The organism is Kitasatospora sp. NPDC054768, assembly GCF_053612025.1.
The window spans coordinates 1-54229 of record NZ_JBSHBN010000035.1; the positions used below are offsets into that span (position 1 = coordinate 1).

A 54229-nucleotide genomic window follows, 5' to 3' on the forward strand; every position below is an offset into this window, starting at 1 on the left:
TAAGAGGGCTTACGAGTTGCTCTGGGGTATCGTGGGCTGTGAGTTGTGTATAAGAGACAGCCCCCGTGACCGCCCCCGTGACCGCCCCCACAAGCGCCCCTCTCAACAGGCCTCCGCCGCCCCCGAGTTCCACGGATCGCCGCCCGGGCCCGGGCGAATTCACCGCAATAGCACCAAGGCCCGCCGGACCGGCCGGGAACCGTGGCATCTTCATGCTTGGGCGGCGGCGATCTCCCGGATTGGTTGCGATCACCGGTGCACTCGGGGAGAGTTGATGAGGCCAAGGATCCCGGAGCGCCCGGAGGGGAAGCTGGAAAGTGCATCGGGATCCCGGATTCGAAGCCCCCGTACCGACGCGCGACAGAACCGGCAGAACCCGGCGAATGTCCTGGACGGCCCGGGAACTGCCTGAGAAGCGCAGTTCACCCGGTCCCGTTCCAGCCGATTCCGGCCGGTTCCACCGAGTTCCACCCGGACGGCTCCGAGTCGAGGCAGGCCCACGCGAAGGCCGAGCGAGCCGAGCACGGAGCGAACTCCGGGGGGAGCAGCCATGACCACGCCGTTCTCGCGGCGAAAGGGCGCCGGAACGGCCGGCGGGCGAGGTGCCGGGCAGCTGGACGAGGCCGCCCTCAGCGCCGTTCCCGCACCCGAAGCCCCGTACGACTACGGCCACTTCAGTCGTCTCGCGGGCCCGGCGTACGACCCGGACGAGGACGACGAACTCGGTGGCGGCGTCTACTGGCCCGAACCGGCCGCACCGTACGGCCCCGCGTCGGCGAGCGCCCCGCACGACCCCGCTTCGGAGACCACCCCGTACGCCTCTCCCCCGTACGAGCCACCGCCCGCGGCCCCCTACCGCGTCCGGTACCGCAGCCTGCTGCGCCGCGAGCCGCACCGGATCCGCGCTGCGCTGCTGATGGTCGCCGCCCCGGTGGTGGAGGCGGTGCTGCTGGTCTGGCTGCTGCTGCCGGAGCACTGGCCCGAACGGCTGGACGAGACGAACGCCCTGGTGCTGCTCGGCGACAAGGTGATGATCGGCATCATCGCCGTCGTCGAGGTGTTCCGGCTGGTCAACGTCGTCTCCAACACCCATGCCACGCTGGTCGCCCGTGACCCGGTCCCGGTGACGCCGGTGCCCGGCACCCGGGTCGCCTTCCTCACCACCTGCGTGCCGGACAAGGAGCCGCCGGAGATGGTCCGGGCCACGCTGACCGCGGCCCGCGCCGTACGGCACAACGGACCCTACGACGTCTGGTTGTTGGACGAGGGAAACGATCCTGCAATGCGGGAGCTCTGCGCCGAGCTGGGCGTGCGGCACTTCAGCCGCGCCGGCCGGCCGCAGTGGAACCGGCCGAAGGGCAGGTTCCGCGTCGGCACCAAGCACGGCAACTACAACGCCTGGCTCCAGGCCCACGGCGACGACTACGAGTTCTGGGTGTCCGTGGACACCGACCACGTTCCGCTGCCGGACTTCTGCGAGCGGATGCTCGGCTACTTCCGCGACCCCGACGTGGCATTCGTGGTCGGCCCCCAGGTGTACGGGAACTACCGCAGTTCGGGCTCGGCCGTCACCAGATTCTCCGAGAGCCAGCAGTACCTCTTCCACGCCCTCGTCCAACGCGCCGGAAACCGTTACGGCGCGCCCATGTTCGTGGGCACCAACAACGCCGTCAGAATCAGCGCGCTCCAGTCGATCGGCGGGTTGTACGACTCCATCACCGAGGACATGGCGACCGGTCTGGAGTTCCACCGCAGCCGAAACCCGGAGACCGGGGAACGCTGGAAGTCCGTGTACACCCCGGACGTGCTCGCGGTCGGCGAAGGACCGTCCTCCTGGACCGACTTCTTCTCCCAGCAACTGCGCTGGAGCCGCGGCACCTACGAGACCCTCTTCACCCAGTACTGGCGGGTGCTGTGGCAGCTGTCCCCCGGGCGGCTGCTCAACTACACGCTGATGGTGGGCTTCTACCCGATGGCGGCGCTCACCTGGCTGCTCGGCGGCCTGTCCAGCGTCCTCTACCTGGGCTTCGGCGCATCGGGCGTGCACGTCTCCTCGGAGATCTGGATGATGCTCTACAGCGACGCCGCCGCGCTCCAGCTCCTGCTCTACACCTGGAACCGCAAGCACAACGTGAGCCCGCACGAGCCGGCCGGCTCCTCCGGGGTCGCCGGGATGGTGATGTCGGCGCTCTGCGGCCCGGTCTACGCGGCCTCGCTGCTCCAGTCGCTGCTGCGAGTGCGCAGCCGCTTCGTGGTGACGCCCAAGGGCCGCTCGGCCAGCGCCGACCGGCTCGGCACCTTCCGCTTCCACCTGTTCTGGACGCTGGTGTTCGGCGGCGCGATCATCGCCTCCTACGTCACCGGCTACGACCACGCCGCGATGCGCGCCTGGGCCTGGATCGCCCTGGTGCTCACCCTCCTGCCGGTCCTGATCACCGCCGGCGACGCCGTCCGCCGCCGCCGGACCCGCCCCACCGCCAACCTCACCGTCACCGGCGGCCCGACGGCCACCCCGACGGTCCTCCTGGAGAAGCGCCGCCCGCGCCACGCCCGCGACCCCCGGACCTCGCCGCCCGCACGCACGGCACCGGACTCGTCGCCCACCCGGCCCGCACCCGACCGCCCCGCACCCGACCACGCCGGCAGCGGCACGTCCCCCCACTGACAGCACCCACGGACGCCCGCCCACCGAACAGAGCCCACCCCGAGCAGCCCCGGCCCCCAGCCCAGCCCAGCCCAGCCCCAGCCCGGCCCCGGCCCGGCACCCGACCGCCTCCCGAGGGGAGCACCCACCGTGAAGATCCACAAGGCCGGCCGCACCAAGCGCCTCGCCCTCGGCAGCACCGTCGCGCTGACCGTGGCCGGGATGAACGCGCCGGCCGTCCTCGGCTTCGCCTCCGAGCAGTACCACCACTACGTGATCAACCGCCCCGAGTACAAGGCGCAGTACGGCCACTGGCAGACCCTGTCGCTGCCCGCCGAGTTCCGGGTCAACGCCGTGCACGCGACCCTGCTGCGCACCGGCAAGGTCCTGATCGTGGCCGGCTCCGGCAACGACGAGAAGCAGTTCAACGCGGGCACCTTCAAGAGCCTGCTCTGGGACCCGGCCGCGAACACCTACAAGCTGGTCCCCACCCCGGCCGACATGTTCTGCGGCGGCCACACCTCGCTGCCGGACGGCCGCGTCCTGGTGGCCGGCGGCACCCAGCGCTACGAGAAACTGGCCGCCGCCGTGAAGAAGGCGGCCGGCATCATGCGGGTGCGCAACGAGAGCCCGGAGCGCGACCGGACCTTCCCCAAGGGCACCGTCTTCGTCGCCCCGAACGGCCACGAGTACGCCAGCACCGCCCCGGTGACCGTCCCGGCCGCGACCAAGACCGGCTCCGGCCGCGAGACCGTGGTCACCGCCGGCGAGCAGCGGGTGTACGTGGAGGCGGTCGGCCCGGGCCCGGACTACGTCTCCGACTCCCCCGCCCAGTATCGGATCAAGGGCCTGAGCGGCACCGACGCCCACAACCTGTACGGGCAGAACGAGAAGCTCACCCTGGACAAGCAGGAGTACCAGGGCATCCGCTCCGCCTTCGAGTTCAACCCGGACACCGAGCTCTACGAGCCGGTCACCGACATGGCCCACGCCCGCTGGTACCCGACGCTGACCGGGCTGGGCGACGGCCGGGTGGTCACCGTCTCCGGCCTGGACGACACCGGGGAGATCCTCGACGGCAACGACAACGAGGTCTACGACCCGAGGACCAAGTCCTGGTCCAAGGGCCCCGACCACTACTTCCCGACCTACCCGGCGATCTTCCTGACCGTCTCCGGCAAGCTCTTCTACTCCGGCTCCAACGGCGGCTACGGCCCCGGCGACAAGGGCCGCGAGCCCGGCTTGTGGGACGTGTCGACCGGGGCCTTCCAACCCGTCCCCGGCCTGCGCGACCCCGACCTCACCGAGACCTCCTCATCGGTGCTGCTGCCGCCCGCGCAGGCGCAGAAGGTGATGGTGCTCGGCGGCGGTGGCGTCGGCGAGTCCCCGCTGTCCACGGCCCGCACCGACATCGCGGACCTGTCCTCCGCCGCGCCCGCCTTCACCCCGGGCCCGGACCTGCCGGCCGGCGGCACCCGCTACCTCAACAGCGTGATCCTCCCGGACGACACCGTCTTCACCACCGGCGGCTCCAGCGGCTACCGCGGCCGGGGCGACAGCGACCTGCTGAAGGCGCAGGTGTACCACCCGGACACCAACAGCTTCAGCACCGCCGCCGAGCCGGCCGTCGGCCGCGACTACCACTCCGAGGCGCTCCTGCTGCCGGACGGCCGGGTCGCCGTGCTGGGCTCCAACCCGCTCTTCGCCGACAAGGCCGAGACCCGGCCCGGCGGCTTCGAGCAGCGCATCGAGATCTACACCCCGCCGTACCTGTACCACGGCGAACGCCCGCAGGTCGGTGCCGTTCCGCAGGCGGCCGGGCTCGGCGGCACGCTGGCCGTCGGCACCGCACGGCCGGAGGCGGTCGCCGGCGCCAAGCTGATCCGGCCGAGTTCGGTCACCCACGTGACGGACGTCGAACAGCGCTCGGTGGCCCTGGACATCGCCGGACGGACGGCGGACGGCATCTCGCTGACCCTGCCCCGCAACCCCGACCTGCTGCCGCCGGGCTGGTACATGCTGTTCCTGACGGACGCCGCCGGCACCCCGTCGGTCGCCCGCTGGATCCAGGTCACCGCGTAGCCGCAACGGCCCGCGCCGTGCGGGCCCGGGCCGGCGCGGGCGGCCGGGACAGGCACACACGCGGGCCCGTGCCGCCGCTCCGTCACGCCCGGGCCGGCACGGGCGGCCTCAGCGCGCCGCCTGCGCCAGCCCGAGCGCGTACGGCAACCAGAACTCGCCCGCCCGGGGCTCGCCCCGGCCGCAGTCGCCGTCCGACTCCCCCGGGTTCTTGATCCACAGGTAGGCGTCCACCCCGGGCCGGCCGGTCTCGGTGGTCGGCCGCTCGCCGAGCGCCCGCCCGGGCGGGTTGCACCAGGAGTCGCCGCCCAGGGCCCCGTTGCCGCTGCGGCTGGTGTCGATGACGAAGTTCTTCCCGCCCAGGGCCGCGGAGAGCCTGGCGCCGTACGCCGCGTTCCGCGCGGTGTCGTAGAAGTTGGCGACGTTCACGGCGAAGCCGTCCGCCGCCGCGATGCCCGACTTGCGCAGGGCGGTGGCCAGTTCCTCCGGGTCCTGCGCCCAGCCGGGGTTGCCCGCGTCCAGGTAGACCCGCGCGTTCGGGTTCTTCTTCAGCTCCTGGACGGCGAAGGCCAGCAGGCCGTACCGCTCGGCGGCCAGGTCGCCCTTGATCCCGCAGGTGTCCAGGGTGTGCGCGACGGCGTCCGGCTCCAGCACCACCCAGGCCTTGCGGTCGCCGAGGGCCTGGGCGACGCCGGTGATCCAGGCCCGGTAGGCGGCCGCGTCGGGGGCGCCGCCGGCCGAGTACTGGCCGCAGTCGCGGTGCGGGATGTCGTAGGCGACGAAGACCGCCGTCCGGCCCGCCTCGGCGGCCCGTCGGCTCACCTGCTCGGCGATCTCCCCGGCGCCCTGCTCGCCGAGCCACTGCGAGGAGGGCTGGGCGGCGATCCGCAGCAGTTCGTCGGCCTCCGCCGTCCGGCCCTGCCCGCGCAGCGCGGACACCTGGTGGGCGGCGTTGGTCCGATCGGAGACGTAGAAGGCCTGGCCGGGAAGCTGGGCGAAGCCCGCGCCCGCCGCCGCGCCATCGGCCGCACCCGCGGCGGACGGAGCGGACCCGGTTCGCCGCTCGCCGCCGTCCGACCCGCTGCAGCCGGACACGGCCGCCAGTACCACCCCGGCCAGCAGCGCCCCCACGGCCCCGCGCAACGCCCCTGCCCGCCCCAGCCCGTGCACGTACCGCTCCTCCCCGGGACCGGTCCGGCGACCGGTCGGCACCAGCTAAGCACACCCGGCACCGGTCGACGCCCACCGTCGGTGAACGCCAAGTGGCCGTGGGCGGACGGGACATCGAACCCGTCCGGTCCCCGGCCACCGGCGCCCGGAAGTGCTCAGGAACGCGCGGCGGCGCTCCGGCGGGGGCTCACGCCTCCTTCAGGTTCGGCACCTGCCAGTCGATGGCCTCGCCGCCGAAGGAGTCCAGCGCCGCGTTGATCTGCGAGAACGGACGGCTGCCGAAGAACAGCTTCGCCGACAGCGGCGACGGGTGCGCCCCCTGCACCACCACGTGCTTGGCGGTGTCGATCAGCGGCAGCTTCTTCTTCGCGTAGTTGCCCCACAGCACGAAGACCACGGGCTCCTCGCGGTCGCTCACCGCCTTGATCACCGCGTCGGTGAACTTCTCCCAGCCCTTCGCCTTGTGCGAGTTGGCCTCGTGCGCGCGGACCGTGAGCACCGCGTTGAGCAGCAGCACACCCTGCTCGGCCCAGTGCATCAGGTAGCCGTTGTCCGGGGCGGGGATGCCCAGGTCGGCGTCCAGCTCCTTGAAGATGTTGCGCAGCGACGGCGGCGTCCTGGTGCCCGGCAGCACCGAGAAGCTCATGCCGTGGGCCTGCCCGTTGTCGTGGTACGGGTCCTGGCCGAGCACGAGCACCCGGACCTTGTCGTACGCGGTGGCGTCCAGCGCGGCGAACTCCTGGCCGCTCGGCGGGAACACCTCGTGCTCCGCGCGCTGGGCCGCCACGAAGGCCGCCAGCTCCGCGAAGTACGGCTTCTCCGTCTCGGCGCCCAGCACCCCGCGCCAGGACTCGGGCAGCTCCAGCCCGCCGCCCTCGCCGGCCTCGACCACGCCCGCCTCGACCGTGTCCGTCACGACATCTACCTCCAACACCGCGGCTGCTGCGCCGCACGCCCTCTTTCACCCCGAACGCTACACAGCCCCACCGACAACTCACGCCCCCGGAGCGGGTTCCGGGCTACGGCCGGCGCCCGCCCGCCCCTCCCCGGATACGCGGCGGCCCCGCCCCGGGTACGCAGCGCCCCCGCCGCGGATACGCAGCGGCCCCGCCCCGGCGACCGGCCGGAACGGGGCCCACGACAGCACCGCGGAGGTCAGACCAGCTCGACCAGGTCCGCGATCGACTGGACCACGCGGGTCGGCCGGTACGGGAACCGCTCCACGTCGGACGCGGCGGTCAGGCCGGTGAGCACCAGGATCGTCTCCATGCCGGCCTCCATGCCCGCGACGATGTCGGTGTCCATCCGGTCGCCGATCATCACCGCCGTCTCGGAGTGGGCGCCGGCGGTGTTCAGCGCCTCGCGCATCATCAGCGGGTTGGGCTTGCCGACGAAGTACGGCTCGACGCCGGTCGCCTTGGTGATCAGCGCCGCGACCGAGCCGGTGGCCGGCAGCACGCCCTCCGGGGAGGGGCCGGTCTCGTCCGGGTTGGTGCAGATGAACCGGGCGCCCTGGTTGATCAGGCGGATCGCCTTGGTGAGCGCCTCGAAGGAGTAGGTGCGGGTCTCGCCGAGCACCACGTAGTCGGGGTTGTTGTCGGTCAGCACGTAACCGGCCTGGTACAGGGCGGTGGTGAGCCCCGCCTCGCCGATCACGTACGCCGTGCCGTTCGGCCGCTGGCTCTTGAGGAACTTGGCCGTGGCCAGGGCGGAGGTCCAGATGCACTCCTCCGGCACCTCCAGCCCCATCCCGGCCAGCCGGGCGCTGAGGTCGCGCGGAGTGTAGATGGAGTTGTTGGTGAGGACCAGGAACGGCTTGCCGGACTCCCGCAGCTTGCGCAGGAACTCCTCCGCCCCGGGAATCGGCGTGCCCTCGTGGATGAGGACCCCGTCCATGTCGGTCAGCCAGGACTCGATGGGCTTGCGGTCTGCCACGTGCGTTTCTCCCGAAGTGTTGCAGCGTCTTGCGTCGTACGAGGGCCCTGACCCGGCACAGCCTAATCCGCCCGGGTGCACGGGAACAGGACGTCCCGCCCACCGGACCGGCGCCGACCCGGCCTCCCGCACCCGCGTCACCTGCCCCTTCCACCGGCCCGACACCCACCCCGAGGACCCTCCCCGACGCCCACCCCCGAGGCCCCTCCCGCCCGGGCGCCCTCCGTACTCCCCGGTGCCGTTCACCGAACCGGGAGCAATCAGGCACCTCGTGATTGAGTAGGCGCATGAACCCGAAGACGACCCCCGGCCCGTTCCGCGTCGGCCTGATCGGCTACGGCCTGGCCGGCTCCGCGTTCCACGCGCCGCTGATCGCCACCACCCCGGGGCTGCGGCTGGACGCCGTGGTCACCGCCAACCCGGACCGGCGCGCCCAGCTCGCGCGCGAGCACCCCGGCGCCCGCGCCGTGGACACGCCCGAGCAGCTGCTCGCCGACCCGGACGCGCTCGACCTGGTCGTCATCGCCTCGCCCAACCGCACCCACGCGCCGCTCGCCCGCGCCGCGCTGCGGGCCTGCCTGGCCACCGTGGTGGACAAGCCGCTGGCCGGCACCGCCGCCGAGGCACGGGAGCTGTGCCGGCTCGCCGAGGAGCGGGGCGTCCTGCTCTCCGTCTTCCACAACCGGCGCTGGGACGGCGACTTCCTCACCGCGACCCGGCTGGTGCGCGGCGGCGCGCTCGGCCGGGTGCACCGCTTCGAGTCCCGTTTCGAGCGCTTCCGCCCCAAGCCCAAGCCGGGCTGGCGGGAGCTGGCCGACCCGGCCGAGGTCGGCGGCACGCTGTACGACCTGGGCAGCCACCTGGTCGACCAGGCGCTCACCCTGTTCGGCCCGGTCGAGACGGTGTACGCGGAGATCGACGTGCGGCGTGACGGCGCGGTGGTGGACGACGACGCCTTCCTCGCCCTCACCCACACCTGCGGCACCCGTTCGCACCTGTGGGCCAGCGCCGTCACGCCGCTGATCGGGCCCCGGCTGAGGGTCCTCGGCGACACCGCCGGCTACGTCAAGCCGGGCATGGACCCGCAGGAGGCCGACCTGCGGGCCGGCCTGCGCCCCGACGGCACCCACCCCTGGGGCGCCGACCGGCCCGCGCACTACGGCACCCTCGGCACCGACGAGTCCGCGATCTCGCTGCCCACCGACCCGGGCGACTACCCCGCCTTCTACACGGGCATCGCCGGCGCCCTGACCAACCCGGGCACCCCGCCCCCGGTCGACCCGCGCGACGCGGTGGCCGCCCTGGCCGTACTGGAGGCCGCCCGCACCTCCGCCGCGACCGGGACGGCGGTCCGCCCGGGCTGAGGAATGCCTCGCCGGAACCTGCCGCCCCCACGGACTCGCCTCCTACGATGAGCGGATGAGCAGTCAACGGGGGCGGCAGATCGGCGCCGACGAGCGTCGCGATCGCGAACGGGCGTGGTCCGCCGAACAGAAGAAGCGCGAGAGCGCGTGGACCGCGGAGTTCGAGGCGCGGCAGAAGGCGCAGCAGGCCGAGGCGTGCGAACGCGAGCTGGTCACCTCCATCGCCGCGAACCGGGCGGCCTGGGCGGAGGGCCGCCGGACCGGAGCCGACGCCCTCGGCTACATCGACGTCACCGGGCCCGACGCCGTGACCGTACGGATCGCGGTGGTGTGGCTCGGGCGGTTCAGGGCGACCCGGAAGCGGCTGAACGACTACAACCCGTTCCGGAACGTCGATCCGGGCAGCGGCGAAGGACTGATCGTCCTCGTTCCGTACGCCGTGCTCGTGGGCCTGGACTCCGGGCTCCGCTGGCTCGTCCTGCAGCTGCTCGGCCGCCCGCTCTGGGCCGTCGCCGCCAAGGCGGGGAGCGACCGGGACAAGCGCGGGGGCAACACCGTCCTGCTGCGCACCCGGGACCGGGCGGTGGCACTGCGGCAGGCGGCCGCCCTGGCCGACCGGGTCGAGCAGGAGGGGGCCGCCGCCCTCACACCCCGATGACCTCCACCGCCGAGCCCAGCCCCCGGAAGTCCGCGACGTTGCGGGTGTACAGCGGCAGCCCGTGGGCCGAGGCGACCGCGGCGATCATCAGGTCTATCCGGCGCGGGCGCGGCTGCCGCCCGGCGGCGATGGTGAGCGTGACCAGCGTCCCGTAGCGGGCGGCGGCCGCCGCGTCGAAGGGCAGCGGGTCGAAATCCGCCATCGCCGCGCCCAGCACTTCCAGCCGGGCCGCCCGGCTGGCCGGGTCCCGGGCCATCGACACGCCCTGCTGCAGCTCGGCGAAGGTGATCGCGGTCAGCTCCGGCACCGCCGGCAGGTCGGACGCGTTGAGCAGCGCCAGGTCGATGTAGACGCAGGTGTCCAGCACCCCGGCCGGCCGCCTCCGGGACGCCCTGCGGCGCTCAGCCACGCCGCCGCTCGAACGGGTCGTCTCCCTCGTCCCCGACCAGTTCCTCGGGCCCGAAGTACTCCTCGGCCTCCTTGCGCATCTGCTGGTAGTCCACCCGCGGCAGCTTCACGTGCCGCGCCACCAGCTCCTCCGCCGTGAGCCGCCGACGCCCGGACACCGGCCGCAGCTCGGCGACCTCGACCCCGTTCCTGGTGATGTGGAAGGTCTCGCCCGCCTCCACCGCGTCCATCACCGCGGCGGAGTTGTTCCGGAACTCCCGCTGGGTAATCGTCTTCACCCTTCCAAAGTAGCCCCGCGTAGCCCCGCCGGCTACACCCCGAACGGCCCCCGCCCGTTCCCCCGAAACCCGCCCCCGCCCGCGCCCGATCGGCTAGGTTCGACCACCGATCATTCGAACAGAGGGGGGCTTCTGTCCGGTCGGGCACGGCACGTTCACGGACAGCGACCGGTACTGCGCGATCGGGCGCCCCCGTACCGGACGGGACTGGCCAGGAGGCCGACGCAGTGACGCGGAAGCAACGGTGGGTACTGCTGCTGGCGCTGGCGGGAACCGAGCCGCTGCCGGGGCACAACAAGCGGCTCGCGGCGAAGCTGTGGCTGGCGACGGAGGCGGACGGGGGCACGCGGGTGTGGGCGGAGGCGGCGGACGCGCCGTAGGGGATTTCCCCGATGGAGCGGGAACCCGGTGCGCCGTAGGATCGTCCTGCTGGTACGTCAGGAAGCCGATGGAGCACCGGGAGGGGGAGCGCGCCGTGGCCGTCGTCGCGATGCTGCTGGGCCTGCTCCGGGTGCTGACCGGGGAGTTGGTGGCCGACAGCGGGACGCTGGCGTCGGTGGCCGCCGTCGCGGCCGTGGCGCTGGTGGCCGGGGCGGTCGCCGGGGCGCTGGCCGGGGCGCGGATGCTGGGGGCGCGGGCGCCGGCGGCGGTGCGCAGCGGGGTGCTGCGGCGTCGGGCGTTCGGTACGGCGTTCCTTCCGCAGCGTGATCCGGACGCCCGGGGCAGGCGACGCCCGAGGGCGCCGGGGGCGGCCCTGGCGGCCGCGTGAACCCCCTTCTTCCGTAGGCAGTTCTTCGCAGCCGTCCTCCGCCGTTCACTCATTCCTGAGACCCCGGAGGGCTCGCTCCACCATGTCCGTACTCGCCGTTCTCGACCCGGCCGTCGCCCTGGCGCACGCCGTCGTCGCCGCTGTCGCCCATCTGGTGCCGACCGCACTCGCCATCGTCCTGTTCACCGTCGCCGTCCGGCTGGCGCTGCACCCGCTGGCGCGGGCGGCGGCGCGCGGGGAGAAGGCCCGGGCGCGGCTGGCGCCGAAGGTCGCCGCGCTGCAGAGGAAGCACAAGGACCGGCCGGAGCGGCTGCGGGAGGCGCTGGCCGAGATGTATCGCAAGGAGCAGGTGTCGCCGTTCGCGGGGTGTCTGCCGCTGCTGGTGCAGGTGCCGTTCTTCTCGGTGATGTACCGCCTGTTCACCACGCCGAACGATCTGCTGGACCACACCCTGTTCGGTGTGCCGCTGGGCCTGCACGTCACGGGTGCGCACGGCGCCGGGCAGTGGGCGGTGTTCGGGGTGCTGTTCGCCGGGCTGGCGGCGGTCGGGTTCGTCAACTTCCGCCGGGCCCGACGCACGGCCGCGACCGCAGCCGCGACGGTGACGGCGCAGCCCGCCCCGCAGCCGGGGGCGGGACTGCTGCCGTACCTGTCGTTCGGGTCGGTGCTGTTCGCGGCGCTGGTGCCGGTGGCCGCCGTGCTGTACCTGCTGACGGCCGGTGTCTGGTCGGCCGCCGAGCGGGCCTGGCTGTACCGGGACGGCACGCCGGTGCCGTCGGCCGCGCTGCTGGCCTGACGGGTGATGACCCGACGGGCGACGACCTGACGGGCGATGACCCGACGGCCCGGCCGTCAGAAGTGGCGCAGCAGCTCGGGGAAGGTCCCGAGCTGCAGCGTCGCCTCGTCCGGGCCGAGTTCCGCGTGCTCCAGCACCCAGGTGTGCTCGTGCGGGATGAAGACGGTGCGCAGGCCGGCCCGGCGGGCGGGGGCGATGTCGGACTTGGGCGAGTTGCCGATCATCCAGGTCCGGCCGGGGTCGAGGCCGAGGTCGGCGGTGAGCTGCCGGTAGGTGTCGACCGACTTCTCGGCGACGATGTGGATGCCGCGGAAGTGGTGGTCGATGGTCGACTCGGTCACCTTGCGCCGCTGTTCGCCCTGGTCGCCCTTGGTGAGCAGCAGCAGGTGGTGGCGGTCGGCGAGGGCGGCCAGGGTGTCGGCGACGCCGGGGATCAGTTCGACGTCGCGGCTGGTCAGCGGGGTGAGCAGGTCGTCGATCCGGGCCTGCTCGGCGGCCGTGGGGGTGCGGCTGTTGAGCTGCTCCAGGCAGTCGGCGAGGCTCTGCCGGAAGACGGTGGCGCCGTAGCCGAGGGTGGCGGAGTTGGCGGCCTCGATCCGGTTCAGCAGGGCCCTGGTGCGCTCCTGCTCGGCCGGGGTGGTGGTGACCCAGTCAAGGAAGCCGTCGATGACCCGCTCGAAGAGGACGTTGTTCTCCCAGAGCGTGTCGTCGGCGTCGAAGATCAGGGTCTGGTCGGTGTGCATCATCCGGTGGTCTCCAGGGGAAGTCGGTCGGGCGGCAGGGAAGGGCGGCACGGAACGGCGGCGGTGGAGGCCGGTCAGGCGGGCGGCAGCAGCCGGGCGGCGCGGTGGAGGGTCTCGCGGAGGTTCTCCTCGGTGGTCCGCCGCCCGGCCTCCTCGACGGTGAGCCACTCCAGCGGGGACGCCGGGTTCTCCGGCCGGGCCTGCTCCGGGGTTTCGGTGGCCAGCAGGAAGCGCAGGTCGGCGTGCTCGTGGGCGGGTTCGGCGGGCGAGGCGGGGACGGGCACCACGGCGAGGTGGACGAGGGCGGGGCCGGGCCAGGGGGTGAGGTCGGTCAGGCCGGTCTCCTCCAGGCCTTCGCGCAGGGCGATGTCCAGCGGCCGGGTCTCCCCCGGGTCGCCGTGGCCGCCGACGTGCAGCCAGGCCTGCTGGCGGACGTGCCAGCGCAGCAGGACGCGGCGGGTCGGCGGGTGGACGATCAGGGCGGAGGCGGTGAAGTGCAGCGGGAAGGTGCTTCTGTTCCAGGCGTCGGCGACGCCGAGGAGGCGGCGGGCCCGCTCGTGGTCGGCGGTCTCCACCGGGCCCTGCGGGCGGTGGTCGTCCAGCAGTCGGGCCAGGTCGGGGCTCTGTGACGGGCTGCCCGTGGTCACCATGGGTCTGCGCTCCTCGTTCCGTTCCGGGAGACCGTGCGGGCCGCGCGGACCGCGTCAACCGGCGTGCGGGAGCGGGAGGTCGGGGCGGGCGTTCGGCCCCGGGGCTTCGGGTTCCGGCGAACCCGCGCAGCCTAGCCCGGGGGCGCTCGGGCGGCCCACCGGTTTTCCCCGCCGCCCGCGCGGGGCCACCGCTGCCCGCACGGGCCGCACGCACGCGCCCACCGCCGCCCGCGCGGGCCCGTACCCGGCCGGGCCGCACCCGGCCCGCGGACGTCCGCGGCAGACGTTCCCCCGGAGGACACCTCCCGTACCGCCGGCGGCATACCGGCTGGTCCGGGCGTTTCCCCGGAGGCCGTAGCCTGTGGTGATCGTTTCGGGACAGGTGGAGGGATGTCGTCATGGTGGCTGCTCCGGCGCTCGCCGAGCTGCGCGAGGTGTGCCAGCCGCAGGCCAAGCTTCAGAGCCGCAACGGCGAGCACTGGGCGGGCCGGCTGTACATGCGGGCCGTCTCGCTGCGGACCACCCGGCAGCTGGTGCGCACCTCGGTGTCGCCGAACACCCTCACCTGGGTGATGGTGGTGTGCGGGGTCGGTGGCGGCGCGGCCCTGCTGATCCCGGGCGTGACCGGCGCGGCGCTGGCCGTCGTGCTGTTCCAGCTGTTCCTGCTGTTCGACTGCGTGGACGGCGAAGTGGCGCGCTGGAAGCGCCAGTTCAGCATGGCCGGGGTGTACGTGGACCGGCTCGGCGCCTACCTGGCGGACGCCGCGCTGATGATCGGCGCGGGCGTACGGGCGGCGCGCGGCGGCTCGGAGCTGTGGGTGTCGGCGGGGCTGGCGGCCGCGCTGGGCGTGGTGCTGCTCAAGGCCTCGACGGACCTGGTGGACGTGGCCCGGGCCCGCAGCGGGCAGCTTCCGGCCACCGAGGAGTCGACGCAGCCGCGCTCCCAGGGCATCGCGACGGCCCGCAAGGTCGCCTCGCTGTTCAAGATCCACCGGGTGACGAACGGCATCGAGGCCTCGCTGGTGCTGCTGGCGGCGGCCGTGGTGGACGCCGGGCTCGGCAACCTGGACGCCACCCGGTGGACGCTCGCGGGCATCACGGTGATCACCTGGGGCATGGTGGTCGCGCACCTGGCGTCGATCCTGTCCTCCTCGCGGCTGCGCTGAGCGGCCGGGGCGCACCCGCGGCGGGTTGACGCGCCCCTCCCCCGCCGGGGGAGGGACCGGCGCCGAGCCCGTCGCCGGGCGGACGCGGCGGGCCGCCACCACCGCCGCCGCGACGCCGCCGCGCGAGGTCGTGCCGGACTTCTCGGCGACCGGTCGGCCCGGACGGATCCCAGGAACCACCCCCCTCTTCGGAACCAGTCGGACTACATATGCAGTCCATCGACATATACAGTCGTCCGACAGTCCGACAGAAGGGGGCACTCCCATGCCACCCCGCACGACGACCCGGCCGCACCCTCCCCGGCCCGCCCAGGACCGCCCCGCCCCGGCCCTGCTCGCCACCGCCCGCGCCGCCGCCGTCCGGACGGCCGCCACCCGGCCCGCCGCCGTGCTGCTCGCCGGCTACCTCGCCGAGCTGCTGTTCCGGCTCGTCCTCGTCCGGTCCATGAGCTTCCCGTCGGTCCACCCCGACGAGGACTCCTACCTCGCCCTGGCCCGGGTGCTGGCCGGCGGCTCGGCCACCGAGATCCCGGTCGGCGTGGTCGTCCCCGGCGGCTACCCCCTGCTGATATCCCCCGCCCTGCGCCTGGCCGACGACCCGGCGACCGCCTACCACCTGGTCATGGGCGTCAACGCCGCCGTCAACGCGCTGGTCTTCCCGCTCGCCTACGTCGCACTGCGCCGCCTCGGCCTGAACCGCCGCCGCTCGTACGCCTTCGGCGCCGCGACCGCACTGCTGCCGCCGGTGGTCTTCTACTCGCAGTTCGTGATGACCGACGCCGTGCTGCCCGTCCTGGTGCTCGCCTGGCTGCTCTGCCTGCACGGCTGGCTGGCCGACGGCCCGCTGCGGCGCCGCACCTGGCACGCCGTCGGGGCGGGGGCGTCGGCCGGTTGCGCGATGGCGGTGCACGACCGCGGCGGCGTGGTGGTCGCACTGACCGCCGCCGTCCTCCTCGGCGTCCTGCTGCTGCGCCGGGCGCCGTGGCGCGCCACGGCGCCCGGGCTCGCGGCGCTCGGCCTCGGCGTGCTCGGCGCCGAGCTGCTGTCGGCCTGGCTGCACGCGCAGTTCACCGTCCCGGACAGCGATGTCGGCGGCTCCCTCTGGAAGGGCCTGACCGATCCGGCGATCACCCTGCAGACCCTCGCCCGGGCCGCCGGTCAGGTCTGGTACTTCATCGCCTCCACCTGGGGCATCGGCGGACTCGCCGTCGTCGCCTGCCTGGGCGCGGTGTTCGACCGCCGCCCGCCGCGGGCGCTGCGGATCACCGGCGGCGTGCTGGTGGCGCTGCTGTTCGGCACGGCCCTGGCCGCCTCCGCCGCGCTGCCGCTGGACGGCCGGGTCGACGACTGGGTGTACGCCCGCTACACCTCCTACCTCGTCCCGGCGGCCTTCGTGGCGGGCGTCGCGGTGCTCGCCGGGTACGGGCGCCGGGCACTGGTCCGGACGGCGGCGGTGGCGGCCGGGCTCGTCCTGCTGCTCGCCGGGGTCGTGGCGCTGGAGGCCGGCGAGCGGCTGCACACGTCGATGTTCATCCCCTGGACCCTGCCCGACGTCTCGTTCCTGGCCGCGGACTGGGGCCGGATCGACCTGCCCCGCACCTGCGCCGCCGTGGTGTTCGCGCTCGGCACGGCGGTGCTGGTCCGCAACAGCGGGGGGCGCCGGGTGCTCGGGGCGCTCGGCGTATCGCTGGCGCTGTTCGCCGCCTTCGCGACCTCGACGATCACCGCGCAGGTCGCCCGGCCGCACGCGGTGGGGCGCGAGGGCCTGGCGACCGGCTTCACCCGCGCCTCCGGGATCACCGCGGACGACAACGTGGTGTTCGCCTGGGATGTCGACTGGTCGCTGCGCGCCGCCCAGACCTTCGAGGTCTACCGCGGTCGGGTCTGGTTCCGTGACCCCCGCTGGCAGCCCGTCCCGGCGGAGGCGAACGTCATGGTCCTCCCGCTGCCCGGGGCGGGGAGGCCGCCGGAGGCCTACTGGCCCGGGCACCCCGCCGACTGGTACGTCGAGCGGTTCGACGCCGGGCAGAACTGGGCCGTCTGGCACCGGCGTTGAGCGGGCGCCGGACGCCCGGGAGCGGGCAGGCACCGATGACCCGACGCCGGACAGGCGTCGAGCGCACCCCGGCCGCTAGCCCGCCGTACGGGCGTGCGCGGCGAGCACGGTGTCGAGCAGGCCGGGGAAGCGCCGCTCCAGGTCGACGGTGCGCAGGGCGGAGAAGCGCCGGTTGGCCTCCTCGCGCTGGGCGATCAGGCCGGACTCGCGCAGCACCTTGAAGTGGTGGCTCAGGGTGGAGGGCGCGACGTCCACCGGGAAGGTGCCGCAGGCCCGCTCGGACTCGGTGCGCAGGATGCGGACGATGGTCATCCGGGTGGGGTCGGAGAGCGCGTGCAGGACGTCGAAGAGGTCGATCTCCTCGGTCGCGGGGTGCGCGAGCGCCGGTCGGCGGCGGGTGCTGCGGGGCATGGGTCGACCTCTCCGATCTGCGATGTTCGACATCCATGGAAACGGCGTGGTACCACTGACCCGCACCAACTTCGTCGTTCGTCGAACATCGTAGTCGAGGGGGACCGACATGCGCGCACTGGTGATGACCGCACCCGGTGGAGCCGAGAACTCGCAGATCCAGGAGATCGCGGCGCCGCACCCCGGACCGGGGCGGGTGGCGATCGACGTCGCCTACGCCGGACTGAACTTCGTGGACGTGATGACCCGCCGCGGGGACGCCGCGTACGCCGCCGACTGGCCGTACCTGCCCGGCAAGGAGGTCTCCGGCACGGTCCGCGCGCTCGGCGCGGGCGTCACCGGACTGGCGGTGGGCGACCGCGTGGTCGCCGCGCCGGTCGGCGCCGGCCTGGCCGAGGTGGTGGTCGCGGAGGCCGCGCTCACCGTGCCGCTCCCGGACGGGGTGGCGCTGCGCGAGGCCGCCGCCGTCCCGCTGGGCCTGGCCACCTCGGTGCTGCTGCTGACCGACGCGGGCCGTTTCACCGCCGGGGACACCGTCCTCGTCCACTCGGCGGGCGGCGGGATCGGCAACGCCGTCGCCCGACTCGTCCCGCTGCTCGGCGGCGGCCGGCTGATCGGCACGGTCGGCCGGCCGGAGAAGGCCGCGGCGGCGATCGCCTCCGGCTACGACCACGCCTTCGCCCGTACCGACGAAGCGGCCGAGGCGATTCGCGCCGCCGCCGGCGGCCGGGGCGTCGACCTGGTGCTCGACCCGCTGGGCACCGCGGCGCTCGACCTCGACCTCGCCGTGGCGGCGCCCGGCGCGCGGATCGTGCTGTTCGGCAACGCGGGCGGCGGCACCGTCGCCGACCTGCCCCCGCTCGGCCGTCTGATGGCGGGCAACCTGACCGTCACCGGCTTCAGCCACCGCGGCCTGGCCGCCACCGCCCCCGAGCGGCTGGCCCGCGCCATCCGCCGGGTCCTCGACCTGCTCGCCGACGGGGGCCTCGAACTGCCGGTCACCGAACTGCCCGGTCTCGACGCCGTCCCGGCCGCCCACGACGCCATGCAGGACGGGCTGGCGACCGGCAAGTACGTGGTGCGCGTCGGCGGCTGAGTCCGGGGGCCGGAGAATCCGCATGACGCTCCGTGCCCGGTCTGTTTGACTCACCGCCATGAGTACCTCGAACGTCCTTCCGGTCCTGCGCACCACCAACCGGTGGGTCGCCTACGACGCCGCCCGGCGGCTGCTGGGCATCACCGTGCACCGGCGCTCGACGGAGGCGAACGCGTACGCGGACGAGCTCACGGCGGCGGAGGCCCGGCGGCTGTTCGAGGCCTTTCCCGACCACGTGTACCCGGGCGGCCAGGAGCGGCCCGTCGGGACCGACGAGCTCCGACGGCTGTTGGCGGCGGGCGGTCCCCGGGTGGACGCACTGGCCCCGTTCGCGTTCCATCTGGACGAGCGGCCCGTCGGGTCGATCGAGGACAGGTTCCTCGCCCTCCTCGGCTCCTCGCCCGCTTCACTGTCCTGGAAAGGCTTCGCCTGGCCGGCCGCCCCTGAACTCGGCCTCGACGTCCGCGCCAAGGACGCCGGCGTCCAGATCGCCCTCAGCAGCGACAACGTCGACTTCGACCGGCCCGCGGACGACCACACCCTGTTCATCCACTTCCGTCAGGGCGACGTCGAGCGCGCCGAGTGGCTGGCCCGGCAGGTCGGGCTGGCACCCGTCGGGCCGGTGGCGCCGGGCTGGTAGTCCCCGGGCATAGCCCCCGCCCGGTCGGCGTTGGGCCGGGCATGACCAAGATTCTGGTGATCGGCGCAACCGGCAGTGTGGGCAGGCACGTTGTGGCCTCGCTGGTCGAAGGCGGCCACGCGGTACGGGCGTTGGTGCGCGATGCCGCGAAGACCGTACTGCCCGCGGGGGTCGAGGCCGTCCAGGGCGATCTGACGGAGCCCGAGAGCCTGGGGCCGGCGCTGGCCGGCGGGGTGGAGGCGGTGTACCTGATGTGGCCCGGGCTGCCCGTGCGGCCCCGGGTGGTGGAGCTGATCGCCCGGCACGCCCGGCGGGTCGTCTACCTGTCGGCGGACGTGGCGGACCTCGCCGACGACGAGCCGGCCGCGATCTTCCACCAGGAGATCGAGCGGCTGATCCGGCACTCGGGCCTGGACTGGACCTTCGTCCGGGCGATCGACTTCGCGGGCAATCTGCTGGCCTGGGCCGATCAGGTGCGGGAGGGCGTGGTCCGCTGGCCGTACGGGCGGGCGCGGCGCTCGCTGGTGCACGAGCGGGACATCGCGGACGTCGCGGTGCGGGCGCTCACCGAGGACGGGCACGAGGGCGCCAGGTACGTGGTCACCGGCCCGGAGTCGCTCTCGCACGCCGAGCTGGCCGGGATCATCGGCGAGGAGCTGGGCGTCACGGTGCGGTGGGAGGAGTTGCCGCCGGAGACGGCCCGCGAGCAGCTGACGGCCGCCTGGGGGAACGCGGCGTTCGTGGACGCCCGGCTCCTCGCCTGGGAGTCGTTCACGCGGGAGCCGGAGCGGGTGACCGGCACCGTGCAGGAGGTGCTCGGGCGTCCGCCGCGCGACGTCCGCGGCTGGGTGCGGGATCACGCGGCGGACTTCCGGTAGCCCGGCGGCCGTGTGCCGTGCCGTCGGGCCGTCGGGCCGTCGGGCCGCACCGTGGGACGTCAGTAGCGGACGGCCTTGACCACCACGGGCGTCAACGGCTGGTCGGCCGGCTGCCGACTGAAGGCGACGGGCTGGGCCTTGCCGTTCGCCGGGACGTTCTCGGCGCCGACGATCGAGCTGTCCACGGCCTTGCCGCTGGAGTCGGTGAAGTCGACCTGGACCGCGTAGGAGGCCGCGTTGGGCCCCGGGTTCTGGATCGTCACGATTACCGCGTGCAGGCCTCCGGTGCTCTGCCGGGAGAGGCCGGTGATGGTGACGTCGTTCAGCGCGTTGCCGCCGTCCGTCACCCCGCTCAGCACCGAGGCGGCCTTCTCCCGGGTCGCCGCCTGCTGCGCCGACACGGACGCCTGGAAGGCGGACGCCGCCGCGGAGAGGGAGGCGGCGGCTTCGGAGGCGGCCGCCGACGCCGAGACCCCCGCGGCCGACGCCGAGGCCAGCAGCGACTGCGCGGCGGAAGCGATGGCGGAGGGCGGCTCGCCGGAGAAGGCGCTGGCGTTGGGCAGGGTGGCGGACGGCGAGCCGGTCGACGTGCCCGACGAGCTGCTGCAGGCCACCAGCACGACGGCACCGGACGCCGCCGCGATCAGCGCGATCGTGCGCTGCGGGGTCCAGCTCCGGCCGGGTCGCCGGTCGCCGCCCCGGGAACGGCCGAGCGGCGGACGCCCCGGCAGCGGACGGTGGCCGGGGCCGTGGCTGGGGGGACTGTGGAGTTCACGCACCGAGGATCCCTCTCCTGGTCGGTGTTCGGCGGCCGAGGGGCCCGTACGTCCCCATGCTTGGCAACATCGCGCTCCACAGCGACAGCTCCTGACCCGTCCGAGTGGGCGGGGCCGCGCACGGGCGGTGCGTCGCGGCCCCGGACGGGTCGGGCGCGGCGAGCCCGGACGGAAGCCGGACCGGGCCCGCGGGAGGCCTCAGGCGCCGATGGTCAGCACCGCCTTGCCGTGCAGCCGCCGCCCGAGCAGGGCGTCGACCGCCTCGGCCGCGTCGTCCCAGTCGCCGCGCCAGGTGATACCGGGGTCCAGCTCGCCCGCCGCCACCCGGTGGGCGAGCCACCCGAGGTCGCGGCCGAGGCCGGTGCAGCCGAGCAGGTAGAAGGAGACCACCGCGCGGTCGTGCCTGTTCGCGTCGCCGAACAGGGTGCCGAACGCGAACTCCTCGCCCCGGCCGGAGCTGTGGCCGGTGGCGACCAGGACGCCACCGGGGCCCAGGGCCTCGTAGGCCTCGACCAGTTGGGGGCCGCCGACGACGTCGACCACGCCGTCGACCGGCCCGGCGGTCTCCTTCGGCGAGGCGACCACCTCGTGGGCGCCGAGGCGGCGCAGCACCTCGCCGTTTCGGTCCGGCGAGCCGGTGGACGCGACCACGTGCGCGCCCGCCGCCCGGGCGAGCTGGACGGCGTACCGGCCGACGCCGCCGGTGGCACCGGTGACCAGGACGCTGCGGCCGAGCAGCGGGCCGATGCGGTGCAGCGCGCGCAGGGCGCTGAGGGCGGCGACCGGGACGGTGGCGAGGGCGGCGAGGTCGGCACCGACGGGTGCGGCACCGATCAACCCGGTGTCCACCGCCCGGAGTTCGGCCCAGCCGCCGGCCGGCATCAGGGTGACCACCGGGGTCCCCTCGGCGGGGCCGGAGCCGTCGGCGGCGGCGCGTTCGACGATGCCGGCGGCGTCCCAGCCGAGGACGGTGCCGTCGGGGGCCGTGTCGAGGCCGAAGGCGACCTCGCCGTAGTTGAGCGAGGTCGCGGTGACCCGGACCAGCGCCTGGTGGGGCGCCGGCTCGGGGTCCGGGGCCGTACCGAGGCGCAGGCCGCCGGGGGCCGAGCGGTCGACCAGGAGTGCACGCATGGAGGATCCTCCCCAAGATTCTGCCACCAAGTGGCATAAGCCTACAGGTGGCATTATGGCCCCGACTAGACTGACCGCGATGACTCCCGAGAAGGCCACCGCCACGGCACCGGAGCGCGGTGCCGAACAGGCCCCCGAAGCGCCGGGCGCCGCGCTCCCGCTGCGCGAGCGCAAGAAGCTGCGCACCCGTCAGGCGCTGATCGACACCGCCCTGGAGCTGTTCGGCGAGCACGGCTTCGACGGGGTGACCCTGGACCGGCTGTGCGAGGCCGTCGAGGTCTCCAAGCGGACCTTCTTCCGCGCGTTCTCCAGCAAGGAGGACGTCGCGATGGCGCCCACCCAGGACCTGTGGACGACGTTCCTGGAGGTGCTGGAGAGCCGGCCGTCGGACGACGGCCGGCTGATGGCCCTCCTGGAGGGGACTCTCACCGAGGCGATCGACCGGATGCCGGCCGACGGCTGGGCCGAACGCGCCCTGGCGAGCCGCCGACTGGCCGCCCGGACGCCCTCGATGGACGCCCACGGGCTGGCCTTCTGCGAGCGGGCGACCCGGGAGGCGGTGTCGACGGTCACCCGCCGGTTCGCCCTCGACGGCCCCGAGGCGGGTGCCGCGCCGCGCGCCCGGCTGGCGACGGACATGCTGGTCGCCGCGTTCCACCAGGCGATGGACGGCTGGGTGGCACAGCCGTCCGGGCACACCCGCGCCGACCTCGCACGACGGCTCCGGACGGCCTGCGCCGAACTGCCGGGCGCGCTCGCGGCATCGGTCGAACCACGGCGGGCCTGAGCCGCGGCACCGGCCGAGCCACCGCGGGCCCGAACGCGGCCCGGCACCGCCGCACCGAGGGCCGCCGTCAGTCCGCGGCGGTGAGCCGGGCGAGCACGAGCCCGGCCACGATCAGCACCAGCGCGGCCGCCCGGCCCGCGCCGAGCGACTCGTGCCGCAGGACGGTCCCGAGCGTGATGGCGCCGACCGTGCCGATGCCGGTGAACATCGCATAGGCGAGGCCGGCCGGGAGGTCGCGTATGGCCCGCGACAGCAGGTAGACGGACAGCGCGCCGAGCAGTACGCACAGCGCGGTGGGGCCGGGGCGGGTGAAGCCGTCGGTCGGCTTGATGCTCTGCGACCAGACGACCTCGACCAGGCCCGCGGCGAGCAGGAGGAGCCAGGACACGGCCGCCTCACCCCCGCCCGCCGGCACGCGCCCCGGCCGCCGCGGCCACCCCGACCGCCCCGGCCACCCCGACCGCCTCGCGCGCCAGCCGCCGGCCGGCCTCGGCGGCCTCGGCCAGGGCGGCGGCCAGCGACTCCTCGTGCTGCGGGAGCCGTTCGGCCAGTGCCGGGTCCACGGTCGCGTTCGCCAGTTCGGCGCCGATGACCAGGGTGTCCTCGACGGCGTAGTGCCCGTGGAAGAAGTCCACCAGGTAGCGCGTCTGGTGGTCGAAGGGCGCGCGCGGCATGCCCGGCCGGTAGGAGCCGCCCTGGGCGGAGGCGACCACGAAGCGCCGCGGCCGCAGGTTCATCTTCGGGAAGGTGACCTGGTCGATCCAGAGCTTGAGCTGCGCCGGGACGCCGAAGTTGTACATCGGCGAGCCGATCAGGACGACGTCGGCGGCGAGCAGTTCGGCGAGCAGCGGTTCGAGGACCGCCCACGCGGCGCGCTCGGCGTCGGTGCGGACCGCCTCGGCGTAGCGGTCGGGCTCGACGATGCCCTCGCGGAGCAGGGTGTCGCAGATCGTCGTCCAGGCCTCGCCGATCGGCGGCACGGGCTCGGCCGCGAGGTCCCGGTAGGTGCAGGTGCCCTGCGGCGCTTCGGCGCGCCAGGCCTCGGCGAAGGCCGCGCCGATCCGGCGGGAGAACGAGCTACGGCGGGCGCTGGCGTCGAGGTGGAGGAGCTGCGGCATGACGGTACCCCCGGGATTTCACAAGCGGACACTGCGTCCGCTTGACTGGTGACGATGCCAGCCATCAAGTGGACAGGGCGTCCACTTGTTAGAATCGGCCCATGCCACCGACCGAACGCGCCGACGCCGCCCGCAACCGACTCAAGGTGCTCCGGGCGGCCGAGCAGTTGTTCACGACCCGCGACCCGGCCGCCGTGACCATGGAGGACATCGCCCGGGCGGCCGGCGTCGGCCGCGGCACGCTCTACCGCCGCTACCCGGACCGCGCCTCGATCGCGCGCGCCCTGCTGGACGCCCACGAGCACGAGATCCAGGAGCAACTCCTGCGCGGGGAGGGCCCATTGGGCCCGGAGCCGGCGGCCGCCCCGGCCGAGCGGCTGAGCGCCTTCTACTCGGCGATGGTCCGCCTGCTGGAGCGCCACTCCCACCTGCTGCTCGGCGCCGAGACCGGCCCGACCCGGCTGGCCACCGGCGCCTACGGCTTCTGGCGCGCGCACGTCCGGATGCTGGCCGCGGCGGCACGGGCCGAGGACCCGGACGTCCTCGCCGACCAGTTGCTGGCACCGCTCGCCCCGGAGCTGTACCGCCACCACCGCGACCGGGGCGTGTCCGCCGAACGCGTCGAGGCGGGGCTCCACCTGCTCGCCCACCGCATGCTCGGCGACTGAGACCCCGGCCCGCCGGGCCTGCCCGAGGGCGGACCTGCGGAGAGCGGGCCTACGCGGCCCGCAGGGAGTCGAGCCAGCGCAGCAGACGGCCTCCTTCGCGCGTCATGACCTCCGGGTCGCGCAGCGCGTTGGCGAGCAGCGACATGCCCTGGTAGCCGGCGACCAGGGTGAGGGCCAGGCCGTCCGGGTCGGGCAGGCCCAGCTCGCGGAACTGGCCCGCGGCCCAGTCGAGCAGCCGCCGGATCACCGCGCCGGCCTCCGCGTCGAGGTCCCCGTCGGCGCGCTTGTCGAGTTCGACGGCCAGGGTGCCGGTCGGGCAGCCGTGCCGGGCGGCGGTGTCACGCCGGCCGACCCAGGCCTCGACCAGCGCCTTGAGGCGGTCCAGCGGGTCGGGCAACCGCTCCAGCCGCTCGGTGATGTCGTCCAGGTGTGCGCTGTGCTCGGAGAGCGCGGCGCGGACCAGCTCATCCTTGGTCTTGAAGTAGTAGTAGACGTTCCCGACCGGGACATCGGCCTCGCGCGCGATGTCGGCGAGGGTGGTCCGCTCGACGCCCTGTTCGTGCAGGACCTTGGCCGCGGCCGCGGTGAGCCGTCGGCGCTTCTGCGACGCCGCCGTGCGCCGGTTCACTGAGTCAGTCACCCGACTGACTATAGACAGCCGCCCGGGAAGGCGGCTACGGTCTTTCTCAGTCAGCCAACTAACTCACTGGCTCGACCGCACATCTCACTCCTGACATCTCACTCCTGGGGGCGGAAATGATCACAGTGACGGGCGCGACCGGCAACATCGGCCGGACGCTGGTGGAGCTGCTGGCCGAGGCGGGCGAGCAGGTGGTCGCCGTGTCCCGGCAGCCGCAGCCCGACCACCCGGCGGCCGGGGTCCGCTGGGCCCGGGGCGGCCTCGGCGACGCCGCCGGCCTGCGCCCGGCCCTCGAAGGGTCCCGCGCGCTGTTCGTCCTGCTGGGCGGCGAGCTCAACAGCCACGGCGAGAGCCCGGAAGCCCTGCTGAGGACGGTCGCGGACGCCGGGGTGGAGCGGATCGTCCTGGTCTCCTCGCAGGTCGGCGCCACCCGGCCGGACGCGCCCTCGCACGCCCGGCTGCGGGAGTTCGAGGCCGCCGTGCGCACCTCCGGACGGGACTTCACCGTCCTGCGCCCCGGCGGCTTCGCCTCCAACGCCTTCGCCTGGGCCGGGACGGTCCGGGCGGAGCGGACGGTCTTCGCGCCGTTCGGCGGGGTGGCGCTGCCCGTGGTCGACCCGGCGGACATCGCTGCGGTCGCCGCGGCGGTGCTGCGCGAGGACGGCCACGGCGGCCGCACCTACGAGCTGACCGGACCGGAGGCGATCGGACCGCGCCGGCAGGCCGAGGTCATCGCCGAGGCCCTGGGCGAGGAGGTGGCCTTCGTGGAGCTGTCCCGGGAGCAGGCCCACGCCCACCTGGCGCGGTTCATGCCGGAGCAGGTGATCGCCGGGACGCTGGACGTCCTCGGCCGCCCGCTCCCCGCCGAGCAGGCGGTCAGCCCCGACGTGGCGGCCGTGCTGCACCGCCCGGCCGCGCCCTTCCGGGCCTGGGTCGAGCGCAACCTGCCGGCCTTCCGGTAGCGCCGGCGCGGCCGCCCCGGACGCGCGAGCACAACGCGCCCGGGGCGGGCCGCCCCCGGGTGGGCCCGGGCAGGCGGGCCGCACGCAGGCAGGCGGGCCCCACCCGTCCCGGCCTCAGGCCGTGGCCGGCTTGGCCGCCTCGGCGTCCCCCGCCTCCGGGGCGGGAACGGCGCGCAGCTGGGGAGCGGGCGGCGCGGGGATGACGGCGGCGACGGCGGCCGCGATCAGCGCGACGCCGCAGCCGATCACCAGGCCGACCCGGAAGCCGCCCTCCGAGGGCAAGGCGTGCCCGCCCAGGTTGACGGTCATCTGCGACAGCACCACACCCATCACGGCGGCGGACACCGAGGTGCCCAGCGAGCGCATCAGGGTGTTGAAGCTGTTCGCCGAGGCCGTCGCGGACAGCGGCACCGCGCTCATGATCAGTGCGGGCATCGCGCCGTAGGCCAGGCCGACACCGCTGTTGCAGACGATCGTCACGATCAGCACGCCCCAGGTGGAGCCCATCAGCGGCAGCGCCAGCCCGTAGCCGACGGCGATCGTCAGCGCCCCGGCGGCCAGGGTGAACTTCGGTCCGCGCGCGGCGGACAGCTTGCCGCCGAACGGGGAGACGACCATCATCATCAGCCCGCCGGGCGCCATCCACAGGCCCATCGCCAGCATCGACTGCCCCAGCCCGTAGCCGGTGAGCTTCGGCAGCATGAGCAGCTGCGGCACGATCAGCGCCTGGGCGTACATGCCGAAGCCGACCAGGACGGAGGCGGCGTTGGTCAGCAGCACCCGCGGGCGGGCGGTGACCCGCAGGTCCACCAGCGGTTCGGGGACGCGCAGCTCCCAGCGGGCCCAGAGCATCAGGATCGCGGCGGAGGCGGTGAACAGGCCGAGGGTGCGGGTGCTGCCCCAGCCCCAGTCCCCGCCCTTGGAGACGGGCAGCAGCAGGCAGACCAGGCCGACGCTGAGGCCGATCGCGCCGACGAAGTCGAAGCGGCCGCCGGCGGGGCGGCCGTCCGCGGCGGGGGCCGGGATGACGGTCCAGAGCATGCCGATGATGACGACGGTCAGCACGGCGGTGCCCCAGAACAGCGCGCGCCAACTGGCGTAGTCGGCGACGCCGGCCGCGATCGGCAGGCCGAGGCCGCCGCCGATGCCCATGGAGGCGCTGACCAGGGCGATCGCCGAGCCGAGCCGCTCGGGCGGCAGGACGTCGCGCAACAGGCTGATGCCGATCGGCACCAGGCCCATGCCCATGCCCTGCAGCGCCCGGCCGGCGATCATCGGCACCACGGAGTCGGCCACCGCGCACAGGACCGAGCCGAGCAGCAGCGGGACGCAGGAGGCGATGAGCATCGTCCGCTTGCCGAGCAGGTCACCGAGGCGGCCGCTGATCGGGACGAAGACGGCGGCGGAGAGCAGGGTCGCGGTGATGACCCAGGAGGCGTTGGACGCGCTGGTGTGCAGGAGTTGCGGGAGCTCGCTGATCAGTGGGGTGACCAGGGTCTGCATGATCGCGGCGACGGTGCCGGTGAAGGCGAGCACCGCCACGATCGGACCGGTGCGGGGAGTGGGGGCGGGGCCGTTGATGACGGGCCTCCTCGGGCAGTCGAAGAGCAGGAGTGTGCAGAAAACACACAATGTGCATGGAACACAGAATGGTCAGCTTACACATGATGTGCGTCGTGCACATCATGTGGGCCACGCATACCTCTGGCATACTGAAAGGTGATCCACGGAGAAACCGCAGGTCGAAGCGGTGATGAAGGGACTTCGACATGACCAGCCCCACGCACGAGGTCGCCCTCGAATTCCTGGTGTTCGCCCGGCACCGCGACCTGAGCCAGGTCAACGCCCGCCCCGAGGGCAGCCAGCTCGAACGCAGTTCCTACATCCTGCTCAGCCGGGTCGACGCCGAGGGGCCCATGTCCATCGGGCAGTTGAGCGACGCCTTCGCCCTGGACGTCTCCACCCTCAACCGGCAGACCGCGGCCCTGAAGAGCGCGGGACTGCTCGAACGCATCCCGGACCCGGACGGCGGCATCGCCCGCAAGTTCCGCCTCACCGAGGAGGGCCGGAACCGCCTGGAAGCGGAACGCGAGGCCCACGTACGGGCACTGAACCTCGTGATGACGGACTGGCCGGAGGAGGACATAGCCTCCTTCGCCGGCTTCCTGCGCCGCTTCAACACCGGCATCGAGCGGCTCGACGGGCGGCCCTGGCCACGGGACTGAGGACTCGGCATCGGCATCGGCGCCCGGAACGCGGGAACACCCGATCCGCGCGATGACTTGCAAGTGGCATGAGAGCCAAGGGAATTGAGGATTTCAGCGGCCCTGAAATCCTGCGCGTCCTGGAGCTGCCCGAGCCGCAGACACGCCCCAGCGAGGCCCGCATCCGGGTGCGCCCGGTGATGGTGACGGACGCCATCACGGACACCGAGCGGCTGGACGCCCTCCGCCGCCAGGCCGAGGCGGGCGCCCTGACCCTGCACGTCGCGGACGTGCTGCCCGCCGAGGAAGCCGCCCGGGCCCACCGCCCCCTGGAAGCGGGCGGCCTGCGCGGCCGCCTGGTCCTGGACTTCTCGTAGCCGGAGCCCGGAAGAGGAAAGCGCAGGAGGTCGGCCGGGTCGACTTCCTGCGCGGCCGGCGCCGGGACGTGACATACCGGCGCCCTGACACCTGGGGGACGGAGGTGCTGGTCCAAGCGGCGCAGGGCGCCGGTCGAACCAGCGTTCGCGGGTCGCCCGATGCTCACCCCTGGCAGGGCGAGAGCCGTCTCAGCCGCTTGCCGACGAGGGCGATTCGGGAAGCCCGTCGGCGCCCCGGACGTCGAGCCGGTCCGGAGGCTGCTGCCGTCGGCTGCCCACCGTCCACGCGGCATAGAGGGTGGAGAGAGCACCGGCCACCATGACGACCGTCATCCCCGTGGCTTCCAGCGCAACCAGGGTGATCCCGGTTGCCAGCACTGCGAGGAAGGCCAGCAGGTCGATCAATGTGCGGCGGCGAGCCGGGCGTTGGGTCATTCGTGGGAGTCGGCCCCAACGGTTGCACGAGGTGGTCGGCGGCTCGCCCTTCTCTCATATTCTCTCGGATAGAATGCGCGAACTGCCGAGAGATCTTGGAGGCCTCGGTGATACCGGAACGGATCCGCAGCGGGCGCCGCCAGGGCGATCCGCTCGGGGCCTGTCCCGCGATGAACCTGCTCGTCCTGCACCTGCGGGACCTGCGCGACAGCGCGGGCCTGAACGTGGCCGAACTCCGCCGCCGGCTCGTCGAGGCCATGCGCGACGAGCCGGCGGACCCTCCCGCAGAGCAAACGCTGCATCGGCTGCTCCGCGGGACGAACCTGCACGCCACGCCGCGTCTTGCAGAGGCCGTGGCCGATGTGTGCGTTCGCGCGACACGTGGCGATCGGCAGGCCGCCCAAGAGCGTGTGCGGGAGTTCTACACCCTCGCCCGCGAACAGATGGACGGCAGCCGGATCGGGGCGGGCCAGGAGCCGGAGGAGGACCGCCGGAGCACCGAGATCCAGCGCCTGCGGAAGGAACTGCAGAAGAAGCACCAGGAGAACCTGCAGTTGGCGGCCGAGGTCGCTGTGACCAGGCAGTTGCTCTCCTCGCTGGCTCCAGGAGGTTCCGGTGGAGCGGTGATCGGGGACGACATGCTCGGCGAGATGCTGGAGCGGATCCAGTACATCGCCGCGAGCAGTGACGAGGCCCTGGCCGAGGCGCAGGCCGCCCGGGCCGAGACGGCCCGGCTGCGGGACTGGCTGACCGCCTCGCCCTGGGACCGGTCGGCGGACGCGTCGACACCTGACGGGGCTGACGAAGCAGATAGAGCGGATGTGACCGACGATCGGGTCGACTCGCAGTCGCCGGCCGGCCCGCGGTCCGATGGCGGCGGCGACACCCAGTCCCTGTTCGAGATCGAGATCCCGGACTCGGCCGACCCTGAGCTCGAACACCTGGTACGGGAGTTGACCCGGCTGGATCCGGCCGGCTCGCGGATCGCCGGAGTGATCGAGAGCGCCGGTGACTACCTGCTGGACGGCGGCCGGACCGGCCGCTACGAGTGGAGGCAACTGGAGAAGGCCGAGAAGGTGCTCTTCGGCTCGACCGTGCGCCGGCTGATGCAACGGGAGTTCGGGCTGACGGACGACACCGGACACCTCGACTTCACCCTGGACGGCATCGGCTTCGACCTGAAGTGGACTCTCCTTCGGAGCGGCATGTGGCTCTTCGGACCCGAACTCGTGGGGTCGCTCTGCGTCGTTGCCGAGGCGGACGACCGCACTGGAAAGTACAGCTATGGCGTCATCCGGCTCCAGCCCGAGCACCTGAGGGAGTCGTACAACCGGGACCGCAGGTCCCCACTCACCCGCCAGGGCCGCGACGCGATCCGTTGGATCCGGTTGAACGGGGACTTCCGCACCGGAGTCCTGCAACAACTCACCGAGGAGGACCGGGAGGCCGTTCTCGGGCAGGACACCGGACCGCGACGGCTGATCGAGCTGTTCCGGCGGGCGCAGGGCAGGCGGTTGACCCGGAGCGATCTGGCGACCGTGTGCCGCGCACCGGACCCCATGCGGCGACTGCGCGAGACACTGCCTCGACTTCGCCGCGAAGGCATTCTGGTGACTGCCGGTCACTTCGGGGACCGGTCGGTACTCACCGGGCTGGGCATCCCCGAACCCCGCCCGGGCGAGTGGGTCAGCATGCGGCTGGCACCCGCCGAGGGCGGACCCGGCCCCGTCATCGACATTGACGGAACGCCATGGCGCAGAGCCCGGCCCGAGGATACCGAGACTCCGCTGCCCTGAACCGCGAGCACCTCGGCATGCCCCGAGCGAGGCCCCGGATCACTGAGCGAACGACGGGCGGGAGCGCGCCACGCACTGCCGGTACGCCAGCTGCCCGACCTGCTCGCGCAGTGGCAGGTCGGAGAGCGCGTTGACCGCGTTGTTGAGATTCTTGACTTCTCCCCCTCGCTAAAGCGCGGGGATCCCTGCCGCAGGGCTTCGCCCTCCGCGTGTGCGCGTCGCCGGTGGTTGGCGCTTCACGGACCGCCTCGTGGCGAGATCTCCACGCCCTGACACCGCATGCCCTGCGGCGTTGAGGATGTTCTTCGCGGCGTACACGTCGGCGTGGTCCCCGTGCCCGCAGGCGTTGCAGGTCTGCGACGTGCACGCGGGATTCACCAGCACCACGCGGGTACCGGTGGTACGCGCCGCGCCGCGTTGCGCAGCGCGAGTTCGAGCACGTGCCAACCCTTGTCGAGGATAGCCCGGTTGAGCCCTTCCTTGGCCCGGACGTTGCGGCCGGGACCAGCGAAAGCGCACCCAGCCAAACTTCGGGAACTTCACCCGGTCCCACCTGCGGCCGATCCGCTCCACCGCGATCAGGTTCCCCGCCGGGAACCGGAACGACGGCGGCCAGCGGGCCTTCGACCGCCACCGGACCCTGAACGTCCCGTGCTCGCGGCACGCCCGGTCCAAGTCCCGCAGCGCCTGCTGCAACACATGCGACAGCGCAGCCCCAAGCCACGGAAACTCCCGCTTCGCCGCCACCAACTCGGCGGCCTGCGGAACGTAGTCCATCCACGTCACCCCGCCGCCGGTACTACCGCCGCTGCTCCAAAGCGGTGTTCCACACCACCCGGCAGATGTCGCCGAACACCTCGCACAACCCGACCTGCGCCGAGTCGAGTTCAAGCCGGTACCGACGCCCGGACAATATCGCGGAACACCCCCTTCGGCAGCTGCGATCAACCTCATGCACGCCACTGACACCGCACCGAATCGCGTCGCTTTGCGCCTCCGGCCAAGGAAGAGCCGACCCCAGCTGCAGCAGGGGTCTGCGCTCAAGGATTCAGATCGTATAAGAGCACTGATCCGGTAAACGATCACTCGGCCCGGTGGTGGACATCGCGGTTGCGCCTGAACTCGCGGATGAGCGCGAGGAGGTTGACCAGAGTGCTGGCCGGGACGTTGCCGATGTCGACCAGGCGCCGGCCGTGGAGGTTGATGTCGCCGGGGCTGGCGGACGGCCAGAGGAGGCCGAACTCTCTTCCTTCCGTGCGGAGTTCGACGATGAGTTGGGCTACCTGGCGCGAGGTGAGGTGCAGCAGCGCCGGGTCGGCGGGGTGAATGGGGTGGTGGGCGCTCACGCGACAGCACCGTCCAGCTCGAACCAGACGGTTTTGCCCAGGTGTTGGGGATCGACGCCCCAACGGTGGGTGAGGCCGGCGACGAGCTGGAGGCCCCGGCCGGTCTCGGAGAGAAGGGCGAGGGGGCCCTGTTCCGGGAGAAGGGGGCTGCGGTCGGAGACCGCGACGCGCAGGGTGTTGGCGCGGTGGTGGATCAGGATGACCGGGGAGGTCGTCTCACCGTGGCGCCAGGCGTTGACGATCAGTTCGACCATCGCGAGTTCGGCGTCCGCGATGAGGGAGGGCGGCCAGCCGGCACTGGTCATCCCGTCGCGGAGGGCGTCGCGGGAGAGGGTGAGGGAGGGGGAGTTGAGGTTACGCACAGCGTCTCCCAAGGGGAATGGAAGGATGAACCGAGCGAGAAGTCACCGTGAGCCAGTCCGGACATGGGTGCTCTGCGGTGCAGGGCAGCGTTACTGACGCCCGCATCGGTGGTCGGTGCGTCACCGACTGTAGGACATCGCTGGTACATGTACCGGCACTTCTACCTGTTTCTTCACTCGATCGATGGATTGCTGGACCCCTCACGCAATTGCAATGGATGCTTGGGGCATGCCACCAGGAACCACCCCGTCTGCCCGGCAGGAACGAGTCGGCATCGAGCTGCGGAAGATGCGCGACTGCGCCGGACGCACAACTGCCGAGGCTGCCGCGCTGTTTGGGTTCTCTCGAACGAAGATCACGCAGATCGAGAAGGCGCAGTACCCGATCAGCGCCGAACGCGTGAGGATGCTCGCCTCCGACTTCCAGGAGAGCGATGCCACCTACATCGAGGCACTCGGCGCCATGGCCGAGGAGCGCCACAGAGGCTGGTGGGAGGACTTTCGCGGTTCCGTGCCGGTCGGCTTCCTGGACATCGCGGAGATGGAGTACTTCGCCAAGGGAATGCGCACGTATCAGGTCTCGCATGTTCCCGGCGTTATGCAGACCGAGGAGTACGGGCGGGCAATCTTCCAGGATGTCTACCCGCCGCTCTCACCGCGCCTCCTGGAAGCCCGCGTTGAGCATCGAGTGCAGCGTTCGACGTTCTTGATGCGAGACGGAGCTGAGCCATACTCGGCATTGGTGCACGAGGCCGCCCTGCGCATGCTGTTCGGCGGCCGTGATGCTGCCAGGCGACAGCTTGACAGGCTGCTTGAGTACTCGGAACTTCCTCATGTGACACTTCGGGTGATCACCTTCAGCACCAACGGGTTCATGGGCGCGGGACAAGGCGTCATCCATGCCAACGGCCCTGTGAAACGGCTCGACACTGTCCAGCTCGACGCCGTCGGCGGCCCGGCATTCCTGCATGAGCAGAAGCACTTGGAGAACTACCGCTACATCATCGACAGGATGACCGAGCGGTCTCTCACCGAGAGCCAGTCCCGTGATGCCATCCGGCTCATCAAGAAAGAGATCTAAGCCATGGAAACACTCCGCTGGAAGCGCCCTGAAGCTTGCCCCGATGGCGCAAGCTGCCCCGAGGTGGCCATAGGCCCCGACGCCGTCTACGTCCGTAGCAGCCTCCTGCCCGAAGCCATCGCCCAACTCACCCCCGACGAATGGCGCGACCTCGTGTCCGCGATCCGCGCCGGCGAGTTCGACGCCTGACTCCCCCGCTGCACCGGCCGGGGCCGCGATTCGGCACACGGGTGCTGATCTGCTAATATTCCTGACGTCACGAGGGAGATGATCTCTCGTCAGGCGTCAGCGGTGCTACCAGAGCACGTCCTACTTTCAGTAGGAAGAGTCCGTGCAACCCGGGCCTGGCGCTCCACGATCGGAAGGGTCCGGCATCCACACGGGTGCCGGGCCCTTCCGCTTTTCATCGCCCCTGAACGAGCGACTACACCCCGTCCGCCGTGCAACAACCGCACTGGGTCGACTCATGCCGCTCCGCTGGCTCCTTTGTCGCCAGCCACGCCCTGCCCAGGACAACGATGACGGCAAGAACTGCCACGAACCGCACGGTGTTGTGGAACTGCCGAGAATCCGGCGCCGAAAACCGGAGAACCCGGAGCCCCTTCGAGGACATCTCGACATCGAGCGCCATCTCCCCGGCCGCATCCCCGACCCCCGACGCCCCGCTCTTCTGCTCTGCCATCCGCCCCTCCATCCGCGTCCGCACGAGTGTGGCAGGTCGCCGGCGGCACCGTGGTCGCGGAGTGGACGCACGGCGCCCCCGGGTGCCCAGCCGCGATTCGTCGCACGGGTGTTGAGCTGCTAATATTTTCGACATCGCGAGGGAGATGATCTCTCGTCAGGCGTCAGCGGTGCTACCAGAGCACGTCCTACTTTCAGTAGGAAGAGTCCGTGCAACCCGGGCCTGGCGCTCCACGATCGGAAGGGTCCGGCATCCACACGGGTGCCGGACCCTTCCGCGTTTCCCGACCCGGGACAGGAGCAACAGTGCAGATCGCGACCGACGACCTCTCCGGCCCCGAGATCGCCCGCTTCCTCGACGAGCACGTCCAGCAGATGCGGGCCATCTCCCCACCGACCAGCACCCACGCCCTCGATCTCGACGCCCTCCGTCGGCCCGGGATCACGTTCTGGTCGGTGCGGGACGACGGCGTCCTGGTCGGCTGCGGCGCTCTCAAGCAACTGGACGCAGACCACGCCGAACTGAAGTCGATGCGCACGGCACCCCTGCGCAAGCGGAGCGGCGTCGCGTCCCTGCTGCTGGAGCACATCATCACCGAAGCCAGGCGCATGGGCTTCACGAAACTGAGCCTGGAGACCGGCACGCCCGACTTCTTCCTGCCGGCCAGGAAGCTGTACGAAAAGTTCGGATTCGTCCCCTGCGAACCGTTCGCGGACTACCGGCCCGACCCGAACAGCGCGTTCATGACGAGAGAGCTCTGACCGACGGCGCCCATCCGCCCGGCCGCGATTCGTCGCACGGGTGCTGAGCTGCTAATATTTTCGACATCGCGAGGGAGATGATTCCTCGTCAGGCGTCAGCGGTGCTACCAGAGCACGTCCTACTTTCAGTAGGAAGAGTCCGTGCAACCCGGGCCTGGCGCTCCACAGTCGGAAGGGTGCCGGCTCCACACCGCTGGCGGACCCGAACGGGGTGGGGCCCCCCCGTTCCACTGCGCTGATCCCATGAACGCACAATCAGGCAAAGGCCTGATCTCATCGTCGGCGAACTTCCTGAGCGGAAGCCGGTTTTCCGCCGCCAGGGGCCGGGGTAGAGCGGAGGCGTTCGCACCCTGACCGTTCCGGTGCTCATGAGGGGCGAATCCGTGACGCTTTCCCATCGGAAGGACACCCTCATGCACAGGTCCCTTCGGAACGCCTTCGCGACCGTCCTCGTGACGGGTGCGCTCACCACCGCTGCCGCTCCGGCCGCCGTCGCCGCCGAACAGGCGCCGTCGGCGGCCGGGGTGCGGGCGGAGCTCCGCAACCCGAAGACCGTCAAGGTCGCCGACTACAACCAGGCCCGCAGCACCCTGATCAACGCGGGCAGCAGGACGGCCGCCAAGTCCCACCCGGCGCACGGCACCAAGGACGTCCCGGTCTCCCACGGAACCAGCCTGCTCGCGGAGGCCCGCGACGAGTTCCGCGCCGCTGACCGGAACCTTCCGGCGGGCCAGAAGAAGTCCGACATGTCGATCCCGCACTACAACGCCGTCCACAGCGCGGCCAGGACCATGGGCGTCGACCGCTGGTGACGCCACCTCGCTGATGTGAAGGACCCGGGCCCTCCTCCGGCCCCCGGAGAAGGGCCGGCTCTTCAGCGGGCCCGGGACAGGGTTCCTCCCGGGGCCTCCACGCGATCTGCTTGCGACGTGCCGCTGTCACCTTCGCCCCCCCGGCGGTTCACTGATCTTCGGCACGGACCTTACGACAGCTCTAGCGGGGCCGGGGTATGGCCGAGGGGCCGCCCAGCGTCCCGTCCTCGTCCACGGTGAAGACCTCGATCTCCTTCTGCAAGGTCACCGTGATCCGGCCCGGGGCGGACCATTCGGCCTTGACGAAGCCGTCGCCCTCCTCCCAGGTGCCGAGGCCCCAGTGGCGGGCCGACCAGCCGCTTCCCGTCAACAACTCCACCCGGTAGACCGGATCGATCGAGAAGGCGATGTCGGTGACGCGCAGCACGTGGTCGGAGCGGTTCGGGTCGGGCTTGCGGTCGACCAGCCGGCCGTCACCGCCGAAGATGTACGCCACGGCTCCGACCCCCGCCCCGATGACGAGGAGCGGTGACAGGACGGCCGCACAACCGATCTGCGCCCATCTGGTGCGGAACTCGAACCGGGCCACCACCGAGGCCACGGCCAGCGCGATCGTCGTCCCGAGCAGCAGCACTGGGTGGTTCAGCCAGCGCTCGACCTCGACCAGCCCGCCCTGGCGGGAGGAGAAGTAGCCCGGCAGGTACACCAGGAGGGCCGCCAGCGCCGCGCCCCGGAGCCACCACACGACCTGCTTGCGGCGCGTCACCGTCATTTGCTCCCCCCGGAGTTGTCCTTTGCCGGGACTTTACTACGGGGATGCCGGACGGCCCGGACGACGGATGCTCCGTCGTCCGGGCCGCCGGGTGCACCGGCCGTACCCCCGTCACCGCCGGTAGAAGACGCTCCGCGACCAGAAGTAGCCGACCAGCGTCAGCACGGTGCACCAGGCCAGGGCGCTCCAGGCACTGGTGCCGATCCCGGTCCCCATCAACAGCCCGCGCAGGGTCTCGATCATGGGGGTGAAGGGCTGGTACTCGGCGAACCAGCGCAGTGCCGTCGGCATGGAGTCGGTCGGCACGATGGCGCTGCCGATGAAGGGCAGGAACTGCAGCGGCATCGGCATGTTGCTGGCGCTCTCGACCGTCTTGGCCACCAGGCCGATGCCGGCCGATATCCAGGTCAGGGCGATCGTGAGGAAGAGCAGCAGGCCCATCGCGGCCAGCCACTCCACCGGTCCGGCGTTCGGCCGGAAGCCCATCGCGAGGGCCGTGCCGATCACCAGCACCAGCACCAGCCCGATCATGGTCTGGATGACACTGCCGACCACGTGCCCGGCCAGGAAGGCGGAGCGCGATATGGCCATCGTGCGGAAGCGGTTGACGATGCCCTCGGTCATGTCGGTGCAGATGCCGATCGCGGTGACCAGCGACCCGGAGGTGGCCGCCATCAGCACGATGCCGGGCGTCACGTAGTCGATGTAGTTGCCGCCGCCGATTCCGGCGCCCAGGGTGCTGCCGTAGGCGTAGTTGAAGAGCAGCAGCATCATGACCGGCATCACCACGACCGCGAAGGTCAGGGACGGGTACCGCAGCGCGTGCTTGAGGTTGCGGCGCAGCATGGTCAGCGAGTCGCTGAGCGCGTGGCCGGCCGTGCCCGTGGCCATGCTCATCGCACGCCCTCCCCGGTCAGTTGAAGGAACGCGTCGTCCAGGTCGGCCGTCTCCACGACCAACGACTCGGCCTGCACGGACGCGTTGTCGAGCACGTCCAGCACGGCCTTCACGGTGAGGACGGAGTTGTCCCCCGGGATCTCCAGCCGCAGTGCCTCGGTGTCGGCCGTGGCGTATTCGAACAGCGCGGCGGCGGTGGCCAGCGAGCCGGCGTCCGCGAACCGGAGCCGGATCCGCCCGCCGGGGGCGAACCGCTTCAGCTCCTCGGCCGTGCCCTCGGCGACGATCCGGCCGCCGTCCAGGACGGCGATCCGGTCGGCGAGCTGGTCGGCCTCCTCCAGGTACTGGGTGGTGAGGAGGACCGTCACCCCGTGGTCGGCGACCAGGCTCCGGATGATCTCCCACATGGTGCGCCGGCTGCGCGGGTCCAGCCCGGTGGTCGGCTCGTCCAGGAAGATCACCTTCGGGCCCCCGACCAGGGTCATCGCGAGGTCGAGCTTGCGCCGCATGCCGCCGGAGAAGGTGGTGACGGCCTTGCGCGAGGCCTCGGTGAGATCGAAGCGCCGCAGCAGTTCCTCCGTCCGCCTCCGCCCCTCCCGACGGCGGAGGTGGTTGAGGTCGGCCATCAGCATCAGGTTCTCCTCGGCGGTGAGCAGGTTGTCCACCGCCGAGAACTGGCCCGTCACCCCGATCGCCTTCCGCACCGCGTCGGCCTCGCGTGCCACGTCGTGCCCGACCACCCGGGCCGAGCCGCCGTCCGCGGGGATCAGGGTGGAGAGGATCTGCACGGTGGTGGTCTTGCCGGCGCCGTTGGGCCCGAGCAGGGCGAACACGCTGCCCGCCGGGATCTCCAGGTCGACGCCCCTCAGGACCGCCTTGTCCCCGTAGGACTTGGTGAGTCCGGTCGCCGAGATCGCCGGGACCGCGGAGTCGGCCGCCATCAGGCCCTCCGGACGACGACGTTGCCGACCTGGGTGCGGCCGCGGACCTCGACCGTCTCCACCGCGTCGCCCGGGCCCTGGGTGGGGCCGAGGTCGTTGCGGACGCCGCCGACCTTGCTGTGCACGTCGAGCCAGGCCGCGGTGCCCTCCGCGATGCCGACCTCGACGTCCCCCACGCTGGTCTGGAGGGTGACCTTGCCGCGGACCACCCGGCCGACCCGGATGTGGCCGTGCGCCGACTTGGCGTCCACGTTCCCCTCGGCGAGGCCGACGTGGATCCGGCCGTTGGAGGCGTTGGCGTGGAGTTCGCCGTGCACCTCGTCGACCTCGGTGTCGCCGTTGCTGTTCTTCACCGTCAGCCGGCCCCCGACGGATCCGATCTCGATCCGGCCGGCCCCCGTCACCTCGGCGTCCCCGGTCGTCGCGCCGAGCCGGACGTCCCCGAAGCCGCTGTCGAGCCGGGCGCTCTCGGCGCTCTCGACCTGGATCCGGCCGAGCGAGGTCTTCAGCCGGCAGGCACCGAGCGGGCCCTCGGTGACGAACTCGGCCATCGGCGACTCGCTGTGGACCTCGGAGCCGGCCGGCAGCTCGACCAGGACCTCGACCGCACCCTTCTTGCCGCTGAAGACGCTGCGCTGCTTGGGGGCCTTGATGCCGAGCCGGCCACCGGAGAAGTCGACCTGGGTCTGCTCGGCGGCCTTGACGTCCGCCTCCTTGGCCGGATTGGCGGGCCGGACCTCGACCACCGCGTCGGTGCGCTTGCCTGCCTTGATCCAGACCGAGCCGATGTCGAATTCGAGGATGGCGGAGATCGGTCCGTCGGTCTCGTACGTAGGCATGGCTGTCCCGTCCTTGTGACTCGTGTGGATGTTCCCGCTGGTCGGAGCGGGGGTGACGTCGAAGGTGCAGAAGGTGGTGCGGGAGGTCGTGCGGATGCTCGGGGTACTGCGGAGGCCTCAGTGGACCCAGCCGGTGAAGCCCTGGCCGCCGACGCTGCGCGCGACCCGGCTGCCCGGATCGGCCACCGGCCGGCGGGCCGGCTCGCCGCCCTCCAGGGCGCCGGCCAGGGCCCGGACCAGCCAGGCGTTGAGCGAGAGGCCGGCCTCGGCGGCGGCCTCCTCCGCCCTGGCCTTGAGGTGGGCGGGCAGACGGAAGTTGATCCGGGCGGTGCCGGTCTCGTCCGGCTCCGGCGCCGCCGAAGACACCACCGGCGGCACCACCGGTGGCACGAGTGGCGCCATCGGTGCCGGCTGTGGCGCCGTATCGCCGTGGAAGGCGTCCGAGCCGGGCGGCGCCGTCACCACGAACTCGGGGTCGAGCCCGCGCAGACGCACGTCCACCGAGCCGGGGGCGAGGTCGCGGGTGACTTCGCCCATGGCGGCCGAGAGCGCGTTGAGCAGGGTGAGCCGCACGGCCGACTCCAGCGGGAGCGTGAGCCGCTCGGCCAGCGCACGGGCTTCGTCCCCGCCGGTGGCGGCGGCCACCGCGAGCTCGTTCCGGAGGTTTTCCACGTACGGCGTGAGGTCCATGGCCGTAAGCATGGCACGGCGGTGGCGCCATGTCGAGCCATTTGTGGCACCACTTTGGCGCCACCACCGGAACGAGGGTGGCGCGGCCGGCACCCGAGCACGGAACCGCCCCGCCGACCGAGGTCAACGGGGCGGTTCACCAGGGGAAACGCGACCGCGGGAAACGCGACCGCGGGAAGGTCAGGCCTGCTGCCAGCCCGCCAGGTAGGCGTCGATCTCCCCGGCCAGCCGGGTCTTGCCCGCCCCGTCCAGGAAGGAGGCCTCGACGGCGTTGCGGGCCAGCCCCGCCACCCCGGCCTCGTCCAGGCCCAGCAGTCGCGCCGCCACCGCGTACTCGGTGTTGAGGTCGGTGCCGAACATCGGCGGGTCGTCGCTGTTGACCGTCACCAGCAGCCCGGCGTCGACCATCCGCTTGATCGGGTGGTCCTCGATCCGCTCCACCACCCGGGTGGCGAGGTTGGAGGTCGGGCAGACCTCCAGCGGGATGCGGTGCTCGCCCAAGTGGTCGACCAGCGCCGGGTCCTTCACCGCCTGGGTTCCGTGCCCGATGCGCTCGGCGCCGAGCATCCGGATCGCGTCCCAGACCGTCTCCGGCCCGGTGGTCTCGCCCGCGTGCGGGACGCTGCGCAGGCCGGCCGCCCGGGCCCGGTCGAAGTACGGCTTGAACTGCGGGCGCGGCACGCCGATCTCCGGGCCGCCCAGGCCGAAGCTGACCAGGCCGTCGGGGCCCAGCTCGGTGGCCAGCCGGGCGGTCTCCTCGGCGGACTGCAGCCCGGCCTCGCCCGGGATGTCGAAGCACCAGCGCAGCACCACGCCGAGCTCCTTCTCGGCGCGCAGCCGGGCGTCCTCGATCGCCTCCATGAAGGCGACCTCGGGGATGCCCCGGCGGACCGAGGAGTACGGGGTGATGGTCAGCTCGGCGTACCGGATGTTCTGCCGGGCCATGTCCTCGGCGACGCCGTAGGTGAGCGCGCGGACGTCCTCGGCGTCCCGGACCAGGTCCACCACGCTCAGGTAGACCTCGATGAAGTGCGCGAAGTCGGTGAAGGTGAAGTACTCGGCGAGCGCCGCCGGGTCGGTCGGCACCTTGGAGTTCCCGGCGTGCCGGGCGGCCAGTTCCGCGACGACGCGCGGCGAGGCCGAGCCGACGTGGTGGACGTGCAGTTCCGCCTTGGGCATCCCGGCGATGAACGCCTCGATGCTCCGGTCTGCGGGCTCGATCCGACTGGGGTTGGGGCCGATCCGACTTCCGTCCGGCTGGACCACGGTGGTTCCCTTCTTCCTTCTACGCGCGTACTGAAGACAGTTGCTGGCAAGGATAGGCCGTGCCCGGGGTCACCCTCCGAGCGCCACCGCCAGGGTGTGGATCAGCAGCCCGGCCAGGGCGCCGACCACGGTGCCGTTGATCCGGATGAACTGGAGGTCGCGGCCGACGTTGGCCTCGATCTTGCGGGAGGCGTCGTCGGCGTCCCAGCCCGCCACCGTCTCGGAGATCAGCGAGGTGATCTCGGTGCGGTAGGTGTCGACCAGGTACTGGGCGGCGTCCTGGAGCCAGCCGTCCACCTTGGCCTGGAGCTTGGGGTCGGTGGACAGGCGCTCGCCGAAGCGGCGCACGCCGTCGCGGATGCGCCGGCGCAGTTCGCTGTCCTCGTCCTCGGCCGCGCCCATCACCAGGGTGCGCACGGCCGCCCAGGTGGAGTTGATCAGGTCCTGCACCTCGGCGCGGGCCAGCAGCTCGCCCTTGGCCCGCTCGACCCGGGCGATGGTCTCCGGGTCGGTCTGCAGCTCGGTCGCGAAGTCGGCGAGGAAGTTGTCGATCGCGCCGCGGGCCGGGTGGTCCGGGTCGTCCCGGATGTCGGTGACGAAGCGCAGCAGCTCCTTGTAGACCCGTTCGCCGACCTGGTGGTCGATGAACCGGGGCGTCCAGCCCGGGGTCTTCTGGGTCACCTTGCGGACCACGTCCTCGTGGTTGGTGGTCAGCCAGCCGTGCGCCCGGACGGCGACCAGGTCCACCACCCCGTGGTGCCCGCCGTCCGCGACCACCTTGCCGAGCATCCGGCCCATCGGCTCGGCCACCGAGGTGGCCGCGGCCCGCCTGGTCACCGCCTCGGCGACCACCGCCCGCACGTCGTCGTCGCGGAGCACCGCGAGCAGGCCGCGCAGCGCCGCCGAGGCCTCCTTGGTGACCCGCTCGGCACTGCCCGGCGCGGCCAGCCACTCCCCCAGCCGGCGGCCGATGCCGAGTGCCGCCAGGCGGCCGCGGACCACGTGGCCGGAGAGGAAGTTCTCGCCGACGAAGTCGCCGAGCGAGCGGCCGAAGGCGTCCTTCTTGGTCGGGATGATCGCGGTGTGCGGGATCGGCAGGCCGAACGGCCGGCGGAACAGCGCGGTCACCGCGAACCAGTCGGCCAGCGCGCCGACCATGCCCGCCTCGGCGGCGGCCGCCACGTACCCCGCCCAGGGGCCGGCGCCGGCCGCCCCGGCCCAGGTGGACAGGGCGAAGACCAGGGTCGCGAAGGCCAGCAGGCCGGTCGCGATGGTCTTCATCCGGCGGACGCCGCGTCTCTTCTGCTCGTCGGCCGCGGTGAACCGGACCCCGGGGCCGGTCCCGCTGAAGGCATCGTCACTCACCCCGCCAGTCTGCCCGTTGCCCGGCGCGGCCGGGGGCGCGCCTCGCGATCACACGCCCCCGCCGGGCGTGACGCACCGAACAGCCCGGGCCTCACGCCCCGAACCGACCGGGCCTCACACCCGAACCGACCGGGCATGACGCCCCGAACAACCCGGGCCTCACGCCCCGCCCAGCACCATCCGCCGCACCTCCGCGCCCGCCCAGCGCTTCGGGTCCGTGCACCGCCGCCCGTCCAGCAGCACCCGCACCCCCGGCAGGTCCGCCGGCGTCAGGTCCCGGTACTCCGGGTGGTCGGCCTGCAGCACCGCCGCCACCACCGGCTCCCCGCCGTACGGCGGCAGCCCGAGCGCCGCCAACTCCTCCGCCTCGTACAGCGGGTCGCTGACGTACGGCCGCGCACCCGCCGACCGCACCGCCTCGACCAGCGGGAACACCCCGGAGTACGCCGTCTCCTTGACCCCGCCCCGGTACGACGCGCCGAGCACCAGCACGCCCTGCCCGGCGATCCCGCCCGGCACCGCCCCCGCCAGCACGCCCACCGCGTACCCCGGAACCGCCAGGTTGGCCTCGCGCGCCGCCCGGACCACCGTCGCGCCCGGGTCGTTCCACAGGTAGAGACGCGGGTACACCGGGATGCAGTGCCCGCCGACCGCGATGCCCGGCCGGTGCAGGTGGCTGTACGGCTGCGAGTTGCAGGCGTCGGCGATCTCCGCGAAGTCCACCCCGACCTCGTCCGCGTACCGGGCGAACTGATTGGCCAGCGCGATGTTGACGTCCCGGTACGTGGTCTCGGCGAGCTTGCTGAACTCGGCCGCCTCCGTCGAGGCCAGTTCCCAGACGCCGTTGGGCCGGGGCAGGTCCGGGCGCGGGTCGAAGTCCAGCACCGCCCGGTAGAACTCGGCGCCGCGCCGGGTGGAGGGCGCGTCCAGGCCGCCGACCAGCTTGGGGTAGCGCCGCAGGTCGGCGAAGACCCGTCCGGTGCGCACCCGCTCCGGGCTGAACACCAGCGCGAAGTCCCTCCCGGCCGCGAGCCCCGACCGGGACGCCAGCCGGGGCGCCCAGCGCTCCCGGGTGGTGCCGACCGGCAGGGTGGTCTCGTAGCTGACCAGGGTGCCCCGGCGCAGCCCGGCCGCGACGGCGTCGGTGGCCGCGTCGAGCAGGGCGAAGTCCGGGCTGCCGTCGGCGGCGGTGACCAGCGGGACGACCAGTACGACGGCTTCGGCCCGGGCCACCGCGGCCGTGGTGTCGGCGGTGGCCCGCAGCAGGCCCTCGGCGACGACGCGCTTGAGCGCCTGGTCCAGACCCGCCTCCCGGGGGAACGGCGGCACGCCCCGGTTGACGCTCTCCACCACGCCGGGGGCGGTGTCCGCGCCGGTCACCCGGTGGCCCTTCAGCGCGAACTGCACCGCCAGCGGCAGGCCCAGCTTGCCCAGGCCGACCACGCAGACGTCCAGGCTCATCCCCGTCCTCCGTTCACCGAGTCGGCCAGCCGGCGCCACGCCGGGTGGCGCCGCAGCCGGCGCCGCAGCTGTTCCGGGACGAGCCCGCGCCACAGCTGCCGGGCGAGGTCGAGCCGCGGGGCGGCCTTCCCGACCGCCTCGGCGGCGGCCTCAGAGGCGGCCTCGTCCTCCGGCAGCAGGAACAGCTCGTCCGGCAGGCCGAGCCGGGCGTCCCGGAACGCCGGGAAGCGCGCGTACCGCCGCCCGCCGTCCACCACCACGGGTGGATCGCCGTGCGCCGCCTCGTAGCGGATCTGGTCGCGCAGCGCCTCCGGCCGCACCGCGCAGGCGAGTTCGAGCCGCACCCGCTCGGCGGACGGCAGCCGGCGGTACACCTCGCGGGCGCCGAACCGCTCGACCAGCCGCGCGACCTCGACGCACACCCGCTCCTGCACGTCCTCGGCCAGCAGCAGGAAGCCCTCCTGCAGCAGGCGCGGCACGTCCCAGCCGAAGCCGCGGGCCCGGATGGCGTCCAACTCCTCTCCGGGCTCCGCCAGTTCCGCCGCCACCTGCTGCAACGCGGCGATCCCGCGCAACCGGTCCAGCACCCCGGCCCGCTCGGTGACGTTGCCCCGGTCCTCGCGCAGCACCAGGAAGTAGCAGTCGTAGGAGGCGAGGACGGACACCCGGGCCGCCCGCAGGCAGGCCTCCAGGGTGAACGGCTGGTCCGAGAAGACCTTCAACCGCTCGTCGCGGCGCAGCCCGTGGCGCCGGAGGAGGTCGAGCCGGAACAGCTTGGTGTCGGCCAGCGCCCAGGCCAGCGCGGAGTCGGTGAAGTCCACGGACTCGGCGTCGGCGTGGAAGATCCCCTGCGGGACCAGCCGCCCGTTCACCCCGATCTGCTTGGGCACCACCACGTCCGAGCCCCAGGTGTCGGCGGCCGTGACCAGCCGCTCCAGCGCTTCCTCGCCGAGCCGGTCGTCCGCGCCGAGGAACAGCACGTAGCGGCCGCGGGCCAGCTCCAGGGCGCGGTTGGTCGGGCCCGCCGGGCCGCCCGAGTTGGGCTGGTGCAGCACCGTGAACAGCCCTGGGTGGCGGGCGGCGTACTCGTCCAGCAGCTCCCCGCCGCCGTCCGTGGAGCCGTCGTCCACGGCCACCACCTCCAGCCGCCCCGGCGCCAGGGACTGCCCGACCAGCGAGTCCAGGCAGGCGGTGAGGTACGGCATGGTGTTGTAGACCGCGACCACCACGGTCACGTCGGGTACGGCCATCGGGGGGCGGGCCTCCGGTTCCGGCATCGGCGAGTGATGCCGGGTCAACTCACGGTGGAGGCCCGGGGTCACGATGATCACCCGCACCGGCGACGGGGAACCGAACGCGCGCCCGGCTGTGGCACTGGCGTACGGCGGCCGGGCGGCGGCCGGAGAGCCCCCGGCCGCCGCGCGTCCGTCCCGTCAGCCGATCGCGACCTCCGCGTACATCCGGGCGATCACGTCCTCGATGGCCGGTTCGCGCACCGACAGGTCCACCAAGGGGTAGCGCGCGGCGACCGCCGCCACGATCGGCGCGGCGCTCTCCTGGGCCGGGAAGGCCAGCCACTGGCGCGGCCCCTCGACCCTGGTGACCCGGGCCCCGGGCACCTCGACCGGGTGCGCGAGTTCCTGGGCGAGGTCCACCACCAGCGTCCGCTCGCTGCGGCCGGTGGCGTGCAGGCCCTCCAGTCCGCCGTCGTAGACCACCCGGCCGTGGTCGATCACCATCACCCGGCCGCAGAGCTGCTCGATGTCGGTCAGGTCGTGGGTGGTGAGCAGCACGGTGGTGCCCCGGTCCCGGTTGACCTCGCGCAGGAACTCCCGCACCCGGCCCTTGCTGACCACGTCCAGGCCGATGGTCGGCTCGTCCAGGTAGAGCACCTGGGGGTCGTGCAGCAGCGCCGCGGCGAGATCGCCGCGCATCCGCTGGCCGAGCGAGAGCTGGCGCACCGGGGTGTCCAGCAGTCCGCCGAGGTCGAGCAGTTCGACGCAGCGGCCGAGGTTCTCGCGGTACCGGGCGTCGGGGATGCGGTAGATCCGGCGGGCGAGTTCGAAGGAGTCGCGCAGGGGCAGGTCCCACCAGAGGGTGGTGCGCTGGCCGAAGACGACGCCGATCCGGCGGGCCAGTGCGACGCGTTCGCGCGCCGGGTCGACGCCGGCCACCCGCAGCCGTCCGGAGCTGGGGACGAGGATGCCGGTGAGCATCTTGATGGTGGTGGACTTGCCGGCCCCGTTGGGCCCGATGTAGCCGACGCACTCGCCGGCCTCGACGGTGAAGCCGAGCCCGTCCACCGCCCGGACCTCGCGTTTGGCCCGGCTGAACCGGCCCGTGCGGGTGCGTACGGTGAAGGTGCGGTGGACGTCCTGGAGTTCGATCAGTGCCATGGGAGCTCCTTCGGGATGGGAGGGGTGCGGTGGGAGGGGTGCGGTGGGAGGGGTGCGTGGGAGGGGTGCGTGGGAGGGGTTCAGCTGCCGGTGCCGCGGTAGGCGCGCAGCCCGGCCCGCCAGGCGAGCCCGGCGGCGAGGACGCAGAGCGCGGCGACGACCGGCGAGGCGAACTGGAAGGCGGTGGGCAGGCCGAGCGGGTCGGGCCGGTCGAGGATGCGCAGCGCGGGAAGCCAGTTGACGAAGGCCAGTGGGACGCCGAAGACCGCCCCGGCGACCAGCTCCTTGGCGAAGATCGTCGGCGGGTAGTGCAGCAGCGTCGCGCCGCCGTAGGTGAAGGAGTTCTGGATCTCCTTGGACTCGCCCCACCAGAACTGGACGGTGGCGCCGCCGATGTAGATCGCGCCGAAGATGACGGTGCCGCAGAGCAGCAGGGCGGGCACCAGCAGCACCCGGTCCCAGGTCCAGTGGACGTCCAGGGCGGCCAGCGACCAGACCAGCACCGCGACGGCCTGGAGCGGGCGGCCGAGCCGGCGCAACGTGAAGCGTTCGGCGCACAGCTGGGAGAGCGCGGGCGCGGGCCGGATCAGCATGGTGTCCAGCGAGCCGCTGCGGATCCGCGCGCCGAGCCCCTCGGCCGAGCCGACCAGCAGGTTGGCGACGCCGAGCGAGAAGGTGGCGGTGGCGTACAGGAAGGCGATCTCCGGCAGGCTCCAGCCGCCGAGCCGGTCGGTGTGCAGGAACATGATCACCAGCACCGCGAAGTCGAGGGAGTGGGTGACCAGGCTCGCCGCCAGGTTGAGCGCGAAGGAGGCCCGGTAGGCCATCATCGAACGCATCCACATCCGGGCGCAGAGCCACCAGGAGCGCAGCGCCCAGGCGGTGCGGGCGGCGAGGGGCTCCCGGCGGAGCCCGACGAGTTGCTCAGCCACCCTGCACCACCACCTTGCGGGTGGCCAGCCACTGGGCGCCCCGCCCGGCGGCGAGCAGCACCACCGCCCAGCCGAGCTGGAAGCCGAGCGCCCCGAACAGGGCGGTGCCGCCGGTCCGTTCCAGGAAGACGTCGGTGGGGACGTTCACCAGCGCCGACCAGGGCAGCGCCCGGCCGAGGTCGCCGAGCAGGCCGGGGAACAGCGCGACCGGCAGCAGCATCCCGGAGAAGAACATCGAGACCACCAGCATCACCGAGCGCACCCCCTCCGAGTCGTGCAGCCAGAAGCCGGTGATCGAGACCAGGAAGCGCAGCCCGAAGCTGACCACGACCGCCAGCAGTACCGAGAGCAGGAAGAACGCCCAGGTCAGTGGGTGTTCGGGCAGCCGGATGCGGAACACCAGCGCGCCGATCAGTATCGGCACGGTGCCGCGCACCAGCGCCTGGAAGCCGGCCCGGCCGAGGTCGGAGGCCAGCCACCAGGCCTGGAAGTCGACCGGGCGGTAGAGGTCGACGGCGATGTCGCCGCTGCGGAAGCGTTCCTGGAGGTCGTCCTGGAAGCCGCCGCCCCAGACCGCGACGGTGACCAGCAGGCTCTGGCTGACCCAGATGTAGGTGACGGCCTGGCTCTGGTCGTAGCCGCCGAGGCCGGGGCGGGCCTGCCAGAGGGCGAGGAAGGTGGAGGCCAGGATGATGCCGAAGACGGTGTTGGTGAAGGTGCCGGCCACGGTGGCGGCCCGGTAGGTGGAGTAGCGGCGGAAGGCGCCGCGGGCAACGGCGGCGTAGAGCATATTGTCTCCTTGTCGACAAATATGGGCAGAGGGGGATTCCCCTCGACATCCGCGCACGCCACAGCGGCTCCGACCGGCCGTACCCGGGGGTGCCGGGCCTGGCGGGCGGAGCTGCGAAAGTGGGTGCGTTATGTGGTTTGCACCTTTCACCGTACCTCCGGCCCGCACCACCCGCACCCGGTTTTCCCCGCCTGATCCGACGTCAAATAGCAGATAATCTCGGCATGACCTTGAGCACCCGCCGCCAGGCCAAACGGGCCGCCCGCCGCGAGGCCCGCCGCGCCCTCCCGCTCTGGCGCCGGCTCCTGCCCACCTGGCGGGTCACCCTCGGCACCCTCACCCTGCTGTTCCTGCTCGCCGCCGGCGGCTTCGCCGTGCTCTACGTCATCGTCCCGGTGCCCGACCCCAACGCCCACGCCGTCGCCCAGAACAACATCTACCTCTACGCCGACGGCACCACCGAGATCGCCCGCACCGGCGCCGTCAACCGCACCGACGTCACCATCGACCAGATCCCGCCGGCGACCCAGCAGGCCGTCGTCTCCGCCGAGGACCGCACCTTCTACCAGAACCGCGGGATCGACCTGAAGGGCATGCTCCGGGCCGGCTGGAACACCCTGCTCGGCAAGGGCATGCAGGGCGGCTCCACCATCACCCAGCAGTACGTCAAGAACTACTACCTCACCCAGGACCGCACCATCGAGCGCAAGGGCCGCGAACTGCTCATCGCCCTCAAGGTCGACCAGCAGCGCGACAAGCCCGAGATCCTCGCCGGCTACCTCAACAGCAGCTACTTCGGCCGCGGCGCCTACGGCATCCAGAGCGCCGCCCACGCCTACTACGGCGTCGACGTCTCCGGGCTCACCCCCGCCCAGGGCGCCTACCTCGCCTCCCTGCTCCAGGCCCCCAGCCTCTACGACGTCAAGACCGCCACCCCCGCCAACCGCGAGAAGGCCGTCGCCCGCTGGAACTACACCCTCGACGGCATGGTCCAGCTCGGCTTCCTCGCCCCCGCCGACCGCGCCGCCACCACCTTCCCCGACCCGATCGACCCCCAGCCCGCCACCGGCCTCGCCGGCCAGGCCGGCTACCTGGTCGGCGTCGCCGACGACTACCTCGTCTCCTCCGGCACCCTCGACGCCGCCACCCTCAAGGCCGGCGGCTGGCGCATCACCACCACCTTCGACAAGCCCCGGCAGGACGCCTTCGTCAAGGCCGTCCAGGACCGGCTCACCGGCGAACTCGACCCCCGGGCCCGCCCCGCCACCGACACCGACGTCCGGGTCGCCGGCGCCTCCGTCGAACCCGCCACCGGCCGGGTCGTCGCCGTCTACGGCGGCCCCGACTACGCCAAGCAGCCCTACAACGACGCGCTGCGCCAGGACAACCAGATCGGCTCCACCTTCAAACCGATCGACCTCGCCGCCGGCCTGCTCGCCCAGCACACCCTCGACGGCGTCCCGATCACCACCGAATCCCGCTACGACGGCAGCAGCGAACGCCCCGTCACCGGCGGCCCCACCCCCTACGCGCCGCCCAACGAGGACGACGTCGACTACGGCAGCATCACCCTGCGCTACGCCATGGTGAAGTCCGTCAACTCCGTGTACGCGCAGGAGGGCGTCGACGCCGGACTCGCCCGCGTCCGGGAGACCGCCGTCAAGCTCGGCATCCCCGACAGCGTCCGCGGCATGGACCCGGCCAACACCTCGATGACGCTCGGCACCGCCACCCCCAGCGCCCTCGACCTGGCCGGCGTCTACGCCACCCTCGCCGACCACGGCCGGGCCCGCACCCCCTGGTCCGTCGTCAAACTCGAACGCGTCAACCCCGGCGGCGCCGTCGACGTCCCCAAGATGCCCGAACACGACCCCACCGAGGCCCTCGACCGGGAGACCGCCGACTCCGTCACCGACGTGCTGCGCGACGTCGTCAGCCCGCGCGGCACCGGCGCCGCCGCCCTCGACCTGAACCGCCCCGCCGCCGGCAAGACCGGCACCACCGACTCCAACCTCTCCGCCTGGTTCGCCGGCTACACCCCCGAACTCGCCACCACCGTCGGCCTGTTCCGGGAGAACCCGAAGACCCACGCCAAGGAGCCACTGGCCGGCACCGCCGGACTCACCCGGATCAACGGCGGCACCTTCCCCACCCGGATCTGGACCGCCTACATGGCCGCCGCCCTCGACGGCACCCCCACCCAGGACTTCGACCTCAAGACCGGACACGGCACCCCCGCCGCCACCCCCTGGCCCACCGCCCCCGCCGGGTCCACCCCCAGCGCCACCACCCCGACCACCGCCCCCGCCGCCGGCGGCGAACCCGCCAACGCCGGCCCGGCCCCCGGCACGCCGCCCGGCCACGAGCCCAGCACCCCCGCCGCCACCGGCCGACCCGCTCCCGGCCCGATCACCCCCAGCCCGCAGGCGCCCAAGCCCACGACGGAGCCGGAACAGCCCAGCCCCACCCCCAGGCCCAGCCAGGTCCAGCCGACCCGCCCCACCGCCCCGCCCAGCGCCACCGGCGGCCCCGCCAGCCGCCCGGCGGCCCCGCCCACGCCCTGAAGCTTTGTCCCCGGACTTCCGGAACAGGCTTCAGGACACGCCCCGGGCCACCAGTTCGCGCTCCAGCGGGGTGCGGAACCGCGGCGTCACCCGCACCTCCCCCAGCCAGCCCGCCAGCCGCTCGGCCCGCTCCGCGACGGCCCGCTCCGCCGCCGCCCCGACGTCCCGGAACAGCCGCCACAGCACCACGCCGTCGGGGCGCTGCGCCCAGCCGCCCACCACCTCGCCGCACCACCACACCGTCGGCCCGGCGTTGCCCGCCCGGTCGAACAGCGCCGGCACGTCCTCCGGCCGCAGGTACCAGTCCCGCCCGCGCCAGCCCATCACCGCCGGGTCCAGCGCGGGCAGCAGCGCCGCCCACGGCTCCGGCTCCGCCACCGGCGCCTCGTCCCCCGGCAGCACCAGCGCCGGCGCTCCGCCGGCCAGCGCCACGTCCAGCGCCCCGAGATCGGCCAGCGCCCGGCGGACGTCCCCCAGCGTCCAGCCCGTCCACCACTTCACGTCCTCGGCCGTCGCCGGTCCGTACGCCGCCAGCCAGCGCCGCACCACCTCGGCCTTCGCCTCCCGCACCGGCACCTCCGGCCACTGCGGCACCAACGCCCACGGGTAGCTGCTGCTCAGCCACGAACCGCGCGGGCGGGAGCGGCGCACGTGCCCGTCGGAGGCCAGCAGCCGCAGCAGACGGCTGCCCACGCTCTGCTTCGCCTCGTACGCCTTGCCCGCCGACATCAGCATCGTCTCGCGCAACTGCGGTACGTCCTCGGAGAGTTCCCTGGTCGTCGCCTCGCCGCGGACGGCCAGCGCGGCCAGCACCTCGCGCTCCGTCTCCGCCAGCCGGGCCTCGTCCCAGCCCTCGGCGAAGTCCCGCAGGTGCTTCAGCAGCGTCGCCCGCTCCTTCGCCGCGATCGCCCGCGCCGCCGCCGAACTCACGTACGGGGCGAGGCCCTCCGTCACCGCGAAGATCGTCCGCCGCATCGACAGCAGCTTCACCAGCGAGACGTCCTCGTACAGCGCCCGGTCCACCTCCGCCGCCGAGGGCTTCGCCAGCCGCGCGCAGGCCGACAGGTACACCGTGGCCGCGTCCGTCGCGTGCAGCCCGACCACCGCGTCGGCCACGTCCTCCACCCGCGCCGCCCGCAGCGACGGCACCAGCAACTGCCGCCGCCCCAGCCTGGCCCGACGCTCCGCATCCCCGATCACCGGCACACCCATGCCGGGACCCTAGCGCGTGTCCGCCGCGCGGCACCGACGACGCCCGGGCGGCCCGGCCCGCCGCCCGCGCCGGAAGCGCGGTGCCCCGACCCGGGTCGGGGCACCACGGGGCACCGGGCGGATCAGGCCGTCACAGGTACAGCCCGGTCGAGCCCTCCGTGTCGCCGAAACGGGTCGCGGCGACGGCGTGCAGGTCGCGCTCGCGCAGCAGCACGTAGGTGGCGCCGCGGACCTCCACCTCCAGCTTGTCCTCCGGGTCGTACAGCACCCGGTCCCCCGGTTCCACCGAGCGCACGCTCTGGCCCACCGCGACGGCCTCCGCCCAGGTACAGCGCTTGGACAGCTCCGCCGTGGCCGGGATCAGGATGCCGCCGGTCGAGCGGCGCTCGCCCTCGCCGCCCTCGATGCGCACCAGCACGCGGTCGTGCAGCATCCGGATCGGCAGCTTCTCGCCGAGCCGGTCGTGGCGGGCGGGCTCCTGCGCGTACTCGGAGCGGGTCGCTTCGTCGTTCGTACTCACGGTCCCGAAGGTACCTCCCCCGGGCGCGGGGCGTGACGCTGGCCCGGTACGCGGAAGGCCGGGCACGCGGCGCGCCCGGCCCTCCGTCCCGCGGTACTCAGCCCTTGCGGCGCTTGCGGGCCGAGGCGACCAGCAGCACCAGGCCCACGCCGACCAGCGCGGCCGGGACGATCCGCTCCCGGCGCGGCTGCCCCTTCTCGTCCACGAACTGCGCCCGGACCTTCTCCACCACGCCGCTGGCGGCCACGTACGCCCGGGCTGCCCGCTCCTCGACGGCGGCCGCCGCCTTGGCCTTGACCTGGGCGGAGATGGTGCTCGGGTGGACGCGGACGGCCAGCTCGTCGAGGGTCCCCGCCAGCCGGTCACGCGTCCGCTCGATGTCCGCCTCGATCTGGGCGGTCGTCCGCGCCGACTTGTCCTGCGTGCTCGCCTCGCCCACTCGGGCCACCCCATTCACTCGCCGATGTCGTTCCGTCCGATCCGTGCGATCGGTGCGACTGACCCAGTGTGTCAGCTGCCGAACACGGCCGCGCGGCCCCACCCACCATCGGAGGTAAGTTTGCCGTGGTACAGCCGCCCGTCCCAGCCTTCAGGAGAGTACGACCGTGTCTGAGCGCCTCCAGCCCGGCGACACCGCGCCCGCCTTCAGCCTGTCCGACGCCGACGGCAACCAGGTGTCCCTCGCCGACCACGCCGGCCGCAAGGTCATCGTCTACTTCTACCCGGCCGCCCTGACCCCCGGGTGCACCAAGCAGGCCTGCGACTTCACCGACAACCTGGAGGTCCTCGCGGGCGCCGGCTACGACGTCATCGGCATCTCCCCGGACCAGCCGGAGAAGCTCGGCAGGTTCCGCGAGGCCGAGAACCTCAAGGTCACGCTGCTGTCCGACCCGGACAAGGAGGTGCTGGAGGCGTACGGCGCCTTCGGCGAGAAGCAGAACTACGGCCGCACCTACCTGGGCGTGATCCGCTCCACGATCGTCGTGGACGAGCAGGGCAAGGTGGAGCACGCGTTCTACAACGTGCGGGCCACCGGCCACGTCGCCAAGCTGCTGCGCGACCTCAAGGTCGGCGCCTGACCGACCGCGGTACGGAGAACGACGAAGCGGTGGCGGCGCACCCCCCGACCGGGTGCACCGCCACCGCCGTTCCTCACCTCGGCGGACCGGCCCGATCAGCAGGCCCCGAGGTCGCTCCAGACTCCCCACGAGCCGCTGGCCGCGGGGTCGTCGCCCTTGGTCCACCACTTGTTCTGGTAGTAGTGGCCCTTCCACGAGACCTTGGTGGGGGTCGCGTAGGTGGTGCCCGCGTCCCAGCCCGGGGCGGCCGTGCAGGCGCCCGAGGTCGGGGTCGGCGTCGGGGTCGGGGTCTGCGTCCCGGTCGCGGTGGGCGTCGGGGTCGGGGTCGGGGTGGCCGTCTGCGACGGGGTCGGGGTCGGGGTCGGCGTGCCGCCGTCCACCGCACCGCGGGTCAGGTCACCCTTGATCCCGTACAGCGTGCCGCCCACGTTGACCGTCCAGTTGGAGGGCGTGGACACCGGCAGGTAGTAGACGAAGTCCATGTCGATCGAGGCGCCCGGCGCCAGCGACTGCCAGCCCGGCAGCTTGACCGACACCCGGTTGTAGGTGCCCTTCAGACCGCCCACGTTGCCCGGGCCCGGGTTGTCCTGCTTGATGACCTGGAGGCCGAAGCCGGACTGGTCCTTGGCGTTGCCCGGGGCCGAGTTGCCGTAGTCGAACTGGAACTCGGTACCGCCCGGCAGGGTCAGCGTCGAGTTGTTGACGATGTGCAGCTTCGGGTTGATCGGGTAGTTCGAGTCGCCCAGCGCGAAGTTGGTGAACGACACGTCGATCGGCAGGGTCTGCTGCGGCAGCGCGGTCGTCGAGCGGATCGCGCCGTACGGGG

The 54229-nt window shown here is 72.9% G+C and carries 59 protein-coding genes (1 of these 59 cut by a window edge); 24 read left to right on the forward strand and 35 right to left on the reverse strand.

What is annotated here, in order from left to right; genetic code table 11:
- Nucleotides 1-550 precede the first annotated feature (550 nt).
- Together ACWGKU_RS13525 and ACWGKU_RS13530 are read left to right on the forward strand one after the other, a co-directional pair.
- Nucleotides 551-2665, forward strand: a complete 2115-nt coding sequence (locus ACWGKU_RS13525; RefSeq protein ID WP_452178328.1) for a glycosyltransferase family 2 protein — start codon at nt 551-553, stop codon at nt 2663-2665.
- 129 nt (nt 2666-2794) lie between these two features.
- Nucleotides 2795-4726 carry a galactose oxidase-like domain-containing protein gene (locus ACWGKU_RS13530; RefSeq protein WP_452178327.1) on the forward strand — a complete coding sequence of 644 codons (1932 nt, stop codon included), beginning with the start codon at nt 2795-2797 and terminating at the stop codon, nt 4724-4726.
- A 108-nt stretch (nt 4727-4834) separates the two neighbouring features.
- Here the strand turns inward: ACWGKU_RS13530 and ACWGKU_RS13535 are convergent, their stop codons facing one another.
- The 3 genes from ACWGKU_RS13535 to ACWGKU_RS13545 form a co-directional block, all read right to left on the reverse strand.
- Nucleotides 4835-5893 carry a glycoside hydrolase family 6 protein gene (locus tag ACWGKU_RS13535; protein ID WP_452178326.1) on the reverse strand — a complete coding sequence of 353 codons (1059 nt, stop codon included), beginning with the start codon at nt 5891-5893 and terminating at the stop codon, nt 4835-4837.
- 187 nt (nt 5894-6080) lie between these two features.
- Nucleotides 6081-6809, reverse strand: a complete 729-nt coding sequence (locus ACWGKU_RS13540; protein ID WP_401055519.1) for a uracil-DNA glycosylase — start codon at nt 6807-6809, stop codon at nt 6081-6083.
- A gap of 239 nt (nt 6810-7048) precedes the next feature.
- Entirely contained in the window at nt 7049-7828 is a 780-nt protein-coding gene (locus ACWGKU_RS13545; RefSeq protein WP_387691752.1) for an HAD-IIA family hydrolase, read from the reverse strand.
- A gap of 287 nt (nt 7829-8115) precedes the next feature.
- Here ACWGKU_RS13545 and ACWGKU_RS13550 point away from each other — a divergent pair, with 287 nt between their 5' ends.
- Together ACWGKU_RS13550 and ACWGKU_RS13555 are read left to right on the forward strand one after the other, a co-directional pair.
- Nucleotides 8116-9192, forward strand: coding sequence for a Gfo/Idh/MocA family oxidoreductase (locus ACWGKU_RS13550; RefSeq protein ID WP_452178325.1), 1077 nt, complete (start codon nt 8116-8118; stop codon nt 9190-9192).
- A 55-nt stretch (nt 9193-9247) separates the two neighbouring features.
- Nucleotides 9248-9850: a hypothetical protein gene (locus ACWGKU_RS13555; protein WP_452178324.1), complete on the forward strand. Its 603-nt coding sequence runs from the start codon at nt 9248-9250 to the stop codon at nt 9848-9850.
- Here ACWGKU_RS13555 and ACWGKU_RS13560 read toward each other — a convergent pair.
- Nucleotides 9837-10259 (reverse strand): type II toxin-antitoxin system VapC family toxin, encoded by a 423-nt coding sequence (locus ACWGKU_RS13560; RefSeq protein ID WP_380701554.1) that lies wholly within the window; start codon nt 10257-10259, stop codon nt 9837-9839. The two genes, ACWGKU_RS13555 and ACWGKU_RS13560, sit on opposite strands and share 14 nt — an antisense overlap.
- Nucleotides 10252-10536 (reverse strand): type II toxin-antitoxin system Phd/YefM family antitoxin, encoded by a 285-nt coding sequence (locus ACWGKU_RS13565; RefSeq protein WP_063349249.1) that lies wholly within the window; start codon nt 10534-10536, stop codon nt 10252-10254. Before ACWGKU_RS13565 ends, ACWGKU_RS13560 begins: the two co-directional genes overlap by 8 nt.
- Nucleotides 10537-10763: 227 nt before the next feature.
- On the opposite strand from ACWGKU_RS13565, the gene ACWGKU_RS13570 reads away from it, so the two are divergent.
- The 3 genes from ACWGKU_RS13570 to ACWGKU_RS13580 all read left to right on the forward strand — a co-directional run bounded on the left by ACWGKU_RS13570 (nt 10764) and on the right by ACWGKU_RS13580 (nt 12101).
- A complete protein-coding gene (locus tag ACWGKU_RS13570) occupies nt 10764-10916 on the forward strand; it encodes a hypothetical protein (RefSeq protein WP_452178323.1) in 153 nt (50 codons plus the stop codon).
- Between the two features lie 68 nt (nt 10917-10984).
- Entirely contained in the window at nt 10985-11305 is a 321-nt protein-coding gene (locus ACWGKU_RS13575; protein WP_401052564.1) for a DUF6412 domain-containing protein, read from the forward strand.
- Nucleotides 11306-11387: 82 nt separating this feature from the next.
- The gene (locus ACWGKU_RS13580; RefSeq protein WP_452178322.1) at nt 11388-12101 is read left to right on the forward strand and encodes a YidC/Oxa1 family membrane protein insertase; all 714 of its coding nucleotides are present in this window, start codon (nt 11388-11390) and stop codon (nt 12099-12101) included.
- A 56-nt stretch (nt 12102-12157) separates the two neighbouring features.
- On the opposite strand, the gene ACWGKU_RS13585 is transcribed toward ACWGKU_RS13580, so the two are convergent.
- Both ACWGKU_RS13585 and ACWGKU_RS13590 read right to left on the reverse strand, forming a co-directional pair.
- Complete coding sequence (locus ACWGKU_RS13585; RefSeq protein ID WP_401052560.1) at nt 12158-12847, reverse strand: HAD family hydrolase; 690 nt, start codon at nt 12845-12847, stop codon at nt 12158-12160.
- A 71-nt stretch (nt 12848-12918) separates the two neighbouring features.
- Entirely contained in the window at nt 12919-13494 is a 576-nt protein-coding gene (locus tag ACWGKU_RS13590) for an NUDIX hydrolase (RefSeq protein WP_452178321.1), read from the reverse strand.
- A 398-nt stretch (nt 13495-13892) separates the two neighbouring features.
- Between ACWGKU_RS13590 and ACWGKU_RS13595 the strand changes: the two genes are divergently transcribed.
- Nucleotides 13893-14660 (forward strand): CDP-alcohol phosphatidyltransferase family protein, encoded by a 768-nt coding sequence (locus ACWGKU_RS13595; RefSeq protein ID WP_359901911.1) that lies wholly within the window; start codon nt 13893-13895, stop codon nt 14658-14660.
- 265 nt (nt 14661-14925) lie between these two features.
- Nucleotides 14926-16716 carry a hypothetical protein gene (locus tag ACWGKU_RS13600; RefSeq protein ID WP_452178320.1) on the forward strand — a complete coding sequence of 597 codons (1791 nt, stop codon included), beginning with the start codon at nt 14926-14928 and terminating at the stop codon, nt 16714-16716.
- A gap of 75 nt (nt 16717-16791) precedes the next feature.
- Here the strand turns inward: ACWGKU_RS13600 and ACWGKU_RS13605 are convergent, their stop codons facing one another.
- Complete coding sequence (locus ACWGKU_RS13605; protein ID WP_401044962.1) at nt 16792-17127, reverse strand: ArsR/SmtB family transcription factor; 336 nt, start codon at nt 17125-17127, stop codon at nt 16792-16794.
- 109 nt (nt 17128-17236) lie between these two features.
- On the opposite strand from ACWGKU_RS13605, the gene ACWGKU_RS13610 reads away from it, so the two are divergent.
- From ACWGKU_RS13610 to ACWGKU_RS13620, 3 genes are read left to right on the forward strand one after another with little or no spacing between them, the layout of a single operon-like run.
- Nucleotides 17237-18223: a quinone oxidoreductase family protein gene (locus tag ACWGKU_RS13610; protein ID WP_401044959.1), complete on the forward strand. Its 987-nt coding sequence runs from the start codon at nt 17237-17239 to the stop codon at nt 18221-18223.
- A gap of 58 nt (nt 18224-18281) precedes the next feature.
- On the forward strand, nt 18282-18863 hold the full coding sequence (locus ACWGKU_RS13615) for a hypothetical protein (RefSeq protein ID WP_452178319.1): 582 nt from the start codon (nt 18282-18284) through the stop codon (nt 18861-18863).
- A 41-nt stretch (nt 18864-18904) separates the two neighbouring features.
- Nucleotides 18905-19741, forward strand: a complete 837-nt coding sequence (locus ACWGKU_RS13620; RefSeq protein ID WP_452178318.1) for an NmrA family NAD(P)-binding protein — start codon at nt 18905-18907, stop codon at nt 19739-19741.
- Nucleotides 19742-19800: 59 nt separating this feature from the next.
- Here the strand turns inward: ACWGKU_RS13620 and ACWGKU_RS13625 are convergent, their stop codons facing one another.
- Both ACWGKU_RS13625 and ACWGKU_RS13630 read right to left on the reverse strand, forming a co-directional pair.
- Nucleotides 19801-20520 (reverse strand): hypothetical protein, encoded by a 720-nt coding sequence (locus ACWGKU_RS13625; protein WP_401044950.1) that lies wholly within the window; start codon nt 20518-20520, stop codon nt 19801-19803.
- 195 nt (nt 20521-20715) lie between these two features.
- Nucleotides 20716-21648: a zinc-binding dehydrogenase gene (locus ACWGKU_RS13630; RefSeq protein ID WP_452178317.1), complete on the reverse strand. Its 933-nt coding sequence runs from the start codon at nt 21646-21648 to the stop codon at nt 20716-20718.
- Between the two features lie 79 nt (nt 21649-21727).
- Between ACWGKU_RS13630 and ACWGKU_RS13635 the strand changes: the two genes are divergently transcribed.
- Nucleotides 21728-22435: a TetR/AcrR family transcriptional regulator gene (locus ACWGKU_RS13635; protein ID WP_452178316.1), complete on the forward strand. Its 708-nt coding sequence runs from the start codon at nt 21728-21730 to the stop codon at nt 22433-22435.
- 67 nt (nt 22436-22502) lie between these two features.
- Here the strand turns inward: ACWGKU_RS13635 and ACWGKU_RS13640 are convergent, their stop codons facing one another.
- Together ACWGKU_RS13640 and ACWGKU_RS13645 are read right to left on the reverse strand one after the other, a co-directional pair.
- Nucleotides 22503-22823 carry a DMT family transporter gene (locus ACWGKU_RS13640; RefSeq protein WP_452178314.1) on the reverse strand — a complete coding sequence of 107 codons (321 nt, stop codon included), beginning with the start codon at nt 22821-22823 and terminating at the stop codon, nt 22503-22505.
- A 7-nt stretch (nt 22824-22830) separates the two neighbouring features.
- Nucleotides 22831-23553, reverse strand: a complete 723-nt coding sequence (locus tag ACWGKU_RS13645) for an NAD(P)H-dependent oxidoreductase (RefSeq protein WP_452178313.1) — start codon at nt 23551-23553, stop codon at nt 22831-22833.
- Nucleotides 23554-23654: 101 nt separating this feature from the next.
- On the opposite strand from ACWGKU_RS13645, the gene ACWGKU_RS13650 reads away from it, so the two are divergent.
- Nucleotides 23655-24221 (forward strand): TetR/AcrR family transcriptional regulator, encoded by a 567-nt coding sequence (locus tag ACWGKU_RS13650; protein ID WP_452178312.1) that lies wholly within the window; start codon nt 23655-23657, stop codon nt 24219-24221.
- 49 nt (nt 24222-24270) lie between these two features.
- Here the strand turns inward: ACWGKU_RS13650 and ACWGKU_RS13655 are convergent, their stop codons facing one another.
- Nucleotides 24271-24861: a TetR/AcrR family transcriptional regulator gene (locus tag ACWGKU_RS13655; RefSeq protein ID WP_452178311.1), complete on the reverse strand. Its 591-nt coding sequence runs from the start codon at nt 24859-24861 to the stop codon at nt 24271-24273.
- 116 nt (nt 24862-24977) lie between these two features.
- Between ACWGKU_RS13655 and ACWGKU_RS13660 the strand changes: the two genes are divergently transcribed.
- Nucleotides 24978-25823: an SDR family oxidoreductase gene (locus tag ACWGKU_RS13660; RefSeq protein WP_401044933.1), complete on the forward strand. Its 846-nt coding sequence runs from the start codon at nt 24978-24980 to the stop codon at nt 25821-25823.
- A gap of 114 nt (nt 25824-25937) precedes the next feature.
- Here the strand turns inward: ACWGKU_RS13660 and ACWGKU_RS13665 are convergent, their stop codons facing one another.
- Nucleotides 25938-27404, reverse strand: a complete 1467-nt coding sequence (locus ACWGKU_RS13665) for an MFS transporter (RefSeq protein ID WP_401044971.1) — start codon at nt 27402-27404, stop codon at nt 25938-25940.
- Nucleotides 27405-27592: 188 nt separating this feature from the next.
- Between ACWGKU_RS13665 and ACWGKU_RS13670 the strand changes: the two genes are divergently transcribed.
- A complete protein-coding gene (locus ACWGKU_RS13670; RefSeq protein WP_359901949.1) occupies nt 27593-28048 on the forward strand; it encodes a MarR family winged helix-turn-helix transcriptional regulator in 456 nt (151 codons plus the stop codon).
- Between the two features lie 68 nt (nt 28049-28116).
- Complete coding sequence (locus tag ACWGKU_RS13675; RefSeq protein ID WP_452178310.1) at nt 28117-28404, forward strand: zinc-binding dehydrogenase; 288 nt, start codon at nt 28117-28119, stop codon at nt 28402-28404.
- Nucleotides 28405-28593: 189 nt separating this feature from the next.
- On the opposite strand, the gene ACWGKU_RS13680 is transcribed toward ACWGKU_RS13675, so the two are convergent.
- Complete coding sequence (locus tag ACWGKU_RS13680; protein ID WP_452178309.1) at nt 28594-28839, reverse strand: hypothetical protein; 246 nt, start codon at nt 28837-28839, stop codon at nt 28594-28596.
- 170 nt (nt 28840-29009) lie between these two features.
- On the opposite strand from ACWGKU_RS13680, the gene ACWGKU_RS13685 reads away from it, so the two are divergent.
- Entirely contained in the window at nt 29010-30635 is a 1626-nt protein-coding gene (locus ACWGKU_RS13685; protein WP_452178308.1) for a NaeI family type II restriction endonuclease, read from the forward strand.
- Nucleotides 30636-31434: 799 nt separating this feature from the next.
- Here the strand turns inward: ACWGKU_RS13685 and ACWGKU_RS13690 are convergent.
- The 3 genes from ACWGKU_RS13690 to ACWGKU_RS13700 form a co-directional block, all read right to left on the reverse strand.
- Complete coding sequence (locus ACWGKU_RS13690; protein WP_452178307.1) at nt 31435-31593, reverse strand: helix-turn-helix domain-containing protein; 159 nt, start codon at nt 31591-31593, stop codon at nt 31435-31437.
- A gap of 124 nt (nt 31594-31717) precedes the next feature.
- A complete protein-coding gene (locus ACWGKU_RS13695) occupies nt 31718-31981 on the reverse strand; it encodes a hypothetical protein (RefSeq protein WP_452178306.1) in 264 nt (87 codons plus the stop codon).
- Nucleotides 31978-32343 carry an ATP-binding protein gene (locus ACWGKU_RS13700; RefSeq protein ID WP_452178305.1) on the reverse strand — a complete coding sequence of 122 codons (366 nt, stop codon included), beginning with the start codon at nt 32341-32343 and terminating at the stop codon, nt 31978-31980. The genes ACWGKU_RS13695 and ACWGKU_RS13700 overlap by 4 nt, the downstream gene beginning before the upstream one ends.
- 229 nt (nt 32344-32572) lie before the next feature.
- On the opposite strand from ACWGKU_RS13700, the gene ACWGKU_RS13705 reads away from it, so the two are divergent.
- Both ACWGKU_RS13705 and ACWGKU_RS13710 read left to right on the forward strand, forming a co-directional pair.
- Nucleotides 32573-33424, forward strand: a complete 852-nt coding sequence (locus tag ACWGKU_RS13705; RefSeq protein WP_401054225.1) for a helix-turn-helix domain-containing protein — start codon at nt 32573-32575, stop codon at nt 33422-33424.
- A gap of 3 nt (nt 33425-33427) precedes the next feature.
- Nucleotides 33428-33613 carry a DUF397 domain-containing protein gene (locus ACWGKU_RS13710; protein ID WP_401054223.1) on the forward strand — a complete coding sequence of 62 codons (186 nt, stop codon included), beginning with the start codon at nt 33428-33430 and terminating at the stop codon, nt 33611-33613.
- A gap of 235 nt (nt 33614-33848) precedes the next feature.
- Here the strand turns inward: ACWGKU_RS13710 and ACWGKU_RS13715 are convergent, their stop codons facing one another.
- Nucleotides 33849-34106, reverse strand: a complete 258-nt coding sequence (locus ACWGKU_RS13715) for a hypothetical protein (RefSeq protein WP_401054222.1) — start codon at nt 34104-34106, stop codon at nt 33849-33851.
- A 305-nt stretch (nt 34107-34411) separates the two neighbouring features.
- Between ACWGKU_RS13715 and ACWGKU_RS13720 the strand changes: the two genes are divergently transcribed.
- Both ACWGKU_RS13720 and ACWGKU_RS13725 read left to right on the forward strand, forming a co-directional pair.
- The gene (locus tag ACWGKU_RS13720; RefSeq protein ID WP_452178304.1) at nt 34412-34867 is read left to right on the forward strand and encodes a GNAT family N-acetyltransferase; all 456 of its coding nucleotides are present in this window, start codon (nt 34412-34414) and stop codon (nt 34865-34867) included.
- A 413-nt stretch (nt 34868-35280) separates the two neighbouring features.
- Entirely contained in the window at nt 35281-35679 is a 399-nt protein-coding gene (locus tag ACWGKU_RS13725) for a hypothetical protein (RefSeq protein WP_401054218.1), read from the forward strand.
- A gap of 181 nt (nt 35680-35860) precedes the next feature.
- Here the strand turns inward: ACWGKU_RS13725 and ACWGKU_RS13730 are convergent, their stop codons facing one another.
- From ACWGKU_RS13730 to ACWGKU_RS13785, 12 genes are all read right to left on the reverse strand, one after another.
- On the reverse strand, nt 35861-36451 hold the full coding sequence (locus ACWGKU_RS13730; protein ID WP_401047204.1) for a hypothetical protein: 591 nt from the start codon (nt 36449-36451) through the stop codon (nt 35861-35863).
- A gap of 111 nt (nt 36452-36562) precedes the next feature.
- Nucleotides 36563-37348, reverse strand: a complete 786-nt coding sequence (locus tag ACWGKU_RS13735; protein ID WP_452178303.1) for an ABC transporter permease — start codon at nt 37346-37348, stop codon at nt 36563-36565.
- Nucleotides 37345-38289: an ATP-binding cassette domain-containing protein gene (locus ACWGKU_RS13740; protein WP_452178302.1), complete on the reverse strand. Its 945-nt coding sequence runs from the start codon at nt 38287-38289 to the stop codon at nt 37345-37347. Before ACWGKU_RS13740 ends, ACWGKU_RS13735 begins: the two co-directional genes overlap by 4 nt.
- Nucleotides 38289-39128 carry a DUF4097 family beta strand repeat-containing protein gene (locus ACWGKU_RS13745; RefSeq protein ID WP_401047213.1) on the reverse strand — a complete coding sequence of 280 codons (840 nt, stop codon included), beginning with the start codon at nt 39126-39128 and terminating at the stop codon, nt 38289-38291. The genes ACWGKU_RS13740 and ACWGKU_RS13745 overlap by 1 nt, the downstream gene beginning before the upstream one ends.
- A gap of 117 nt (nt 39129-39245) precedes the next feature.
- On the reverse strand, nt 39246-39818 hold the full coding sequence (locus tag ACWGKU_RS13750) for a toxin-antitoxin system HicB family antitoxin (RefSeq protein WP_401047216.1): 573 nt from the start codon (nt 39816-39818) through the stop codon (nt 39246-39248).
- A gap of 180 nt (nt 39819-39998) precedes the next feature.
- Complete coding sequence (locus ACWGKU_RS13755) at nt 39999-41039, reverse strand: adenosine deaminase (RefSeq protein WP_401047226.1); 1041 nt, start codon at nt 41037-41039, stop codon at nt 39999-40001.
- Nucleotides 41040-41153: 114 nt separating this feature from the next.
- Complete coding sequence (locus ACWGKU_RS13760; protein WP_452178301.1) at nt 41154-42449, reverse strand: DUF445 domain-containing protein; 1296 nt, start codon at nt 42447-42449, stop codon at nt 41154-41156.
- 159 nt (nt 42450-42608) lie between these two features.
- Entirely contained in the window at nt 42609-43904 is a 1296-nt protein-coding gene (locus ACWGKU_RS13765; protein ID WP_452178330.1) for a nucleotide sugar dehydrogenase, read from the reverse strand.
- A 2-nt stretch (nt 43905-43906) separates the two neighbouring features.
- Nucleotides 43907-45160: a glycosyltransferase family 2 protein gene (locus ACWGKU_RS13770; RefSeq protein WP_452178300.1), complete on the reverse strand. Its 1254-nt coding sequence runs from the start codon at nt 45158-45160 to the stop codon at nt 43907-43909.
- A gap of 183 nt (nt 45161-45343) precedes the next feature.
- Nucleotides 45344-46306, reverse strand: coding sequence for an ABC transporter ATP-binding protein (locus tag ACWGKU_RS13775; RefSeq protein ID WP_452178299.1), 963 nt, complete (start codon nt 46304-46306; stop codon nt 45344-45346).
- Between the two features lie 80 nt (nt 46307-46386).
- Nucleotides 46387-47238 (reverse strand): ABC transporter permease, encoded by an 852-nt coding sequence (locus ACWGKU_RS13780; RefSeq protein WP_452178298.1) that lies wholly within the window; start codon nt 47236-47238, stop codon nt 46387-46389.
- Nucleotides 47231-48028 carry an ABC transporter permease gene (locus tag ACWGKU_RS13785; RefSeq protein ID WP_452178297.1) on the reverse strand — a complete coding sequence of 266 codons (798 nt, stop codon included), beginning with the start codon at nt 48026-48028 and terminating at the stop codon, nt 47231-47233. The genes ACWGKU_RS13780 and ACWGKU_RS13785 overlap by 8 nt, the downstream gene beginning before the upstream one ends.
- 224 nt (nt 48029-48252) lie before the next feature.
- Here ACWGKU_RS13785 and ACWGKU_RS13790 point away from each other — a divergent pair, with 224 nt between their 5' ends.
- Nucleotides 48253-50592 (forward strand): transglycosylase domain-containing protein, encoded by a 2340-nt coding sequence (locus ACWGKU_RS13790; protein WP_452178296.1) that lies wholly within the window; start codon nt 48253-48255, stop codon nt 50590-50592.
- Between the two features lie 30 nt (nt 50593-50622).
- Here ACWGKU_RS13790 and ACWGKU_RS13795 read toward each other — a convergent pair whose 3' ends face one another.
- The 3 genes from ACWGKU_RS13795 to ACWGKU_RS13805 form a co-directional block, all read right to left on the reverse strand.
- Entirely contained in the window at nt 50623-51804 is a 1182-nt protein-coding gene (locus ACWGKU_RS13795) for a winged helix DNA-binding domain-containing protein (RefSeq protein ID WP_452178295.1), read from the reverse strand.
- Between the two features lie 130 nt (nt 51805-51934).
- The gene (locus ACWGKU_RS13800) at nt 51935-52237 is read right to left on the reverse strand and encodes a GroES family chaperonin (protein ID WP_049655715.1); all 303 of its coding nucleotides are present in this window, start codon (nt 52235-52237) and stop codon (nt 51935-51937) included.
- Between the two features lie 184 nt (nt 52238-52421).
- Nucleotides 52422-52763, reverse strand: a complete 342-nt coding sequence (locus ACWGKU_RS13805) for a DUF3618 domain-containing protein (RefSeq protein WP_380538871.1) — start codon at nt 52761-52763, stop codon at nt 52422-52424.
- Nucleotides 52764-52929: 166 nt separating this feature from the next.
- On the opposite strand from ACWGKU_RS13805, the gene bcp reads away from it, so the two are divergent.
- Nucleotides 52930-53403, forward strand: a complete 474-nt coding sequence (bcp, locus tag ACWGKU_RS13810) for a thioredoxin-dependent thiol peroxidase (protein ID WP_401048434.1) — start codon at nt 52930-52932, stop codon at nt 53401-53403.
- Nucleotides 53404-53498: 95 nt separating this feature from the next.
- Here bcp and ACWGKU_RS13815 read toward each other — a convergent pair whose 3' ends face one another.
- Nucleotides 53499-54229 carry the final stretch of a chitinase C-terminal domain-containing protein gene (locus ACWGKU_RS13815; RefSeq protein ID WP_452178329.1) on the reverse strand. It continues 1609 nt past the right edge of the window, so 731 of the gene's 2340 nt are visible here — the last part of the coding sequence; its start codon lies off the right edge, out of view; its stop codon occupies nt 53499-53501.

Coding starts and splice junctions, on each gene's coding strand:
- ACWGKU_RS13575 (WP_401052564.1), top strand. CDS start 10,985: ATGGAGCACCGGGAGGGGGAGCGCGCCGTGGCCGTCGTCGCGATGCTG.
- ACWGKU_RS13735 (WP_452178303.1), bottom strand. CDS start 37,348: ATGAGCATGGCCACGGGCACGGCCGGCCACGCGCTCAGCGACTCGCTG.
- ACWGKU_RS13635 (WP_452178316.1), top strand. CDS start 21,728: ATGACTCCCGAGAAGGCCACCGCCACGGCACCGGAGCGCGGTGCCGAA.
- ACWGKU_RS13685 (WP_452178308.1), top strand. CDS start 29,010: ATGAACCTGCTCGTCCTGCACCTGCGGGACCTGCGCGACAGCGCGGGC.
- ACWGKU_RS13550 (WP_452178325.1), top strand. CDS start 8,116: ATGAACCCGAAGACGACCCCCGGCCCGTTCCGCGTCGGCCTGATCGGC.
- ACWGKU_RS13790 (WP_452178296.1), top strand. CDS start 48,253: ATGACCTTGAGCACCCGCCGCCAGGCCAAACGGGCCGCCCGCCGCGAG.
- ACWGKU_RS13585 (WP_401052560.1), bottom strand. CDS start 12,847: ATGATGCACACCGACCAGACCCTGATCTTCGACGCCGACGACACGCTC.
- ACWGKU_RS13555 (WP_452178324.1), top strand. CDS start 9,248: ATGAGCAGTCAACGGGGGCGGCAGATCGGCGCCGACGAGCGTCGCGAT.
- ACWGKU_RS13630 (WP_452178317.1), bottom strand. CDS start 21,648: ATGCGTGCACTCCTGGTCGACCGCTCGGCCCCCGGCGGCCTGCGCCTC.
- ACWGKU_RS13580 (WP_452178322.1), top strand. CDS start 11,388: ATGTCCGTACTCGCCGTTCTCGACCCGGCCGTCGCCCTGGCGCACGCC.
- ACWGKU_RS13670 (WP_359901949.1), top strand. CDS start 27,593: ATGACCAGCCCCACGCACGAGGTCGCCCTCGAATTCCTGGTGTTCGCC.
- ACWGKU_RS13680 (WP_452178309.1), bottom strand. CDS start 28,839: ATGACCCAACGCCCGGCTCGCCGCCGCACATTGATCGACCTGCTGGCC.
- ACWGKU_RS13675 (WP_452178310.1), top strand. CDS start 28,117: ATGAGAGCCAAGGGAATTGAGGATTTCAGCGGCCCTGAAATCCTGCGC.
- ACWGKU_RS13800 (WP_049655715.1), bottom strand. CDS start 52,237: ATGCTGCACGACCGCGTGCTGGTGCGCATCGAGGGCGGCGAGGGCGAG.
- ACWGKU_RS13605 (WP_401044962.1), bottom strand. CDS start 17,127: ATGCCCCGCAGCACCCGCCGCCGACCGGCGCTCGCGCACCCCGCGACC.
- ACWGKU_RS13595 (WP_359901911.1), top strand. CDS start 13,893: ATGGTGGCTGCTCCGGCGCTCGCCGAGCTGCGCGAGGTGTGCCAGCCG.
- ACWGKU_RS13740 (WP_452178302.1), bottom strand. CDS start 38,289: ATGGCGGCCGACTCCGCGGTCCCGGCGATCTCGGCGACCGGACTCACC.
- ACWGKU_RS13770 (WP_452178300.1), bottom strand. CDS start 45,160: ATGGCCGTACCCGACGTGACCGTGGTGGTCGCGGTCTACAACACCATG.
- ACWGKU_RS13590 (WP_452178321.1), bottom strand. CDS start 13,494: ATGGTGACCACGGGCAGCCCGTCACAGAGCCCCGACCTGGCCCGACTG.
- ACWGKU_RS13750 (WP_401047216.1), bottom strand. CDS start 39,818: ATGGACCTCACGCCGTACGTGGAAAACCTCCGGAACGAGCTCGCGGTG.
- ACWGKU_RS13775 (WP_452178299.1), bottom strand. CDS start 46,306: ATGGCACTGATCGAACTCCAGGACGTCCACCGCACCTTCACCGTACGC.
- ACWGKU_RS13715 (WP_401054222.1), bottom strand. CDS start 34,106: ATGGCAGAGCAGAAGAGCGGGGCGTCGGGGGTCGGGGATGCGGCCGGG.
- ACWGKU_RS13525 (WP_452178328.1), top strand. CDS start 551: ATGACCACGCCGTTCTCGCGGCGAAAGGGCGCCGGAACGGCCGGCGGG.
- ACWGKU_RS13645 (WP_452178313.1), bottom strand. CDS start 23,553: ATGCCGCAGCTCCTCCACCTCGACGCCAGCGCCCGCCGTAGCTCGTTC.
- ACWGKU_RS13660 (WP_401044933.1), top strand. CDS start 24,978: ATGATCACAGTGACGGGCGCGACCGGCAACATCGGCCGGACGCTGGTG.
- ACWGKU_RS13745 (WP_401047213.1), bottom strand. CDS start 39,128: ATGCCTACGTACGAGACCGACGGACCGATCTCCGCCATCCTCGAATTC.
- ACWGKU_RS13785 (WP_452178297.1), bottom strand. CDS start 48,028: ATGCTCTACGCCGCCGTTGCCCGCGGCGCCTTCCGCCGCTACTCCACC.
- ACWGKU_RS13600 (WP_452178320.1), top strand. CDS start 14,926: ATGCCACCCCGCACGACGACCCGGCCGCACCCTCCCCGGCCCGCCCAG.
- ACWGKU_RS13730 (WP_401047204.1), bottom strand. CDS start 36,451: ATGACGGTGACGCGCCGCAAGCAGGTCGTGTGGTGGCTCCGGGGCGCG.
- ACWGKU_RS13705 (WP_401054225.1), top strand. CDS start 32,573: ATGCCACCAGGAACCACCCCGTCTGCCCGGCAGGAACGAGTCGGCATC.
- ACWGKU_RS13610 (WP_401044959.1), top strand. CDS start 17,237: ATGCGCGCACTGGTGATGACCGCACCCGGTGGAGCCGAGAACTCGCAG.
- ACWGKU_RS13620 (WP_452178318.1), top strand. CDS start 18,905: ATGACCAAGATTCTGGTGATCGGCGCAACCGGCAGTGTGGGCAGGCAC.
- ACWGKU_RS13615 (WP_452178319.1), top strand. CDS start 18,282: ATGAGTACCTCGAACGTCCTTCCGGTCCTGCGCACCACCAACCGGTGG.
- ACWGKU_RS13795 (WP_452178295.1), bottom strand. CDS start 51,804: ATGGGTGTGCCGGTGATCGGGGATGCGGAGCGTCGGGCCAGGCTGGGG.
- ACWGKU_RS13725 (WP_401054218.1), top strand. CDS start 35,281: ATGCACAGGTCCCTTCGGAACGCCTTCGCGACCGTCCTCGTGACGGGT.
- ACWGKU_RS13650 (WP_452178312.1), top strand. CDS start 23,655: ATGCCACCGACCGAACGCGCCGACGCCGCCCGCAACCGACTCAAGGTG.
- ACWGKU_RS13710 (WP_401054223.1), top strand. CDS start 33,428: ATGGAAACACTCCGCTGGAAGCGCCCTGAAGCTTGCCCCGATGGCGCA.